52 protein-coding genes and 1 pseudogene (2 of these 53 cut by a window edge) are annotated in these 56,879 nt (G+C 69.9%); 33 read left to right on the top strand and 20 right to left on the bottom strand.

The genetic code is table 11. The features are described 5' to 3' along the window. Window positions 1–737: the 3' portion of a DUF1707 domain-containing protein gene (locus K377_RS20365; protein ID WP_111664844.1), read on the top strand. Its footprint begins 115 nt before the window's first position; 737 of the gene's 852 nt are visible here — the last part of the coding sequence; its start codon lies beyond the left edge, outside the window; its stop codon occupies window positions 735–737. Window positions 738–755: 18 nt separating this feature from the next. Here the strand turns inward: K377_RS20365 and K377_RS20360 are convergent, their stop codons facing one another. Both K377_RS20360 and K377_RS20355 read right to left on the bottom strand, forming a co-directional pair. Next, complete coding sequence (locus K377_RS20360; protein ID WP_111664843.1) at window positions 756–1,601, bottom strand: trans-aconitate 2-methyltransferase; 846 nt, start codon at window positions 1,599–1,601, stop codon at window positions 756–758. 90 nt (window positions 1,602–1,691) lie between these two features. Then, window positions 1,692–2,294 (bottom strand): XRE family transcriptional regulator, encoded by a 603-nt coding sequence (locus tag K377_RS20355; protein WP_181512607.1) that lies wholly within the window; start codon window positions 2,292–2,294, stop codon window positions 1,692–1,694. A 129-nt stretch (window positions 2,295–2,423) separates the two neighbouring features. Here K377_RS20355 and K377_RS20350 point away from each other — a divergent pair, with 129 nt between their 5' ends. Then, window positions 2,424–4,037 (top strand): DHA2 family efflux MFS transporter permease subunit, encoded by a 1,614-nt coding sequence (locus K377_RS20350; protein WP_111664841.1) that lies wholly within the window; start codon window positions 2,424–2,426, stop codon window positions 4,035–4,037. A 49-nt stretch (window positions 4,038–4,086) separates the two neighbouring features. Here the strand turns inward: K377_RS20350 and K377_RS20345 are convergent, their stop codons facing one another. Beyond that, window positions 4,087–5,409 carry an SGNH/GDSL hydrolase family protein gene (locus tag K377_RS20345; protein WP_111664840.1) on the bottom strand — a complete coding sequence of 441 codons (1,323 nt, stop codon included), beginning with the start codon at window positions 5,407–5,409 and terminating at the stop codon, window positions 4,087–4,089. A gap of 381 nt (window positions 5,410–5,790) precedes the next feature. Here K377_RS20345 and K377_RS20340 point away from each other — a divergent pair, with 381 nt between their 5' ends. The 4 genes from K377_RS20340 (at window position 5,791) to K377_RS20325 (ending at window position 10,151) form a co-directional block, all read left to right on the top strand. Beyond that, the gene (locus K377_RS20340; RefSeq protein ID WP_111664839.1) at window positions 5,791–7,149 is read left to right on the top strand and encodes a DUF445 domain-containing protein; all 1,359 of its coding nucleotides are present in this window, start codon (window positions 5,791–5,793) and stop codon (window positions 7,147–7,149) included. A gap of 152 nt (window positions 7,150–7,301) precedes the next feature. After that, window positions 7,302–8,783, top strand: a complete 1,482-nt coding sequence (locus K377_RS20335) for an MFS transporter (RefSeq protein ID WP_111664838.1) — start codon at window positions 7,302–7,304, stop codon at window positions 8,781–8,783. A gap of 13 nt (window positions 8,784–8,796) precedes the next feature. Continuing rightward, the gene (locus tag K377_RS20330) at window positions 8,797–9,771 is read left to right on the top strand and encodes a GlxA family transcriptional regulator (RefSeq protein ID WP_111664837.1); all 975 of its coding nucleotides are present in this window, start codon (window positions 8,797–8,799) and stop codon (window positions 9,769–9,771) included. Window positions 9,772–9,776: 5 nt separating this feature from the next. Further along, entirely contained in the window at window positions 9,777–10,151 is a 375-nt protein-coding gene (locus tag K377_RS20325; protein ID WP_111664836.1) for a VOC family protein, read from the top strand. Between the two features lie 235 nt (window positions 10,152–10,386). Here K377_RS20325 and K377_RS20320 read toward each other — a convergent pair whose 3' ends face one another. After that, window positions 10,387–10,692 carry a hypothetical protein gene (locus K377_RS20320; RefSeq protein ID WP_111664835.1) on the bottom strand — a complete coding sequence of 102 codons (306 nt, stop codon included), beginning with the start codon at window positions 10,690–10,692 and terminating at the stop codon, window positions 10,387–10,389. A 255-nt stretch (window positions 10,693–10,947) separates the two neighbouring features. On the opposite strand from K377_RS20320, the gene K377_RS20315 reads away from it, so the two are divergent. Then, window positions 10,948–12,267: an MFS transporter gene (locus K377_RS20315; RefSeq protein ID WP_111664834.1), complete on the top strand. Its 1,320-nt coding sequence runs from the start codon at window positions 10,948–10,950 to the stop codon at window positions 12,265–12,267. 75 nt (window positions 12,268–12,342) lie between these two features. Here the strand turns inward: K377_RS20315 and K377_RS20310 are convergent, their stop codons facing one another. The 3 genes from K377_RS20310 to K377_RS20300 form a co-directional block, all read right to left on the bottom strand. Beyond that, the gene (locus K377_RS20310) at window positions 12,343–13,191 is read right to left on the bottom strand and encodes a maleylpyruvate isomerase family mycothiol-dependent enzyme (protein WP_111664833.1); all 849 of its coding nucleotides are present in this window, start codon (window positions 13,189–13,191) and stop codon (window positions 12,343–12,345) included. Window positions 13,192–14,197: 1,006 nt separating this feature from the next. Next, window positions 14,198–14,773 carry a GNAT family N-acetyltransferase gene (locus tag K377_RS20305; RefSeq protein ID WP_111664832.1) on the bottom strand — a complete coding sequence of 192 codons (576 nt, stop codon included), beginning with the start codon at window positions 14,771–14,773 and terminating at the stop codon, window positions 14,198–14,200. Further along, entirely contained in the window at window positions 14,770–16,032 is a 1,263-nt protein-coding gene (locus K377_RS20300; RefSeq protein WP_146614746.1) for a Tat pathway signal protein, read from the bottom strand. The genes K377_RS20305 and K377_RS20300 overlap by 4 nt, the downstream gene beginning before the upstream one ends. A 188-nt stretch (window positions 16,033–16,220) precedes the next feature. Between K377_RS20300 and K377_RS20295 the strand changes: the two genes are divergently transcribed. From K377_RS20295 to fxlM, 5 genes are all read left to right on the top strand, one after another. Further along, window positions 16,221–16,754 (top strand): ATP-binding protein, encoded by a 534-nt coding sequence (locus tag K377_RS20295; protein ID WP_146614745.1) that lies wholly within the window; start codon window positions 16,221–16,223, stop codon window positions 16,752–16,754. 229 nt (window positions 16,755–16,983) lie between these two features. Beyond that, a complete protein-coding gene (locus tag K377_RS20290) occupies window positions 16,984–17,163 on the top strand; it encodes an FxLD family lanthipeptide (protein WP_220093178.1) in 180 nt (59 codons plus the stop codon). A gap of 75 nt (window positions 17,164–17,238) precedes the next feature. Further along, window positions 17,239–20,226 (top strand): lantibiotic dehydratase, encoded by a 2,988-nt coding sequence (locus K377_RS20285; protein ID WP_161195068.1) that lies wholly within the window; start codon window positions 17,239–17,241, stop codon window positions 20,224–20,226. Then, window positions 20,223–21,359 carry a lanthionine synthetase C family protein gene (locus K377_RS20280; RefSeq protein WP_161195067.1) on the top strand — a complete coding sequence of 379 codons (1,137 nt, stop codon included), beginning with the start codon at window positions 20,223–20,225 and terminating at the stop codon, window positions 21,357–21,359. The genes K377_RS20285 and K377_RS20280 overlap by 4 nt, the downstream gene beginning before the upstream one ends. A 14-nt stretch (window positions 21,360–21,373) precedes the next feature. Further along, on the top strand, window positions 21,374–22,585 hold the full coding sequence (fxlM, locus tag K377_RS20275; RefSeq protein ID WP_111664827.1) for a methyltransferase, FxLD system: 1,212 nt from the start codon (window positions 21,374–21,376) through the stop codon (window positions 22,583–22,585). Window positions 22,586–22,721: 136 nt separating this feature from the next. Here fxlM and K377_RS20270 read toward each other — a convergent pair whose 3' ends face one another. From K377_RS20270 to K377_RS20260, 3 genes and pseudogenes are all read right to left on the bottom strand, one after another. After that, window positions 22,722–23,621 (bottom strand): hypothetical protein, encoded by a 900-nt coding sequence (locus tag K377_RS20270; protein ID WP_111664826.1) that lies wholly within the window; start codon window positions 23,619–23,621, stop codon window positions 22,722–22,724. Window positions 23,622–24,056: 435 nt separating this feature from the next. Continuing rightward, window positions 24,057–24,275 (bottom strand): DUF397 domain-containing protein, encoded by a 219-nt coding sequence (locus tag K377_RS20265; protein WP_111664890.1) that lies wholly within the window; start codon window positions 24,273–24,275, stop codon window positions 24,057–24,059. 2 nt (window positions 24,276–24,277) lie between these two features. Next, window positions 24,278–24,787 (bottom strand): annotated as a pseudogene (locus K377_RS20260) (DUF5753 domain-containing protein); the annotation flags it as partial. Between K377_RS20260 and K377_RS20255 the strand changes: the two are divergent. Next, window positions 24,728–25,399 carry an ATP-binding protein gene (locus K377_RS20255; protein ID WP_375605938.1) on the top strand — a complete coding sequence of 224 codons (672 nt, stop codon included), beginning with the start codon at window positions 24,728–24,730 and terminating at the stop codon, window positions 25,397–25,399. The pseudogene K377_RS20260 and the gene K377_RS20255 sit on opposite strands and share 60 nt — an antisense overlap. A gap of 18 nt (window positions 25,400–25,417) precedes the next feature. On the opposite strand, the gene K377_RS41365 is transcribed toward K377_RS20255, so the two are convergent. Next, complete coding sequence (locus K377_RS41365) at window positions 25,418–26,290, bottom strand: helix-turn-helix transcriptional regulator (RefSeq protein ID WP_146614744.1); 873 nt, start codon at window positions 26,288–26,290, stop codon at window positions 25,418–25,420. A 217-nt stretch (window positions 26,291–26,507) separates the two neighbouring features. On the opposite strand from K377_RS41365, the gene K377_RS20245 reads away from it, so the two are divergent. From K377_RS20245 to K377_RS20225, 5 genes are all read left to right on the top strand, one after another. After that, window positions 26,508–27,188 (top strand): hypothetical protein, encoded by a 681-nt coding sequence (locus K377_RS20245; protein ID WP_309252239.1) that lies wholly within the window; start codon window positions 26,508–26,510, stop codon window positions 27,186–27,188. A 78-nt stretch (window positions 27,189–27,266) separates the two neighbouring features. After that, entirely contained in the window at window positions 27,267–28,685 is a 1,419-nt protein-coding gene (locus K377_RS20240; protein ID WP_111664824.1) for a transcriptional regulator, read from the top strand. Further along, complete coding sequence (locus tag K377_RS20235) at window positions 28,682–30,505, top strand: DEAD/DEAH box helicase (RefSeq protein ID WP_111664823.1); 1,824 nt, start codon at window positions 28,682–28,684, stop codon at window positions 30,503–30,505. The genes K377_RS20240 and K377_RS20235 overlap by 4 nt, the downstream gene beginning before the upstream one ends. 64 nt (window positions 30,506–30,569) lie before the next feature. After that, a complete protein-coding gene (locus K377_RS20230; protein WP_161195066.1) occupies window positions 30,570–31,352 on the top strand; it encodes a DUF3883 domain-containing protein in 783 nt (260 codons plus the stop codon). Window positions 31,353–31,414: 62 nt separating this feature from the next. Next, window positions 31,415–32,614 carry a DNA cytosine methyltransferase gene (locus tag K377_RS20225; RefSeq protein WP_111664821.1) on the top strand — a complete coding sequence of 400 codons (1,200 nt, stop codon included), beginning with the start codon at window positions 31,415–31,417 and terminating at the stop codon, window positions 32,612–32,614. Here K377_RS20225 and K377_RS20220 read toward each other — a convergent pair. The 6 genes from K377_RS20220 to K377_RS20195 form a co-directional block, all read right to left on the bottom strand. Continuing rightward, the gene (locus K377_RS20220; protein WP_111664820.1) at window positions 32,579–33,070 is read right to left on the bottom strand and encodes a very short patch repair endonuclease; all 492 of its coding nucleotides are present in this window, start codon (window positions 33,068–33,070) and stop codon (window positions 32,579–32,581) included. The genes K377_RS20225 and K377_RS20220 overlap by 36 nt on opposite strands. A 27-nt stretch (window positions 33,071–33,097) precedes the next feature. Next, window positions 33,098–35,965 (bottom strand): Z1 domain-containing protein, encoded by a 2,868-nt coding sequence (locus K377_RS20215; protein WP_111664887.1) that lies wholly within the window; start codon window positions 35,963–35,965, stop codon window positions 33,098–33,100. A gap of 71 nt (window positions 35,966–36,036) precedes the next feature. Continuing rightward, window positions 36,037–37,008: a PD-(D/E)XK motif protein gene (locus K377_RS20210; RefSeq protein WP_111664819.1), complete on the bottom strand. Its 972-nt coding sequence runs from the start codon at window positions 37,006–37,008 to the stop codon at window positions 36,037–36,039. Further along, the gene (locus K377_RS20205; RefSeq protein ID WP_111664818.1) at window positions 37,001–38,542 is read right to left on the bottom strand and encodes an ATP-binding protein; all 1,542 of its coding nucleotides are present in this window, start codon (window positions 38,540–38,542) and stop codon (window positions 37,001–37,003) included. Before K377_RS20205 ends, K377_RS20210 begins: the two co-directional genes overlap by 8 nt. 79 nt (window positions 38,543–38,621) lie before the next feature. Beyond that, window positions 38,622–39,056, bottom strand: a complete 435-nt coding sequence (locus tag K377_RS20200) for a very short patch repair endonuclease (protein ID WP_111664817.1) — start codon at window positions 39,054–39,056, stop codon at window positions 38,622–38,624. 91 nt (window positions 39,057–39,147) lie between these two features. After that, on the bottom strand, window positions 39,148–40,182 hold the full coding sequence (locus K377_RS20195; RefSeq protein WP_111664816.1) for a hypothetical protein: 1,035 nt from the start codon (window positions 40,180–40,182) through the stop codon (window positions 39,148–39,150). Between the two features lie 184 nt (window positions 40,183–40,366). Between K377_RS20195 and K377_RS20190 the strand changes: the two genes are divergently transcribed. The 3 genes from K377_RS20190 to K377_RS20180 are packed head-to-tail and all read left to right on the top strand — an operon-like array spanning window position 40,367 to window position 42,913. Beyond that, window positions 40,367–41,215, top strand: a complete 849-nt coding sequence (locus K377_RS20190; protein WP_375605937.1) for a class E sortase — start codon at window positions 40,367–40,369, stop codon at window positions 41,213–41,215. Between the two features lie 11 nt (window positions 41,216–41,226). Further along, a complete protein-coding gene (locus K377_RS20185) occupies window positions 41,227–41,433 on the top strand; it encodes a DUF3311 domain-containing protein (protein WP_258395087.1) in 207 nt (68 codons plus the stop codon). Continuing rightward, a complete protein-coding gene (locus K377_RS20180) occupies window positions 41,426–42,913 on the top strand; it encodes a sodium:solute symporter (protein WP_111664814.1) in 1,488 nt (495 codons plus the stop codon). The genes K377_RS20185 and K377_RS20180 overlap by 8 nt, the downstream gene beginning before the upstream one ends. A gap of 264 nt (window positions 42,914–43,177) precedes the next feature. Here K377_RS20180 and K377_RS20175 read toward each other — a convergent pair whose 3' ends face one another. Next, window positions 43,178–44,596: an MFS transporter gene (locus K377_RS20175; protein WP_111664813.1), complete on the bottom strand. Its 1,419-nt coding sequence runs from the start codon at window positions 44,594–44,596 to the stop codon at window positions 43,178–43,180. A gap of 112 nt (window positions 44,597–44,708) precedes the next feature. Between K377_RS20175 and K377_RS20170 the strand changes: the two genes are divergently transcribed. The 5 genes from K377_RS20170 to K377_RS20150 all read left to right on the top strand — a co-directional run bounded on the left by K377_RS20170 (window position 44,709) and on the right by K377_RS20150 (window position 49,165). Continuing rightward, on the top strand, window positions 44,709–45,236 hold the full coding sequence (locus K377_RS20170; RefSeq protein ID WP_111664812.1) for a helix-turn-helix domain-containing protein: 528 nt from the start codon (window positions 44,709–44,711) through the stop codon (window positions 45,234–45,236). Between the two features lie 56 nt (window positions 45,237–45,292). Further along, entirely contained in the window at window positions 45,293–45,610 is a 318-nt protein-coding gene (locus K377_RS20165; RefSeq protein WP_111664811.1) for a DUF6412 domain-containing protein, read from the top strand. A gap of 88 nt (window positions 45,611–45,698) precedes the next feature. Next, window positions 45,699–46,463 (top strand): YidC/Oxa1 family membrane protein insertase, encoded by a 765-nt coding sequence (locus tag K377_RS20160; RefSeq protein WP_111664810.1) that lies wholly within the window; start codon window positions 45,699–45,701, stop codon window positions 46,461–46,463. Between the two features lie 156 nt (window positions 46,464–46,619). Further along, a complete protein-coding gene (locus K377_RS20155) occupies window positions 46,620–47,477 on the top strand; it encodes a fumarylacetoacetate hydrolase family protein (RefSeq protein WP_111664809.1) in 858 nt (285 codons plus the stop codon). Between the two features lie 293 nt (window positions 47,478–47,770). Next, window positions 47,771–49,165 carry a choice-of-anchor A family protein gene (locus K377_RS20150; protein WP_202455187.1) on the top strand — a complete coding sequence of 465 codons (1,395 nt, stop codon included), beginning with the start codon at window positions 47,771–47,773 and terminating at the stop codon, window positions 49,163–49,165. Between the two features lie 15 nt (window positions 49,166–49,180). Here K377_RS20150 and K377_RS20145 read toward each other — a convergent pair whose 3' ends face one another. Next, complete coding sequence (locus tag K377_RS20145) at window positions 49,181–49,657, bottom strand: heme-degrading domain-containing protein (RefSeq protein ID WP_111664807.1); 477 nt, start codon at window positions 49,655–49,657, stop codon at window positions 49,181–49,183. After that, entirely contained in the window at window positions 49,654–50,736 is a 1,083-nt protein-coding gene (locus tag K377_RS20140) for a Gfo/Idh/MocA family oxidoreductase (RefSeq protein ID WP_111664806.1), read from the bottom strand. Before K377_RS20140 ends, K377_RS20145 begins: the two co-directional genes overlap by 4 nt. Before the next feature lie 56 nt (window positions 50,737–50,792). On the opposite strand from K377_RS20140, the gene K377_RS20135 reads away from it, so the two are divergent. From K377_RS20135 to K377_RS20105, 7 genes are all read left to right on the top strand, one after another. Beyond that, window positions 50,793–51,950, top strand: coding sequence for an ROK family transcriptional regulator (locus tag K377_RS20135; RefSeq protein ID WP_111664805.1), 1,158 nt, complete (start codon window positions 50,793–50,795; stop codon window positions 51,948–51,950). A 160-nt stretch (window positions 51,951–52,110) separates the two neighbouring features. Beyond that, entirely contained in the window at window positions 52,111–52,899 is a 789-nt protein-coding gene (locus K377_RS20130; RefSeq protein WP_111664804.1) for a hypothetical protein, read from the top strand. A gap of 37 nt (window positions 52,900–52,936) precedes the next feature. Continuing rightward, entirely contained in the window at window positions 52,937–53,713 is a 777-nt protein-coding gene (locus K377_RS20125) for a GntR family transcriptional regulator (protein ID WP_111664803.1), read from the top strand. A 192-nt stretch (window positions 53,714–53,905) separates the two neighbouring features. Continuing rightward, entirely contained in the window at window positions 53,906–54,970 is a 1,065-nt protein-coding gene (locus K377_RS20120) for an ABC transporter ATP-binding protein (RefSeq protein ID WP_111664802.1), read from the top strand. Beyond that, a complete protein-coding gene (locus tag K377_RS20115; RefSeq protein WP_111664801.1) occupies window positions 54,963–55,835 on the top strand; it encodes a 2-aminoethylphosphonate ABC transporter permease subunit in 873 nt (290 codons plus the stop codon). The genes K377_RS20120 and K377_RS20115 overlap by 8 nt, the downstream gene beginning before the upstream one ends. Next, entirely contained in the window at window positions 55,822–56,619 is a 798-nt protein-coding gene (locus K377_RS20110; protein WP_111664800.1) for an ABC transporter permease, read from the top strand. Before K377_RS20115 ends, K377_RS20110 begins: the two co-directional genes overlap by 14 nt. Before the next feature lie 49 nt (window positions 56,620–56,668). Continuing rightward, window positions 56,669–56,879, top strand: the 5' end (the start) of a protein-coding gene (locus tag K377_RS20105; protein ID WP_111664799.1) for a 2-aminoethylphosphonate ABC transporter substrate-binding protein. The gene runs 851 nt beyond the window's last position; the window shows 211 of its 1,062 coding nt (coding positions 1–211); its start codon is at window positions 56,669–56,671; its stop codon lies off the right edge, out of view.

Below are 56,879 nucleotides of genomic sequence, written 5' to 3'. Positions count from 1 at the left end.
CGCTGGCCGAGGGGCGTCTCGACATGGAGGAGTTCGGGGAGCGTCTGGAGGAGACGTACAAGGCGCGTACGTACCGTGAGCTGCTGCCCGTCACCCGTGATCTGCCCGGCGCGGCGACGCCCGCGCCGGTGAACCTCACGAAGGAGCCGCTGCCCGAGGGCGCCGTCGACTGGGCGGCGCGGATTGGGGGCGCCGCGGGCGGGTCCGCGTGGGGCGTCGGCGTCCTCTCCGGGTTCGAGCGCAAGGGGCGGTGGACGGTGCCGGCCCGGATGGACTGCGTGGCCGTCATGGGCGGCGGTGAACTCGACCTGCGCGAGGCCAACTTCGAGTCCCGCGAGACCGTCCTCAACTGCGTCGCGATCATGGGCGGCGTCAATGTGATCGTGCCGCCCGGCGTCGAGGTCGTCGTGCGCGGCATCGGCATCATGGGCGGCTTCGACCACAGCGAGTCCGGGGTGCCGGGGGATCCCGGGGCGCCGCGCGTGGTGATCACCGGGTTCGCCTTCTGGGGCGGCGTCGGGGTCGAGCGCAAGCTCCCCAAGGCCGAGCGGCAGCGCCTGAAGGAGGAGCGGCGCCGGGAGCGCCTGGACCGCAGGGAGGACCGCCGTGCCCTTCTCGACGGGCACCACGGCCTCCATGGCGACCGTATCGAGCGGCACCGCGAGCGCATGGAGGAGCACCTCGACCGCCTGGAGGAGCGTCAGGAGCGCCGCAACCGCCGCCGCCACGGGGACTGAACCGGGCTGTGCGGCGGGTCAGGCGCGGCGTGCGGCCCAGACGACGCGCTCGGTGCGTACGGCGAGGTCCGCGCGGTGCAGCAGGCCGTTCGGGCTGTCGGGGTCGAGGAGTTCGTCGAGCGCGGTGAGGTCTTCGGGGCTCAGGGCGGGGGCGGCGACGTCGCGGACGCGCCGCAGGCCGGCCATGGCGTAGCGCCCGATGGTGTCGCTGCGCCCGCCCTCGATGTCGACGGCGACGGTGCGCTTGTCCTCCACGGCGAACCCGGCGGCGGTCAGCATCGGGCCCCAGTCGGCGCCGCGGTGCGGGACGTGCTCGGCGTGGTGGCTGTCGGTCGCGGCGTGCACGCGGTCTTCGAGGCCGGGCCGGCCCTCGGGGGCGTCGGCGGGCAGGAAGCGCGGGAAGCCGGCGAGCTCGACGACGGCGAACAGGCCCTCGGGGGCGAGCAGTTCGCGGACGGCCGCCAGGGCTCGGGCGGGGTCGGCCAGATGGTGCATCGAGGCCGAGGCCCACACCAGATCCGGCGTGCCGAGGTCCGGCCAGCGGTCGCCGTCGAGGTCGGCCTGCACGGTCCGCACGCGCCCTTCGACGCCGCGGGCGCACGCCTTCTCGCGGAGGAGCTGAAGGTGCCCGGCGGAGGTGTCGACGGCGGTGACGTGCGCGTCGGGGAAACGCTCCAGGAGCGCGAAGGTGCCCGCGCCGGTGCCGCAGCCCAGGTCCACGATCTGGTGCGGCGCGCCCTTCAGCGGCAGCCAGGCGGTGAGGGACGCGATGTGCTCGGACAGCACCTCGGCGTCCAGGTCGAGGATCTCAGCCTGGCCGGCGTCGTCGTGCTGGTGGGGGGTGTGCTCATGCGCTCGGTTCATGGTGACACCGTAGACGCGGCATGCGCGTGATGCATGGCCTCTTGCTCGAAAGGCAAGAAGGTGACGTACTGAGCTGCCCGGCGCGCAAGATTACGACCCGGTGTCCGTGCAGTCGGCCTCGGTGCCGTCGCCGGGGTCCTTCTGGTGGCCGCGCCGGGCGTCGCGGTCGAAGATGCCCAGGATCTCGCACGGTCCGCCTTCGGCGCCGATGGCGTGCGGCATCATCGTGGGGAATTCCGCGGCCTGGTTGGTCTCGATGCGAAAGCGCCGGTGGCCGAGCATGAGGACGGCCGTCCCGGACAGGACGACGAGCCACTCGCGCCCGGGATGGGCGCGCATGCGGGCGGGATTGTCGGGCGGCGGGTTCGTCATCCGCTGCCGCATCACGCTCATCCCGGGGTCGCCCTTGACCGGCCAGCGCATCAGCCCGTGGGCGCCGTCGATCATCGGGCTGATGACGACGTCGTCGGCGGCGTTCTCCACGAGCTGGTCCAGCGTGGTGTCGAGGGCGCGGGCGAGGGTGACCAGTTGGTCCAGGGCGAGGCGTCGCTGACCGTTCTCGATCCGGCTCAGTGAGGACTGGCTGAGGTTGGCCCGGGTGGCCAGTTCCTCCAGGGACCAGCCCTGTGCGACGCGCAGGGCGCGGATCCGTTTGCGTACGAGGCTGTCCAGCTGCCCATCTTCTTGCGTCATGGGCAACATCGTATGCCCTGGATGCAAAACGGGCTTACGGTCGCTGACACACCCACCCGGCGAGCCGGCCCTGTCCCGGCGCCGGTCAGGCATGCCCCTCGTCCGGCATGCCCTCCTGGAAGGAAGATCATGAGCACCAGTCAGCCTCCCCGGGCGCCGCATGCGGCGGCGGACGCCGGGGGCACGCCGGACGCGCGTCAGCTGCGCGCGATCCTGATCGCCGTCTCGCTCGCGCTGATGGCCGTCATCGCCTCGGTGTCCGGGCTGAACGTCGCCCAGACCCACCTGGCCGTCGAATGGGGCGCCTCGCAGAGCACCGTCCTGTGGATCATCAACATCTACACCCTGGCCCTGGCCGCGCTGCTGCTGCCGCTCGGCGCGATCGGGGACCGTCTGGGCCGCAAGCCCATGCTGATCACCGGCCTCGTCGTCTTCGGCGCCGCCGCCGTCGTGGCCGGACTCGCCCCGTCGCCCGCCGTGATGCTCGGCGCCCGCGCGGTCGCCGGGGTAGGCGCCGCGATGATCATGCCGATCACGCTGGCCGTCATCACCTCGACCTTTCCCGAGGAGAAGCGGGGCAGGGCCATCGGCGTGTGGACCGGTGTCGCCGGAGGCGGCGGCATCCTGGGCATGTTCCTCTCCGCCCTGCTGGTCGACGTCGCCGACTGGCGGTGGCTGTTCGTCCTGCCCGTGGCCCTGGTCGCCGCCGCGCTGGCGATGACGCTGAGGTCGGTGCCCAACTCGCGCGAGCACGCCACCCGTTCGTTCGACACCGTCGGCGCGCTGTTCTCCGCCGTCGCCGTGGTCGGTCTCATCTTCGTCCTCCAGGAAGGCCCCGAGCGGGGCTGGACCGATCCCGTCAGCCTGACCGGCCTGGCCGTCGGCGTCGGCGCCGCCGTCGCCTTCGTCGCCTGGGAGCTGCGCCGCCGCGACGCCGCACTGCTGGACGTGCGCCTGTTCCGCGAGCGCGGCCTGACCGGCGGCTCCGTCACGCTGCTCGTCGTCTTCGGTGTCCAGGCCGGGATCGCCGTCGTCCTGTTCCCGTTCTTCCAGGCGGTACTGGGCTGGTCCGGGCTGCTGTCCACCGCGGCGATGATGCCCATGGCCGTCATGATGATGGTGGCCTCCGGCCTGGCCCCCAAGCTGGCCGTGACGATCGGCGCCCGCGCCACCATGGCCGTCGGCGTCGCCCTGGCCGCCCTCGGCCTGGCCCTGATGGCCCTGTTCGTGTCCGTCGACGGCGGCTACCTGTCCGTCCTGGCCGGCATGCTCGCCATGGGGGTCGGCATGGGTCTGTCGATGACGCCCTCCACCGAGGCCATCACCGGCTCCCTTCCCCGCGCCAAGCAGGGCGTGGCCTCCGCGCTCAACGACGTCACCCGCGAGCTCGGCACCGCCCTCGGCGTCGCTCTGCTCGGCGCTCTGCTGGCCAGCGGCTACCGCGGCGCCATCGACGACCGGCTCGACGGCATCCCCGCGAGCGCCGCGGACACCGCCCGCGAAGGCATCGCCAACGCCGTCGAGGTGGCCCCCGAGACCGGCGGCCACGCCCACGCCCTCATCCGCGCCGCACAGCAGTCGTTCGTCGACGGCTGGCAACAGGCCCTGTGGATCGGCGCCGCCGTGCTCGCCGCGCTGCTCGTCCACGTCGTCCTGCGCGGCCCGGCGGACCGCACCCCCGCCGAGGCCGACGAAGGGGCGACCGCGCGGGCCGGAACCGCGCCGAGCGCCGCCGCCCGCTGACCACAGCCGAGAACCCCGCGCGGGCGCCGCCCGCGCGGGGTTCCTCCGGTCAGAGCTGGGCGCCGGTGGTGCCCTTCAGCGAGGTCAGGTCGAAGGTGTCGGCCATCTTCCGGTACCCGGCGTCGCTGGGGTGCAGATGGTCACCCGAGTCGAACTGCGGCAGCAGCTTGCGCGGGTTGTACGGATCGCGCAGCGCCCGGTCGAAGTCGACGTAACTGTCGTAGACCTTGCCCGCGCGGATCTGCTCGTTCACACCCTGCCGAACGACCTCGAGCCGGGGCTCGTACCCGCGGTGCCCCTGGAACGGCATGAGGGTCGCACCGACGACGCGCAGCCCGCGCGCGTGCGCCTGCCGCACCAGCTCCCGCAGCCCCTCCACGATCTTGGCGGGGTCGGTCTGCTGCGGGTTGCGCAGGATGTCGTTGATCCCGAGGTCGATGACGACGGCCCGCACCCCGGGCCGGTCGAGCGCGTCGCGCCCGAAGCGGGACAGCCCGCTCGGATTGTTGGCGGGGCGCCCGAGCCCGTCGGACAGCACGCGGTTGCCGCTGATGCCCTGGTTCGAGACGCCGTAGCGCGGGGCACCCGACTCGGTGCGCAGCCGGTCGGCGAGCACGTCCGTCCAGCGCCGGTTGGCACCCATGGTGGAGGTGATGCCGTCGGTGAGCGAGTCACCGATGACGACGACGGTGCCCGCGGCCTCGTTGCTGAGCACGTCGAGGGCGGTCAGGTAGCGCCAGTACGGGCTCTGTTCGGTGAACCGGGTGCCGGTCGGGTCCTCCACGACGTCGCCGCTCGCGACGTACGACATCTGCCGGGCCTGCGGGTGATAGGTGACCGGTCCCGACGGGGTGGGGGAGTAGGTGGTGACGAGCATGTCCGAGGCGCTCGGCACCCGCAGCCGCACCGCGTCGCTGACGACCTGCGAACCGGCGGCGATGACCACCGAGGTGTTCCCGGAGAAGGTCAGGCGGCGCAGCGTGCCGGCCAGCGCGGTGGGGTTGTTCGGCGCGGAGGCCACGGCGATCGACGCGTGCGTGATGCTGAGCGGCTGCTGCCCGTACAGATTGGAGAGCGTGACACGGGCACCGGTGCCGCCGATGCTCGTATGCACGACATTGCGGATGGAGCGGCCGGAGAAACCATTCCTCTCCGTGCCGGGCTCGGCGCCCGCCGGGGCGGCCGACCAGCTGCCGGCCCAGGTGCCGGTGGAGGCGGGCGCGGCGGAGCTGCGCGGGTGGGCGCCGCTCGCCTGGATGTTGTCGTCGCCGCTCCTGAGGACGCCGGAGAAACCGACGTAGATAGCGGCAGAGATCACTACGGCGACCGCGACGAGCGCGGCCAGCAGCACATAACCGTGACGCCTGGTCATGCGGTGTGTGTCTCCTCGGGCAGGGGGAGCGTACGGCTCCGGTGTGATGATCCCATGATGCGTCATGGGGCGAGACGAGGCCGACACTGCCCCCCTCCGCCCATTGAGACGCCGGGAACTTGTGGTTCGTTCCGTTAGTAGGGCAGGAAGGGACAATGTGTGAGGGGGATGACATCGGAGCGACGGATGCCGGAGCCGGAAGCGGCGATGAGCGGGACGATCGGGATGGCTGGGACGGCGATCGGGGCGACCCGGGCGACCGGGGCGGCCGCGCCACGGGCGCGCACCGGCCCGGAGGCGGGCGCGAGGCGACGGGCGTGAGGCGAACGAGGCGTGAGGCGAACGATGGGTGAGGCGAGCGATGAGTGAGGCGGACGTGCGATGAGCGATCTGGACAAAAGGGGTGAACCGGGCGGGGGTGGCTCTGGGCAGTATGCCCATGGGCCCGCCGCGCCACCCCGCACCGCCCGCCGCTCCGTCACCGAGTTCACCGCCGCGGACGAGGAGAAGCGTCGCGGGGTGCGCCGGATGAAGGCGACGGCGACCGGCCTGCTGGTCCTCGTCGCGATCGTCTACGCCCTGGCCACCTGGGCGGAGCACTCCGGCGCGGGCGCCTGGACGGGCTATGTCGCGGCGGCCGCCGAGGCCGGCATGGTCGGCGCGCTCGCCGACTGGTTCGCGGTCACGGCCCTCTTCCGCCACCCCCTCGGCATCCCCATCCCGCACACCGCGATCATTCCCCGCAAGAAGGACCAACTGGGCGTATCGCTCGGCGAGTTCGTCGGGGAGAACTTCCTCTCCGGCGACGTGGTCCGCGACCGCCTGCGCTCGGTCGGCATCGGCTCCCGGCTCGGCGCCTGGCTCGCCGAGCCCAAGAACGCGGACCGGGTGACGGCCGAGCTGGCCACCGCGCTGCGCGGCGCCCTCACCGTGCTCCGCGACTCCGACGTCCAGGCCGTCGTCGGCGAGGCCATCACGCGCCGCGCCGACAACGCCGAGATCGCGCCCGGCATCGGCAAGATGCTGGAGAAGGTCGTCGCGGACGGCGGCCACAAGCGCGTCGTCGACCTGGTGTGCACGCGGGCACACGACTGGCTCGTCCTGCACTCCGACTCGGTGATGGACGCCGTGCAGGGCGGGGCGCCCGGCTGGACCCCGCGGTTCGTGGACAAGCGGGTCGGCGAGCGGGTCTACAAGGAGCTGCTGCGCTTCGTCACCGAGATGCGCGACATGCCCGAGCACCCGGCGCGCGGCGCCGTCGACCGTTTCCTGCGGGACTTCGCGGGCGACCTCCAGTCCGACTCCGACACCCGGGCCCGCGTCGAGCGCCTGAAGTCCGAGGTGCTGGGCCGCTCCGAGGTGCAGGACCTGATCGCCTCCACCTGGTCGGCGGTCCGCTCGATGATCGTGGCGGCGGCCGAGGACGAGCGCAGCGAGCTGCGGCTGCGGGTGCGGGCGTCGCTGCTCTCGCTCGGGCAGCGGATGGCGTCCGACCCGAAGGTGCAGGGCAAGGTCGACGGCTGGGTGGAGGGCGCGGCGGTGTACGTCGTGACCACGTACCGGGCGGAGATCACCTCCCTCATTACGGACACGGTGGCCGGCTGGGACGCCGAGCACACCTCCCGCAAGATCGAGGCCCACATCGGCCGCGACCTTCAGTTCATCCGGATCAACGGCACGGTGGTCGGTTCGCTGGCGGGGTTGTTGATCTACACGGTGTCGAAGGCGCTGGGGGCGTAGCCGAGACAAGCCCCTCCGGCGGATGTCACAACAAGCCCCTCCGGCGATTGAGGAGCGGGGTCCGGGGCGGAGCCCCGTGGCGGTGAGTCTGGTGCGGAGGCGCCTTTTCGGGGCACCCGGGAGAGGCCATTTCCCTCGACGAGGAGGGCCCCATGTCCCTGGGCCAGCAGCACCCCGGTACCGGCGGAGCCCCCGGCACCGTCACCACAGCCGTACCGGCCCGCCTGGACCGCCTGCCGTGGTCCCGCTGGCACTGGATGGTCGTCATCGGCCTCGGCACGGTCTGGATCCTCGACGGCCTGGAGGTCACGGTCGTCGGCAACATCGCGGGCCGCCTGTCCGAGTCCGGCAGCGGCCTGCCCATCTCCTCCGCGCAGGTCACCGGCATCGCGGCCGCCCTGTACGTGGCGGGTGCCTGCGCCGGAGCCCTGTTCTTCGGCTGGCTGACCGACCGGTTCGGCCGCAAGAAGCTCTTCCTGGTGACCCTGGCGGTCTACCTGGCGGCGACGGCCCTGACCGCCGTCTCCTTCTCCACCTGGTGGTTCTTCGTCTTCCGCTTCTTCACGGGCTTCGGCATCGGCGGCGAGTACGCGGCCATCAACTCGGCGATCGACGAGCTGATCCCGTCGAAGTTCCGCGGCCGCGTCGACCTCATCATCAACGGCAGCTTCTGGCTCGGCGCGATCGGCGGCTCGCTGCTCTCGATCGTCGCCCTCGACACGGACCTGTTCGCGAAGAACGTCGGCTGGCGCCTCACCTTCGCCCTCGGCGTGGTCCTCGGCCTGGTCATCCTCCTCGTCCGCCGCAACGTCCCCGAGAGCCCCCGCTGGCTGTTCATCCACGGCAGGGGAGAGGAGGCGGAAGCCCTGGTGACGGAGGTCGAGGACAAGGTCCGCGCGGAACACGGCGACGAATCCCTGCCCCCACCCGCCGGCGAGATCACCATCCACCAGCGCAAGAGCATCGGCTTCGGCGAGATCGCCCGTACCGTCTTCCGCTCCTACCCGCGCCGCACCACCCTCGGCCTCGCGCTCTTCATCGGCCAGGCGTTCCTCTACAACGCGATCACCTTCGGTTTCGGCGCCATCCTGACCACCTTCTACGACGTGCCGACCGGCTCCACCGGCTACTACTTCGCGATCATCGCGGCCGGGAACTTCATCGGCCCGCTGCTGCTCGGCAAGCTCTTCGACACCGTCGGCCGCCGCATCATGATCTCCTCCACATACCTGCTCTCCGGGGTGCTGCTCTTCGCCACGGCCTGGCTCTTCGACCGCGGCTCGCTCACCGCGACCACCTTGACGGCCTGCTGGTCGGTGGTCCTGTTCTTCGCGTCGGCGGGCGCCTCCAGCGCGTACCTCACCGTCTCGGAGATCTTCCCGATGGAGACGCGCGCGATGGCGATCGCCTTCTTCTACGCGGTCGGCACGGCGGCCGGCGGCATCAGCGGCCCGCTGCTCTTCGCCGACCTCACCAAGAGCGGCAAGGTCGCCGACACGGTCCTCGCCTTCCAGATCGGCGCCGGGCTGATGTGCCTGGCGGGCCTGGTGGCGGTGGCGTTCGCGGTCCGGGCGGAGGGCAAGTCGCTGGAGGACGTGGCCCGCCCGCTGTCGGCGGTGTCGCCGCCGGGGTGACAGCATCGGCGCCATGGGAACGCGGCGCGCGCGGCAGACGGTGGCCGTCCTGGTCAGGGACGGTGTGCTGCCCATGGAACTGGGCCTGGTCCACCAGCTCTTCGGCTCGGCCCGCGACCCGTCGACGGGCGACCGCCTCTACGACGTCCGTACGTGCGCGCCCCGGCCGGGGAAGATCCGTACGGACGCCGATTTCCCCATCTACGCGGAACACGGCCCGGAGACGGTCAAGGCGGCCGGCACCGTCCTGGTCCCGGCCTCGCACGAGTCGGACGAGACGCTGCGCCCGGGCGGCCTGGACGACGAGCTGGCATCGCTGATCGATTCCGTACGCGGGCGCGTGGCCTCCATCTGCACGGGCGCGTTCGTCCTGGCGGCGGCGGGCCTGCTGGACGGGCGCCGGGCGACGACGCACTGGATGTCGTCGGCGCACTTCGCCCGTACGTTCCCGGCCGTCACGGTCGACGCCGACGTCCTGTACGTGGACGAGGGCCCGGTCCTCACCTCCGCCGGTGAGGCGGCCGGCATCGACCTGTGCCTGCACATGATCCGCGCGGACCACGGCGCGGCGGTGGCGGCCGAGGTCGCCCGCCGCACCGTCGTACCCCCGTACCGGGAGGGCGGCCAGGCCCAGTACATCCGCCGCCCGGTCGAGGAGGAGGGCCTGACCTCGACGTCACCGTCACGGGCGTGGGCCCTGGAACACCTCGCCGAACCCCTGTCCCTGGCCGATCTGGCGGCGCGCGACGGCCTGTCGGTCCGCACCTACAACCGCCGCTTCCGCGAGGAGACGGGCGTCACGCCGATGACCTGGCTCGCCACTCAACGCGTGGACCGGGCACGGGAGTTGCTGGAGCAGACCGACCACACGGTGGACCGCATCGCGGCGGAGACGGGCTTCGGCACGGACGTCTCGCTGCGCCAGCACTTCCAGCGCCGCCTCGGGGTGTCGCCGGGGGCGTACCGGGCCACGTTCCGGGGACGATGACGGGCATGACACAGATCCGCAGAGCGGTCCCGAACCTCCAGGTGGCCCCCGGCGAACAGGCGGTAGCCGCGAACCGCGACTTCTACGGCACCCTCGGCTTCGAGGAGGTCATGAACCTCGGCTGGGTCACGACCCTGGCCTCCCCGAGCCACCCGGAGGCCCAACTCACCTTCCTGACCCACGACGCGACGGCCCCGGTGGTGCCGGACGTGAGCGTGGAGCTGGGCAGGGTGGAGGACGTCGACACGGCCTACGAGGCCCTCCGGGCAGCGGGCGCCGAGATCGTCCACCCCCTCCAGGACGAGGACTGGGGCGTCCGCCGCTTCTTCGTCCGGGATCCGCAGGGGCGGGTGGTGAACGTACTGGCCCACCTGAAGTAGGCCGCCCCTGTAAGGGGCGCGGGGAACTGCGCGAGCAACCACGAAGAGAGCCGCACCCGAAAAACCACCCATGGGCGAGCGAAGCTCGCTTCAGGGGCGCGGGGAACTGCGCGAGAAGCGGCCACCGGCGGCCGGCCGACCAACGACCCATCAGGGGCGCGGGGAACTGCGCGACCAGCCCCCACCGGCCCGCGGACAAACGACAACCGATGGCCGCGGCCGGGCCCGCAAGGGCTCAGGCCCGACGGTCCACGACCACATAAGACGCGGCGGCGACGGCACCCGCGACCCCGAACACAGCAGGCCAGGCCCCCACCTTCTTGGCCAGCGGATGCGACCCGGCGAACGCGACAACGTAGGCCCCGGTCAGCACCCCGGCCACCTTCCCACCCCGCACCTTGGTCCACTGCGTGGCGGCGGCGGCCCCGGCGACGGCGAGCACGGCACCGCCCAGCTGGCGCTTCTTGGTGAAGCGCGCGGTGGCGTACCCCCCGACAAGTCCGGCGGCGGCGATGGGAGCGGTGGGCAGGGTGCGGGCCATGGAATCTCCTGGTGGACGGAGCGCCGGACCGGATGCCCGGCAATGCACTGAGTGGCACCGGTTGGGCGCCGTTTGCGAGGTTACGCCGCGCGTACCGGGCCGGTACCGACGGGCCGGAGACTGTGCTCCGGGTCACTGGCTGACCCTGTTCGCGCTGGGCGTGACGTTTATGCCCAACGGTGAAGCGCACCTCGTACGCCGTCGTCCGGGGCAGGGTCGTGGTGATCCGTTCCGTCGACGTGTGGAGGTCGCCCCATGGGCCTGGACCCGAGGCGCCTGCTGCGCTCTTCGCCGTACCGGCCGGTGGTCGGTCATCCGACGCTGCGTCGGCTCCTCCCGGGTTTCGCCGTCTCGGCACTGGGCGACGGCATGGCCGTGGTGGCGGTCAGCTGGCTGGCGATCGAGCTGGCGCCGGCCGCGGACCGCGGGATCTGGGTGGCGTCGGCGGCGGCCTCCTACACCTTGTCGGGAGCGGCGGGAGCGTTGCTGCTCGGCCGCTTCCTCCGCCACCGGCCTGCCGCGGGACTGGTCGGCTGGGACGCGGCACTGCGTGCGGCGGCGCTGGGCGCCATCCCGGTGCTGCACGCCTTCGGCGTGCTCGGTATCGAGGGGTACGTCGCCTTGCTGGCGATCTCTTCCGTGCTGCACTCATGGGGGCAGGCAGGTGTCTACACGCTGATCGCGAGGGTGCTGCCGGAGCGCGACCACTTGGCGGGCAACGCCGTTCTGTCGGGCGTGGGGTCGATCGCCACGGTGGTGGGGCCGCCGCTGGCGACGCTGCTGATCGTGTTCGGGGGCCCGGCGACCGTGCTGGCCGTGGACGCGGCGACGTTCCTCGTCCTCGCGGTGACCTTCCTGGTAGCCGTCCCGAAGGACGCTGTTCCGGAGCCCGAGGACGACACCGCCTCGCGGACGGCCGGTTTCGCGGTGATCCGGCGCGTGCCGGGACTGTCCGGCCTCCTCGCCCTGAGCTTCGCGTTCTTCCTCCTGTTCGGCCCGGTGTACGTGGCGCTCCCGCTGTATGTGTCGGACGACCTGGGCGCCTCGGCCGGTGTCCTGGCGGGGTTCTACACCGCCTTCGGTATCGGCGCGGTGGCGGGCTCGGTGCTCACGCCCTTTCTCCGCCGGTGGCGCATGTGGCCCACGACGGTCGGCATCGTCATCGGCTTCGGCGTACTGGTGCTCCCGCTGGGTGTGGGCGCCCCGACAGCCGTTTCGGTCGTCTGTTTCGGAGCGGCCGGGCTGCTCTGGCCGCCGTACTCGACGCTGTCGACCACCCTCTTCCAGCGCGCGGCGCCCAGCACGCTGCTGCCCCAGACTCTCGCGGCGAGCTCTGCCGTCCGCGTCCTGTCGGTGCCCCTGGGCACGGCCCTCGGCGGACCGCTGGTCGCCGCCCTCGGCGCGGTCGGCGCGCTGCGGCTGTCCGGAGCGGGCATCGGGGCGGTGGGCCTGATCGCCGCCTTGGTGCTGGCCGTGCGGGCCGCGCGGCCGCACCGCGCGTCGGAGGCGGACGCCGCGCGGTCCGACGCGGAGGCGGGGACGGCGCGCGGGATGGGGCGAGAGGTGCGGCAGTAGCGGGCGGGCGGGGGCGGTGCGGCTGCCGCATCGAGCCTGATCGGCCAAGACCCGCACGGGCGGGCCTGCCGCAGCTCATCCGCGTCCGAAATCAGCCACCCCACCCGGATCCGGACAACACCCGGCGGCGCCGCCGACTGCCCAGGGCGCGGGAGAGGGAAGGTACCGATCGAGAAGCTCCGCATCCCCCCGCACCCCCATCTCCTCCCGCGGAATGCGCTGCCACAGATGCAGCATCAGATCGGAAACGGACCCGGCCAGCTCGACAAGACAGCACCCACTGCCCTGATTCAGCAGTACGTCATCGGCGTCGACCTGCACGATCCAGCTGCGGAACCCGTCGGTCTGCGTGATCCGCAACCGCTCGCCTCGCCCCGGCGGCGTCTGCCCCCAGGCCTGCCGCGCAGGAGCCAGCACCTCGAAGACATGACTGACGGCGTCGGCGGCGAGCCAGGTCTCCACGGGCGCGGGCGTCCCGGCGGCGCACTCGGCGTCCCACCGGTGCACGGCGGCCTCGATGGCCTGCAACCGCATCCAGAACCCGACGTTCCGCCCACCGAGGTCCCCCGCAGCCCAGGACCACACCGGCTCCCCGGGATCCCGGGCGGCGAACACCTTCTCTAACTGATCGGCCCCATCCCGGAACCAGTCGAGCAGCCCCCGGGCCATCCACCCCCGCCCGACCGACTCGGGCAACCGCAGCACACCCGCATCCCCGAGCCCCACGGGCGGCTCCAACGACCGGGCCCCGACGATATGAGCGACCTGCCGATGAACGGTCCCGAGATGCACCACAAGCTCAACGACGGACCACCCGGAGCCCCCGGGCACGAGCGGCACATCCCGCCCCACCCACACCTCCACGGCCCGCTCGAACCCCGCCACTTCCCGCCGAAAACTCCCGACATGGTCGACGCCCCACATGACGGCCCTCCTTCCGCCGCGCCTCCCCGTCCCTTGAAGAAGCTACGACTCCGGACCCGCCCAGAGAACCGATTCGACGAGTCTTCAGCCGACCGGGATCCGGGTCACCGCCCTCGGCTCACTGCCAGCTGCACTGGTCAAGGAGAACCGTCGATCACCGGCCGGGCTCGGCATCCGCCGCTTCACGGCGCAGCTGTCCCGCCTCTTCGATCGGCATCGGCGATGTCCCGACGCCAATGCCGATCGAAGTCGACGAGGAGCTGTGGGGCGTACTGAGCGATGGCGGCGCGCTGTGCCTTCGGCGTTCTGTCCGGCATCGGGAGCACGGCCTCCGGCCCGGTGGAAGCGGTGGTCACGGGTAGTGGTCCTCCGGCGGTCGCGGGCGGGTGACGGGAACAGCGGCGAACGCTGTGTCCGGGACTTTGCGGACGCGTTCGTTCTGTTTGCCGCAACGGTATTGCGGAAGGCGCCGAGGCAGGAGCAATCCGCCGACTGTTCGCATCGGTGACCTTGCGAGGCGGGACGCGCCCGCTCGTGGGCCTTTCCCCGGTCGGGTGGACCAGCTGGTGAACGCCGACGAACGGCTCGGCTCGGCCGCAATCATCAGAGACGTGAACCTGCGCCTCCCTCCCAGGGCCTCCGCCACCCTCGTAGCGGCCTCTCCGGGCACCACGAAACTGACGGCGGGCGGAACGCAGGCATGTGGCGCGTAGTTCTGCACGTGACCCCGCTGACGGCGGCCCTGTTCGTCGTAGCGGCGGCGGCCCTGGCCCTCGTACTGTCCCTGTGGCGGTCCCGCGCCCCGGAGCCCGCCCGCCGAACGGCCCGCGTGCTGGGCGCGGCCTGGCTGCTCCTGGTCCTGGCGGCGCCCCTCGTACCGACGCAGCCGCTGGGCACCGGCGGCATGTCGGTGTTCCTGACTCCGGGGGAGCCGTGCTCGGCGCAGCCCTCGCCACACCGTTACACGCGGGCGGAGGGCGCCCGTTCCGGGCATGAGGAGCCCTGCTTACCGCCACTCCGCCGGGGGCTGCTCGGGGTTCGTCGGACGCAGCATCACAGAGAAGACCGGGGAGTCGGAGAAGGGCTGCTGATCACCGATCTTGCGGTAGCCCCACGCCTCGTAGACGGCTTCGACCGCACCGCTCCCGGACTTCGGGTTGACCAGGAGCGTCACTCGCTTCTCCGGCCGATGGCGCAGCCAAGCCTCATGAAGCTGCCAGGCCACGCTCCTGCCGCGCCATGGCTTGCGGACCACGATCTCGTTCAGGGAGACGGTGCGGGTGCCGTCCTCCCTGGACGTGTGGGCGGAGAGCGGCGTCAGCATGTTGTTCCACCACTTCGTATCGGCCGCGAGGGTGGTTCCGAAGCAGAAGCCGACAGGCTGTCCATCCTCGTATCCCAGGACAGCAGTCCAACCCGGCCGAGACGAGTACGCGGACAGCCGCTCGTCGAACCTGTCGAGGTCGTAGAACGGGCCGGTGAGCCCGAAGTCGCGGTGACGCACTTCGACATGGATATCGAGTATGTGCTGACGGATCCCGGGAAGGTCCGCGGCAACGTAGTGCTTGACGTCAACCGTCACAGTTTCTGCTCTCCTTCGGCATAGCGGTGAGCCCACTCGACCGCCACCTTGCTACCGCGAGCTGTCTTACCGATTCCTTGATCGAATTTACTCAGCAATGTGCGAGCACGGCCTGACAGGGGTGCTTCCAGGAGAGGTGAGGCCGTTGCGACAGCCTGCTCGGCCTCACCCTGGGCAAGTTGAGCCAACGCCAAATGGGCGCCGTAGTAGGTGCGATTGCGCTGGAACTCGGGTCGCAGCAGCGTCAGGGTCTGATGAAGGTAGGCCTCGGACTCGTCGTACCTGCCCAGTCGGCTCATGACGAGAGCCGACAGGCCGTTGAGCTCGGCCTGGTCGAAGAACGACATCCACGTGGGACGAACCGCGGCACGGTCGGCACGCCCATACGCCTTCTCTGCGTTGTCCAGCGCCCGACGTGCCGCTGCCTCCTGCCCGCGGACGGAGGACAGGATCCCTGCGAGACGCGCGCTGGCCAGCGAGCGGAACAGGGCGTCGTGGCGGCAGATGTAGGTGCGTCGGCCGGCTTCCGCGGCTGCTTGAGCCGTGTGGAGATGCTTTCGTTGGAGGGAGAGAAGGGCCGCGTGCCCCCACAGTCGCATCTGCATCTCGCTGCTCCCGGCCATGCCCGCGAGGGTCATCGCCCGGTCCAGATGCCCCTGCGCACGGTCGAATTCCTGGGCTTCCAGAGCCGCCCAGAGCGCCGTACCGGTGAAGGCCGCCGCCAGGTAGTACAGGCGCGCCCGAACGCGTTGGCTGGCTTGGCCGACAGCCTGGAGCTCCATGGCGTGCTGAGCGTGAGCCAGCGCGCGCGTCTCCAGCCTGATCCCGGCTCCGGCCGTGTTGTCCTCCGCGACGAGCTGGGAGAAGTTGCGCTCCAGCCGGTCCGCGTCCGTCATACCGACGCGATGCGACCCGGTGGATGGAGCCGCGGGAAGCAGGGCGGCCGCCGACAGCGAGGCGGTCGCCGATGTGAAAGTGCGTCGCCGCACTGGGTCCTCCGATGGTGCTCGTGCGGGTGCAGCGGGCGGAGAGAAGCCCAACTCCGCTGCGGATTCCCCGAATTCTGCTTCCAGAACGACGCGTTGTCTCTCCTGCGGCCAGCGAGTTCTTCCGCTGAGCCAATTGCGGACGTGTCGATCCGTGATCTTGCCCAGCTGCCCGGTCAGGTCGTAGATCCGCTGGTTCAGCCGCTCCGCGAGGCCTGTCTGAGTCAGTCCGGCGCGTTCCATCTGGGCCGCCAGGATCGGGTTTCCCGTCATGCGTCCACGATATTTTCGGTGCTCATCGAGCTCACCCTGGGAAGTAAAAACTTCCGGTTGAACGACGAGCGCTTGCGCTCTCAATTTCCTTTTCGTGAGGTGTGGTTGGGCGGTTGTCTGAGCGGTGCACGTCCCCGGTGGTGACGACAGGCGCACGACATCGGGGCGATGACGAGCAGGAGAGCCTCATGACCACCAACCCCTCAGAGGTCGAACAGCGCGCCGGGCGGCGGCAAGCCCCCGTCGCACCTCCGCCTGCCCACTCGCCTCCCGCGTCGCGTACCGGCCCGTGCCGGTCTCAGGACGTGATGAATGAGCGGATCGACGTGCCGCCTTCGCCCGTGGGCGACATCGCCCCCGAGGCTGCCGAGTGCGTCGGCATCCTGCGCCGGACCGCCGCCGACCGACTGGAGAACCTCGGGCTGGACAGTCTGCTCGACACCGCTGCGATCATCGTCTCCGAGCTGGTCACCAACGCGCTGTTACACACGAGCACCTCACAGATCCTGTTTCGGATCCGGCTCGTTGACGACTTCCTTGGGATCAGCGTCGACGACAGCATGACAGTTCATGCCGAGAAGACGGCTGCCGGTCCGACCGCCGAGTCGGGGCGGGGCCTCGAACTGGTCGCGGGCCTCCTCGCCGAGTACGGCGGACAGTGGGGAACGAGTGACGCAGGAAGCGTGACCTGGTGCGTCATACGCATTCCCGAGGCGGAGTAGGGATGGGTCATCCGCAGGGCAGACGCCTTCGCGCTCGTTCGACCCGCACCGTCGGGCACCGCCACGTGCCAGGGCCACCCTCCACCTGAGAGGTCGAGATGCGGTCTGTCGCAGCGACCGATGGCGGTACCCGCGGTAGGTGCTGCGCCAAGCGCCGTCGCAGCACCTACCGGGGGTCCTGCGGACTCTCCCGCCCATACCCGGGCGGAACGACTAGCGAGGAGTACGAGTGCTGATCGCTGCGGAGAAGAAGCCCAGCAAGCCGACCGCCGCCGTTGCGGAGCCGGTACCGGCCGACGAGTGGGAGCTGAAGACCACCATCACCCGGGCGCCGACGCCGATCGTTGCGGCCTGCGGCACCAGCGACGGATGCGGCAGCACCTGTGCGTCGGCCTGCGCGTCCAGCTGACCGATCCGCGCCGGTGCGGACGGAGCCTGAGCCGCCGCACCGGCGCACCGGCGCACCACTCACCGAGGAATGCTGATGACGACTCGTCCCATCTACCGCAGGCATGGTGACGCCCTGGTCCTGCGGGCCGCGGCGCTGCCCGTGCGTCGTCCGGTCGACTGGCCCGATGTCTCCTCGCAGGAGGAGTGCCGCCGATGGCTCGCCCACGTGTGGGCCGATGATGCCCTCGTTGCCGCGTTGCGTGCCGCGTCTCCGCGCCTGTCCGTCTTTGTGGAGCGGATCGTCGGTCGTGAGGGGAGCCCTGGGCCGAAGCGAGTGACCGCCGCGACCCTGTCCGTGGCCAGTTACCTCCTGCGCGCGGCTTCCCGGCCGACGCCCTTCGGTCTCTTTGCCGGTGTCGCCCTGGCGGAGTGCGGGCCGATCGCGGCAGAGTTCGGCACGGACCATCAGCCCGTCGCACGTCCCGACACCCTGTGGGTGGACCATGTGCGAAGGGACCTCCAGGCACGGCCGGATGTCCTGCCGGTCCTGTCCCTTCAGGTCAACACCCTTGCCTTCCGGCGCGGGGACAGCATCGGGTCGCCTCGCGCGGGCGGACGCCTGGCGGCCGCGCCGATCAATCGCCCGCTCGCCCGCCTCCTGGACGCCGCGGCCGAACCGATCGCGGGCCATGATCTCCTGCACGTACTCGAGGAGGCGGGAGGGACGCCGGAGCAGGCTCGGCGCCTGGTCGTGCAGGCACTTGAGGAGGAGTACCTGACCAGCAGCCTCGAAGCACCGATGACCGTGCCGTATCCCGTCGGTCACATTCTGCGCACCCTGCTGCCCCATGAGGACGTGCTCAAGCCGGAGACCGTGGAGATCCTCGACCAGTTGGGAATGATCGCGCTGCACCTGGCTCTGCACAACGAGGCTGCCGGCTGCACGGAGTTGCACCGGCACCGAGAGACGACCGATGCTCGGATGCGTGCCCTCCAGCCTGCGGACTGCCGGAGCAGGATCAGCCTCGACCTGCGTCTCGACGCCCGGGTCAGCGTTCCTCGGGAGGTCCTCGCCGAGGTGGAGCGTGCCGCTGACGCTCTCGTACGCCTCACCCGGACCCGCGGGGACTCGCCTGCCTGGGCCGCCTACCAGACCCACTTCTGGGAGCGGTACGGCGCTGGAGTTCTGGTCCCGGTTCGCGATGCCGTCGATCTGGCTACGGGCGTCGGGCTTCCCGCCGACTACCCGATGTCCGTGTGGACCGAGGTGCCGCTCAAGGTGCTGCCGCGCGATGAGCAACTCGCCGCGCGCGCCCAGCAGGCTGTCATGAAAGGTGAGCGCGAACTCGTCCTCACCGACTCGGATATCGACGAACTCGCCGGTGACGACGGCCAGGGGCCGACGGCGCCGCACGTGGAGATCGGGTTCAGGATTCGGGCTGTCAGCCAGAGAGCTGTGAGCAGGGGTGATTTCACGCTCGATGTGCGGCCGGCGTGGACGACCGGTGCCCTGTCCGGCCGCTTCGCGGCCGTCCTCGGGAGCCGACTGTCAGACCCGTACAGGACACTGCCCACCATGACCGAGGGAGCGCTGTCCGCACAGCTGTCCTTCATGCCCTGTTTCCCGCACTCCCAGAACGTCGGCCGTATCCCGGCCCTGCTGCCGTACGTCATCGCCGTGGGCGAGACCCGCGACGGAGGCGAGGAACTGATCGGGATCGATGACCTTGCAGTGTTCTCCACGGGTAAGGCGTTGCACCTGGTCAGCATGGAACGGCGACGTGTTGTGGAGCCCCACGTCTTCCACCCTCTGGCACTGGAGAAGCAGGCCCCACCACTGGCTCGCTTCCTGGCCATGCTGGGCCGCGGATTCGCCACGGCCTGGACCGCGTTCGACTGGGGCCCGGCTGCGGCCGGGCTGCCCTACCTGCCGCGCGTGCGATATCGCCGCAGCATCCTGGCCCCGGCCCGATGGAAGCTGCCCGCCGCCACGCTGCCGTCCGGCGCGTTCGGGCCCGGCTGGCACAAAGCGCTGAACGACTGGGCGACCGAGTGGCGTTGCCCGCCCCGACTGGACCTTGTCGACGACGATCGCACCGTGACCGTGGACCTGGCCGAGCCCCTCCATGCGCGCCTCGTCCACCACCACCTGCGGCGCCACAAGAGCGCCCTGTTCCAGGAGACGGCGAGCGATGAGGACCTCGGCTGGATCGGGCGCGCCCACGAGATCACCGTCCCGCTCGCCTCGACCCGCCCACAGGCGCCGCACCCGGACCTGTCCCACGCCCCCGTGGTGACGAACGAGACCCTGGCGCACCCCGGCGACGGCGAACAACCATGGGTGCAGGCCAAGGTCTTCACGCACCCCACCGCCATGGACGAGATCATCACCCGCCGCATGCCCCACCTGCTCGAACAACTCGGCACCACCCGGGTGTGGTTCGTGCGGTACCGATCGCTTCAGGAGACGGACCACCTTCGGCTCCGGGTGCCCACCGGCGGCCCGGAAGGGTATGCGGACACCTTACGAACGCTCTCGCACTGGACGCGGCAGCTCACCGCCGACCGGCTCGCCTCCCAGCTCGTCCTCGACGGCTACCGGCCCGAAACGGGCCGTTACAGCTCGATGGAAGCGGCCGAGGACGTGTTCGTCGCTGACAGTCTCGTCTCTTCCCGCATCCTCACCGACGTGCACGGCCTCGAACGAGAAACAGCATGCGCGTTCGGCATGATCGATCTGGCGCAGGGTTTCCTGGGCAACCGCGAGGGACTGACCTGGATGGCAGAAGTCCGAGCCGGCGGCAAGGGGCACCACGCCATCACGAGGCAGGCACTCGAACAGGCTGAAGCCGACCTTCTGTACAACGCCTCGCCGCACATGGCCCAGGCACTCCTGCGAAGGCGGGCCGCGCTGGGGACGTACCGGGCCCTGGTCGAAGACAGCCGCCTGGACCAGGTCCTCGAATCGCTGCTGCACATGCACCACAACCGGCTGATGGGCCCCGACCGGATCAGCGAAGCCGCGTCCCGTCACGCCGCACGCCAGACCTGCCGGTCCCTCGTCATGAGGAGGCCCGCGTGAGCCTCGACGACCTGGGCGCGGGTCTCGCCGGGACCGCTCTGTACGAGGTGGTGGCCGCCCGAGGCCGAGGAGACTGGACGGCCGCCCACGCCGCGACGAGGGCCGTCAACGCCCGGCCGGTCACCGCGCATCCGGAGCACGCGAGCCTCTACCGCGGTGCGCCCGCCGTCGCCTACGTGCTGCACACCGCGGGCCACCAGGCCTACGCGCGGGCACTGGCCGAACTCGACGCCGAAGTCGTCGCGATCGTCGCCGACCGCCTCCAGGTGGCACGGCGGCGCATGGACAGCGGGACCCCGCCGCCCCTATGCGAGTACGACCTGATCAGCGGCCTCACCGGGCTCAGCGCCTACCTCCTGCACCGCGGCCGCGACAACGCCCTGGAACAGATCTTGCGCTACCTGGTTCGGCTGCTCACCGAACCGCTCACCATCGATGGGCACCAGGTTCCCGGATGGTGGGCGGCCACCGACCCGCGCGGCGCGCCCGGCACCGGGCGGTTCCTGCACGGTCACGCCAACTTCGGTATCGCGCACGGCTTCACCGGCCCACTCGCTCTGCTCGCCCTCGCCCACCGCGCCGGACACACCGTCGCCGGGCAGGACCAGGCCCTCGCAGAAGGCATCGCCCACCTCACGCAGTGGACGCAGCCCCTCCAGGGCGGAGGCATCGGCTGGCCCGAATTCCTGTCCTTGGACGCCTACTTGAGAGGACCCGTGCCGGACGCGGAACCGGGCCGCCCGTCATGGTGCTATGGGACGCCGGGCATCGGCCGCGCCCTGCAACTCGCCGCCCTGGCCATCCATGACGACCAGGCACAGCAGCTCGCCGAGGACGCCGTGTTCCGCGCCATCACGGACGCGCGCCAACTGAGGCTCGTCAAAGACATGTCGGTCTGCCACGGATGGGCGGGAGTTCTCCTGGCCGTCGATCGGATCGGATCCGGCGCTGCCGCTCCTGAGATCACCCGGTGTCTGCCGACGCTCCGTGCGCACCTCAGCACATTCCCGGTGCGCCACGAGATACCCGAGAGCGCCGGTCTGCTCTCCGGCGACGCCGGCGTACTCCTCACGCTGCACACCATCAATGGCGCTCGTCCCATCAAGTGGGAGACGTGCCTCCTCCTCGACTGAAAGCGAACACGACTGTGAGCCACACCCCTACGGCCGACGAACTGCGGAACGGACTCGTCGACGAGATCCTCGGCGGGCGGAGTCTGCCCGCCGAAGTGGAGCGGGTGATGCGGCGCGTGCCCCGTGACACGTTCCTCCCGGGCCTTGAGCTCGACAAGGCGTACACGGACCAGGCCGTGACCATCAAGGACAACCCGGACGGCCCGCTCGCCCTGTCCTGCGCCTCCGTGCCCTCCATCGTGGCGATGATGCTCGCCCAGCTCGACGCCCAGCCCGGCGACAACGTCCTTGAGGTCGGAGCCGGCACCGGCTACAACGCCGCACTGCTCGCCGAGCTCGTCGGCGCAGGACGGGTCACCACCGTCGACATCGACTCGGACGTGGCCCTGCACGCCAGGACCGCGCTCAACAACGCGGGATACACGCGCGTCAAAGTCATCGAGCGTGACGGCCTGCTCAGCGCGGGGGAGCACGCCCCGTACGAACGGATCATCGCGACCGTCGGCGTCTGGGACATCCCGGCCACCTGGTGGAACCACTTGGTCGACGGCGGCCGCCTCGTGCTTCCGCTGCGGTGGCGCGGCCAGACCCGCTCCGTCGCCCTGACCCGCCGTGGCAACTCGCTCGTCTCGGACGGAATGGAGCTGTGCGGCTTCGTCCCGATCATCGGGCAGAACGGCGAGAAGACGCATCCGCTCAACACCGACAACACGATCCGCGTCCACTACGACGAGGACCAGGCCGTCGACGTCGACGCGCTAACCAACACACTGACCGGCACACTGGCCGACGCCTCGCTTCACGAGGCCCTGTCCGACTGCCGGGTCGGCGGTGAGGAGCCTTTCGACGGGGTGTGGCTGCGTGCCACGGCGAGCGACGATCGCGTATGCCGCCTGGAAGTCACCTCCGAGGCGCTGGAGAAGGACCTGGTGCGCAGGCCCGCGATCCCCGTCCGTAGCCCCGTCCTGGTCGAGGGAGACTCCCTGGCCTACATGATCGTGCACCGCGAAGGCACCGATCCCGAGCGCCCGTTCCAGCTCGGTGCGGCCGGATACGGGCCGCGGGGGAAGGTCCTCGCGCATGATCTGATCGCGCACATCGAGGCCTGGGGCACCGACCGCACGGCGGTTCCCCGACTGACCGTCACGCCAACCGGCGACGAGGCCGGGGGCCTGTCGGGCCACACGATCAGCAAGCCGGAGAGCGCGCTCACACTCACCTACTGATCTCCGAGGCGCGCCTTCCTGATCGTTCTTGCCCAATGCGGCAAGAACGATCAGGAGCCCGCATCCTTGGCGTGCTGCGCCTGGGACACGTGAGCCTCCTTGCCCTGTACAGGCGCCGACTTCGCGATCCGTCCGATCACGCGCACCGCACCCTCACGCGCTCCCGCAGCACCCGCCGCACTTCTCCGTACCCATCACCGTCGCCCACGCCGACTGTGTGCTCCGGCCGGTCGGCACACGACCGGCACGCGGTCCCCGCCTCCTGCCCCCACGGCAACGGATCACGGCACTCAGGACACTCGAAGACCTCCCGCCAGGCCCGCTTCCGTGCAGGGCGTTTCCGCGTGAGCCGATCGGCGACGAGGCGGGCGGCCGAGTACACCTTGGCGGGCAGCCCGGCGGTGACGGCATCGATGACCTGAGCGCCGGTGGCCCCTCGATCGAGCCAGTCACAGACCTCGGGCACGAGATCCCGCACACTCCGCTCGGACAACCGCAGCCGCGCGTCCACGGTGCCGAGCCGCCGAAGGATGCCGGCGCTTTCGGCGGCGCGGGGATCACGGCTGATCGCAGGCTCGGCAGATTCGCTGGGCGCCGCGGGCTCGGCGGGAGGGAGGGGAGGGGGCTTCTCCCCGTCCTTGTCGTAGTAATAGGCTTCCCCGCCAGGGGATTTCGCTCCCGAGTCCCCGGTTCCCACCCGCCCGGGAACCGGCTCGACGGCAGCCGGAGAAGCGCCGAGCGCGGGCAGCTCGTAGACGTCGACGCTGGAGACGATCCGCTTGCTACGGGGGTCCCGCTCGGTCCGGGTGACCCAATACCCCAACTCCCGCAGCTCCTTGACAGCCTTGGACACGGCGAGCCGCCCCTGAGGGAAGCCGTCACTGAGGGTCCGGACGTTGACCTGAGCGCCGCTGGGCAGCGAAAGAACGTAAACGAGGATGCCGCGCGCAGTATGCGACAGCCGGGGGTCACGAATGGCCTTGTTGGCGATGACGGTGAAGTCCCGCTCATGCCGACGGATACGATGAACCTGCATGGGAGTTTGCTCTCCTGTGCCAGACCCCCGGAGGTTGCCGCCTCGCGGGGGTCGCCTGTGTCGAATTGTGAAGCTGTGCAGACGGAGAGTGACACAGCACGACCGAAACAGGCAATCTCTCCCCAGGGCCCGCAACTCTCGGTGATCACAGCCAAGTTGAGAACACCAGCGCATTCCCAACGCGCACCCGCCCCACCACCGGCTGCGGCGCTCAGCCCCCGAAGGCGCACCTCGACCGTCTGACAGGAACCCCTTCCCCAACGAACCCCAAGCCGGCGAAAGCCAGCCCCAACCGGCGGTCAGCCAGGCGCGACAGGGAGGGAGGCATCAGCAACCCCCACCGGCACCAGCCAAGCAATCCAAGAAAAACCCACCGACCCGCACCCGACTTCACCCCACGCCCACCACCCCACCGGTGCAAGGCGCCGGACCTGGCTACCCAGCGCGGCTGAGGCGTATGTGAGGTGGTGCAACGACGAAGCCTGCCCAGGCTGGGCCGGAAACCCGGAGGCGTGGGCCGTCGGGTCGTGTCGAGTCGCGTATGAGTACGCCGTCGTGGGTGAAGGCGGTTTCCACGCATTCGGTGGTGTTACCGCCACTGTAGGAGGACTTGAACCAGCCAGAGGTTCTGGCATACGACCGGTGTGCTTGCACCACTACAGCTCCTTGCGAATGCGGTGGATCATGGAGGAAGAGGCTTCCATGTCCAACGCTTGTGCGCGGAGATAATCGAACGCAAGCCGGTAGCGGTTCAGGTGCTCGTCTTCCTCCATGAAGAGGGAGCCGGTGTGCAGGTCGACGTAGACAACGTCCAGGGACGGCTCGGTGCCGCCGAGGATGACGAAGCTCCCGAGCGCGGCGGAGTGGGCACCCTTGGCGAACGGAAGCACCTGCAAGGTGATGTCCGGGGACTCGTTGGCTTCGAGGAGCCGGTCGAGCTGAGCCTTCATGATGGCTGGTGAGCCGACGATGCGCCGGATGACGGACTCGTCGAGGATGGCCCACAACCGGGGCGGCTTCGGGCGGTCGAGGATCTCCTGCCGCTTCATGCGGATGTCGACGAGTCGCTCGATCTCGGCTGGGGCGAGCTGCACTTCGTTGGCCTTTTGCAGGGCGGTGCTGTACTCGCGTGTCTGGAGCAGGCCCGGCACGTACACGCAGCAGAATATCAACTCCGTTCAGTCCTCCCCTTCGAGGCTGTCCCGGCCGGGTTGTTACCCCTGCGCAAGGCGGTGAGAGCACAGCTCATGCGCTGGGGCATGCCGGCCGTGAGCCATGAGGCCGAGTTGGCCACGACCGAGTTGGCCACGAACGTCATCCAGCACGTGGGCGAGGGAGCCCCGGCCATCATCGTCATGGAGGTCAGCGGCCATAGGGCTCTGCGCATCGAAGCTCACGACAAGAGCCGCGAGTCGCCTCGGGTGAGTGGGGCGGAGTGCTGGGCCGAACATGGCAGAGGCTTGCAGCTATTGGCTGGCGTGGCCCTGGACTGGGGAGTCCTCCTCACTGCCACAGGCAAGGCGGTTTGGTGCGAAATCTCGCTGGATCACGTCCAGCACTGCACGCGCGTGCGACGGGCCGCCGCCGTAGCGGAGGAATACCGCCGCGCCGCAGCCGGCGATCAGGTCCTGGTGGAGCACAGTGCTGCCGCTCGGGAAGCCGTGACGCACGTCATCTGTGACCTGCTGCACTGGATCTCGGCACAGGGAGAGGATTCCGACTCTGTGCTCGACCAGGCCTTGATGCTCTACGAGGCGGAAGCCGGCCTGGCCGCGTAGCCTCACGCATCCCGTACCTCAGCTCACGGGGTGTTGTGTGGCCGCCACGTTGATGAGAAGCCCCGCATCTGAAGATCGCCCGGCATGGTGAAGGGCGTCCGCAAGCGCGAAGATCTCGGCAACGGATCGATAGTGTCCGGCATTTCGCAGCACCACATCCGCGGCCGGTGACAGCGTGTTCCTCTCCCTGCAGATCCTGACCACTCGCACGATGTCGTCGACGGGATACCTCGCCGCGATGTGGTTCAGCACGGGGAGTGAGTCGGGACCGGGCTTGCTGCCGAGAAGCATCACTAGCTGCTCCTCAAGCCTCGTGTTGGTGTCGGGTTGTTGTGCGAAGCGTTGCCGGTCCCCCGGTGGAGGGGGGACCGGCAACATCTTTTCCTCAGAGGGGGAAGCCTCAGTTCCTGAGGCCTCGTCCCCGTGTCCGTCCCCCACACCGGGGTCGGCCGGCTTCGGGTCGTCGTAGAAGGCAAGCCTGGCGGTGAAGGCGGTACCGGTTCCCGAATCCCACGACTTCGATCCCGCGTCGGTGCGTAAGAGCTTCTCTGCCTCTCCCGCTGCGTGACGGTACGCGCGGGCTGCCTTCGCTCGTACCCAGAGCCGAGACAGGGCCACCAACTCCTTGTCGTCCGGGGCAGGGCCCTTGCCGTCGATGGGCGCGGCCAATCCCAGCAGTGCATGGGCGGCGTTGAGGTGCGGGATCTTTCGTCCCCTTATCCATGAAGACAAGGTCGACTCGGCACAACTGATCCGTTTGGCGAGTTCCCTCTGGCTGCCCAGGTCGTGCCGAGCCCGGCGGCACGCTTCCTGCAGCGCTCGGGCCAGCGCGGTCTCCTCCGCGCTACATCCCGGAAGCGACTCGTCTTTCGTTTCCCCCCTGGGCGGCATGCCCTTCCCTTCTCCTGGCGTGAGCTGAAGTGCTCCCTATCGTCCGCTGGCGCGGCTGTGGTGCAAGCGGCTTCGTGTATCCCCTTTGGGGAAAGATCCGTTCGCCCTGGCTTTGTGGCGGGGGGACCGGCAGCCTTGATGACGTCCGGTGGAAGCGACTGCTGCACAGCGGTGGCTTCGCCGTTCCCTCAACTGCCGAGCGGAAGGCGCTGGTCGCGTGGAAGAGCTGCCGTCCTACAAGGACGTCAAGGGGTCGATGAGCAAGGCCGCGCTGTGGCTGATCGAAGTGATCGGTGAGGGAAACACCTTCACTAAGGCGGAGCTTGCGGACGCAATCCCTAACGTCTCCCAGATCGATCGGCGTGTCCGCGAACTTCGCAAGTACGGCTGGCTCATCGAAACCAACCGTGAGGACCCCAGCCTCGGCTCGAATCAGCAGAGGTTCGTGAGCCGTGGTGACGCCGTTTGGGATCTGGAAAAGCGCCGTCGGCCCAGCGACAGCATCAACGCCGCCCAGCGCCGGGACACCCTTGTCCGTGACGGGAACCGGTGTCGCTCGTGCGGTGCGACCCCTGGTCAGACTTACGAAGGCGTCTACGAAACCGCTCAGTTGGACATGGCGCGGCGGGTGGTACGTCTCGGGGACGGCAGTGAAGAGGTACAGCTGGTCACCGAGTGCAACCGTTGCCGGATCGGAGGGCGCGATCTGGTGACCGATCTTCCGCAGCTGCGCGACCAGATCGAGCGCCTCAGCCCCATCGAGAGGGACGTGTTGCGTAAGTGGATCGAGGCCGGTGAGCGTGACTTCGGTCTCCTGGAGAAGGTCTGGGCCGAGTACCAGACGCTGACCTCTGACTCTCGCGATGCGATTCGTGACGGCCTCGCTGAGGGCGACTAGCCGACGCCCTCGGGGGTGGCCGGCCCCGGCCACCCCCCGTCCTGGCACTATCGATCACCACTTAACTGAGAGGCACACGTGAGCCCGGACTACAGTCGGCCGCCCTTGGCTGAGAAGAACCGTGCCGAGGTCGAGACCCGGCTGCGCGAGGTTGAGCAGGAGGGGGGCGTCAAGGAGACCTTGATGGTCGAGTGGCGTGGAACTCCGATGCCGTTCCCGGTCATTGTGATGCCCGTCGCTTCGCTGTACTACAACCCCGGAACGCACCGGATCCGCGCCCAGCGAGCTCACGATGCGGCTCGGGACAAGATTCTCGACGAGGCTCCGTTCAGCCCGGATGGTCAGGCCTACCTGCATCACCTGCTGATGGCCCTGCCGGCTGATCCCACCAAGACGGACCCCGAATTCGCGGCGCTCATGGAGAGCCTGAAGGAATACGGCCAGAACGACGCGGGCCTGATCACCAGGGACGGCATCCTCGTCAACGCGAACACGCGGCGGGCGGCGCTCACGGAGCTCAGCATGAGCGACATGCGAGTCGCAGTGCTCCCAGAGTCCTGCAATCTGGAGGACATCAGCCGTGTCGAGCTGTCCCTGCAGCTCCGCAAGGACCACCGGCGTGAGTACTCCTACGTCAACCGACTGCTGACGATCGAGGAGCAGATCGAGTTCGGCAGGCCGCTGTCTTCGCTCGCGCGCGAGTTCCGTACGACGGTAAAGGCGTGCGAGCAGGATCTCTGGGTGCTGCAGACCTTGAAGGACCTTGTGGCACGAAGCGAGGAAGGCGGGGCACGTCTGCAGTTGCTCGATTTCGAGGAGCACCAGGAGAAGCTCAAGGAGCTGCACCGCGCCTACGTGAAGGCGGCGGCCGTCAGTAAACCTCGGGCGGACCTGCTCAAGGAGAACCGGCTTGCCGCGATCGTGCTCGGCTTTTCCAAGACGGATGTCCGCCTCATTGAGCCGGAATTCCGGGACCGTTATCTGGAGAAGCGGCTTCCGCCCTCGGTCCGTGGGAAGGAGGCGTCGGCTCCAGCAGGAGTCGCTATTCCGGGCCTCAACCGAACGGTGAGGGGTAACGACCCCAAGGTGGAGGAGGCCCGGAAACTCACGGATGCTGTCCTCCAGACCAAGGCTGTCAGGGAGACGAAGGCAGGAGCCACACCGGAGCAGAAGGCGGCAGCCGCTGACCGCTTCGAGGCCGTCAAGAGCGCCATGGAAGAGGCGTTGGAGCCGGCCGGCAAGGACGCCCGTGTCCGCAAGCGCAAGCAGGCTGCGCCGGACCGCTTGTCCGACGCCTGCAAGGACATTGACCAGTGCGTCACCGATCTGGTGCTGGCTCGTGGTTCTGGAGGGCTTGATGAAGAGGCCTTCGACGAGGCGGTTCTGAAGCTGAGGGACATGCTCGGCAAACTCGCTCTCGAAGCCGACCGCAGTATCAAGATGCCCGGCGACGGGCTGTCCTGGCTGCTTGGCGCGACCGGGAAGGAGGATGCGTGAGTTTCACAGGGGAACCGTCACTGCGCATTGGGTTCGATGTCACGCGTACACGCGCCGAACTCCGTGCCAGCGAAGAGTTCACCGGTGAACTGGCCGCCCTGGCCGCCCGTTTCCCTGCGGGCGGCCTCCGCAGCCGGAACCTCGCCGAGATCGAACTTGACGAGTTCCTGGGCGGCATCGGTGAGCTGGGCTCCTGGCCATCCGGCGATGTTGTCTGGGACGAGGAGTTCGGGGAGCTGGTCGGCAGTGTCCTTGACGATGCCGAGGCCGCGGAGGCACAGCTCAGTGGGGTCGCTACGGACGCGACAGCCGTGGAGCCGGACGACCTGCCCCGGCTTCTCGGTGAGGACTGGATCGCTGATCTGACCAGCTTCCAGAAGCGGGACATCTCGCGGTTGCTGTCCCTGCGGCACGGGGCAAATTTCAGTGTCCCCGGAGCGGGCAAGACCCGCGCCGGACTCGGTGTGTTCGCGGCCCTGCGTGCACGCGGTGAAGCCCAGCGTCTTCTCGTCGTGTGCCCCAAATCGGCATACGAGTCCTGGGATTTCGAAAATGGTGCGTGCTTCAAGGAGCCACTTCGATTCTCTGTGATGGGCCGGAACCCTGATCACTCGGCCGAGATCATGCTGGTGAACTACGAGCGGCTCGATCGCTCCCTCGCGGCTCTGGCATCGTGGCTGAGAGCCGTCCCCTCCATGGTCATTCTCGACGAGGCCCACCGCATGAAGCTGGGTACCCGGGGTGTCTACGGCGCCTCCTGCATGGCGCTCGGCCCACTGAGCCGTCGCCGCCTGATTCTCACTGGAACACCGGCACCGAATGGGGCGAGAGACCTCGAAAACCTTCTGTCCTTCGTCTGGCCCGGACACGGCAGGACCGTTGTTACCAACGCGGTGGCAGGCGGCGATCTCTCCTATGCGAGCCAGGTGCTCCGCCCCTTGTTCACCCGTACGACTAAGGCAGAACTCGGGCTTCCACCTTTCGAGCCCAGGATCCGCTATGTCGAGCTGACGGGGCTGCACCGGGAGATCTACGACGCACTGGTAGGGAATTACTCGGCACGGGCCGAGGTCTCCCGCGACGACTTCGATGCCCTCGGCAAGGCCATGCTCAGGCTGCTCATGGCGGCCACGAGCCCCGCCTTGCTCCGAGAGGGAAGCACTCGCTACGAGCCCTTGTCGTACCAAGTGCCGCCCTTAGAGATTCCGGAGGGCGACACGCTCTACAACCTGATGCGAGACCTCCCGAACTATGAACTTTCACCCAAGCTGAAAGAGGCACTGAGTATCGTTTCCGCCAACGCGGAACAGGGCCGGAAGACGCTGGTCTGGTCAACGTTCGTGCGCGGCATCACGACGATGGAGAAGCTGTTCGCGGCCTACAACCCCGCTGTCGTCTATGGAGGAACCCAGGACAGGGAGGGTGAGATCAGGCGCTTCCGGGAAGATCCGGACTGTGCGGTCCTGATCTCCAATCCCGCAACTCTCGGTGAAGGCATCAGCCTGCATCAGGTCTGCCACGACGCGGTCTATGTCGACCGTGACTTCATGGCAGGGCGGTTCCTCCAGAGCCTTGACCGGATCCATCGACTCGGTCTCGCACCAGGCACTGAGACCAACGTGACCGTCCTCGCTTCGCTGGGCACCATCGACGAGATCGTGGCACTCCGTCTCGAGGAGAAGCTGGAATTCATGGGGAAGATCCTCGACGACCCGTCCGTGAGGCAACTCGCGGATCTCCAGGAGGAAGCGCCGGTGGCCGGCGGGATGGACATGGCCGATGTCGCGGCCCTCATGAAGCACATCCACGATGGCCGGTAGCCCTGTCCTGCGTGCGGCGCTCAGATGGCTGACCTACCTGAGTGCGTCGGACGTGCCTCGCGTCATGACGTTGTTCACCCATCACTCCGATTACGCGGACCTGACAGCCGCGCAGTACTTGGCCTCACTGAACTGGCTCAGAAGCACGGGGTTGGTTGACGTGCGCGACCGTCCTGCCTGGCTCAACGCGGAGGCAGGCTTGCGCACGTTCCTGATGGCAGCGGAGTCGGCATCGCCAGGGTGCTCTTCGCAACCCGACATGATCCGGGAGGCCGGAGACGCATTCGGGGCGCCGGCGTCGGTGTTGCAGGCGGTGACCGGTGAGGTCCGCGGCAAGGCCGATCTTGAAGAACGGGCCCGCATAGGCGCGGCGGGTGAGCGTGCTCTCGTCCAGGCCTTGCGGCAAGCGGGCTGGGGAGTCCGGCATGTCTCTGAGGAGAGCGACGCCTTCGGGTACGACATCGCGGTCACCGGCGCGTTCGGTCGGCAGCTTCATCTGGAGGTCAAGAGCACTCTCCTCAGCGGTGCCCGCACCGCGTACCTCACCCGGCATGAGTACCGCACGATGCTGGGCGACGACGCGTGGCAGATGATCGCTGTTCGGCTGGGAAAGCGGGACCAGCTGCTCAGCATCGTCACCGTGGACCGTGGCTGGATCGAGAGCGTTGTGCCATCGGATCGCTCACGGGACGCAGCGTGGCACTCGACTCGACTGGACATCCCAGACGGGCAGACGACGGCAGGTATCCAGGGCCTTGAGGAGCTCGGACGATCGCAGCACAGGAGCGTCGACCAGGGTGTGATCCCGTCCAGTCGGGATGCGACAGGGGAACCTGCGCGAGCTTGAGGACCCTGGTGCCGAAGGATGCGACACTTGCGTGTCTGCATGCCCCGCACCAGGAGGAACCGATGGATTCCGGCAAGTCCCCATTGACCTCAATCGAGATCTGCGCGGGAGCCGGGGGCCAGGCCCTTGGGCTCCATGCGGCGGGCTTTCGGCACCTCGCGCTCGTGGAGATCGACAAGCATGCGGCAGCCACCTTGCGTGAGAACATCGGTAGGCACCCGGACTGGTCCTGGGAAAAAGAGCACTGCTTGATTCACGAAGGTGACGTCAAGGAATTCAAGCCGGCTCAGCAAGTGTACGCGGCGGAAGCTCCTGGGCTGTCTTTGCGAGTTCCCGAGGCGAAATATCCGATGCTCAAGCGGAAAGAGCTCGACCTTCTTGCCGGTGGTGTTCCTTGTCCCCCTTTCTCTGCTGCTGGGCATCAGTTGGGGCGTGATGACGAACGTGATCTGTTCCCCAAAATGCTCGACCTCGTCGCGGAACTCAAGCCGCGCGCAGTGATGATCGAGAATGTGCGTGGTCTTGTTGAGCCTGAGGACAAGTTTCGCTATTACCGGAACCACATCAAGAACAGGCTCCGCAAAGAAGAGTATGTAATCTGTGGCTGGAACCTTCTCCATGCCGAAGACTTCGGAGTTCCGCAGCTGCGTCCGCGTGCCATTCTTGTGGCGATTCGGAAAGACGAATACCGAGGGTTCGACTGGCCGGCCAAGGGTGAGCAACTTCGGACGGTCCAGGCCGAACTCAAGGATTCGATGGAGGATCGGTTCGGCGCTGACACGAAGCGTTTCGAAGCCTGGTATGAGCAGGCTGGCATGGGTACCGTCGCTCCCACTCTGGTCGGAGGGTCGAAGAAGCACGGAGGTGCCGACCTGGGTCCGACGCGGGCGAAGCGTGCTTGGGAGAGGCTCGGTGTGAACGCCATGGGCGTGGCCAACGACCCCGACAAAATGGTCGACCCCAAGCGAGACCTGGGGGATCCCGGGAAGTCCGACGGCGCGCGGTGGCCGATGTTGACCGTGGAGCAAGCCGCGCTCATCCAGGGGTTCCCGGACCGGGCCAACTGGGATTTCACCGGCGGGAAAACTGCCAGGTACCGGCAGGTTGGTAACGCATTTCCGCCGCGCGTTGCTGAAGCGGTCGGCCGGAGTATTCGAGAGGCCCTTGAGCGTACGGGCCCTCTGCACAAGGACCCGAGCCCGGACTATGAGCCGGAGGCCGACCCGTCAGCGGTCGCTCCGCAGCTTCCTCTCGGCGAGTAGTCGTCGCTGGGCGGATACGGCGTCTGATACTGACTTCGCGCATTCCTCCGCCGGGTCGTGCTCCCAGTACCGGAGAACGACCCATCCGGCATCCCGGAGGCGTTGATCGGTATCACGGTCGCGCGCCATGTTCCGGGAAACCTTCTCGGACCAGTAGCCGGAGTTCTTCCGTGGCGCCTGGTAATGCTCCGGGCAACCATGCCAGTAACAGCCGTCGATGAAGACCGCGACCTTTGTGGGCCGGAACACCAGGTCTGCGGTCCGGCGCAGATCGGGGAGCGGTCGTGCGGCCACCCTGTAGCGGAGTCCTCTCGCGTGGAGAAGTCTCCGGATCGTCAGCTCGGGCTTCGTGTCCCGGCTTCGGATCGCCTGCATGTTCCGTCGTCGGCCCGCCGACGAGGCCCATGAGCCCTCGGGCGGCGTCCAGTTATCGTCCGGCGACTGGCTCATGGGCATCTTCTTGTCCGAGGTTGCGAGTACAGGTCAGAGGGCGTTATCCACAATTGCGGAACCGGCGCGCGTCGTGTCCTTGGTGCGGAAGCGGACCAGCCTTCGGGACGAGTCGATCGCGGACTTGGGAGGGATGAGCGTGAACGCTGTGATCACCGTCGCGGGGTCCACGACTCCGTCCCGCACGACAGCGTAGAGCGCCTCGTCTGTCGTTGCCTCCACCACGGGGTAGAGCAGCATGATCCCTGTGTTCGCGCCCACTCCGAGGTGAGACGGCTGCGTCTCCAGCAGGCTGCGTGCGCTGTCGAGGTGAGTTTCGGTGGAGATACCGCCGAATGACGTCTTCGTACCTTGCCGTGTACGTCGGATGAGCGTGAGCGGGGGCGAGCTGAGAACTGTCGCGGTTGTGCGGCTCGACCGGGTGATCTGAGGTGCCAGGACCACCCAGTCGTTCACCTTGGCGAGCTTCCCGTCCAGTTGGCTCAGGTAAGTGAGATGCGGGGCGAAGTGGCCATCGCCCTCCCACTCAAGCCCACCGAGGATGCTGATGAGTTCCGTGTGCTGGATCTTCGTGGTGAGAGCCTTGATGGTGGAACCAGGCAGCGTGACAGTTTCCGAGCTGAGCGAACCGAAGACAGGTGCCCAACGCTCCGTGTTCTTGCGGATCGTGCTGGCACGCTTCGGGTGAGCGGCTGGCTCGATCGGCTTTCCGGGGCTTCGGATCTCGACCAGTTCCGCGTTGAACATCTTGTTCGACGCCGCTGGCGGCAGCCAGCTCAAGTGCTGCGAAACCAACGGCGGCACCTGAGCCGGCGTGACCTGCGGCCGGCCGTCGATCGGCTCCGCCGCCGCGTACTGCTTGAGTTCGTCGCGGAACGTTTCCTCGTCGCGGCAGATCGCCTCGAAGGCCTCGTACAGGTCGACTTCCTTCTTGCCCAGCGTCTCCTCGCGGCCCAGGTACAGCCGCACCAGGTCGCGGTAGCCGCCCCGGAAGCCGAACCAGCGGCCCATCTGCATCAGCGTGGAGGCGTTGTTGGTGCGGCGGCGGTAGTACGTGACCGTCAGGCCCTCCACCGTGAAGCCGCGGGCCAGTTTCTGGCCGCCTATGAGGATCTTCCAGATGGAACGCTTGTCGAAGTCGGCCTCGCCGGTCTCGATGTCCTTGTCGCCGTTCACGACGATGATCGGCTGGTCGTCTCCGCCGATACGGATCGCTGCCGCGCCGATGTAGGTGGACAGTTCCTCGTACGTCTGCGGGACGGCGTGACCGTCCGCGCGCACGCGGGAGACGGGAAGCAGGTCCGACTCGAAGAGCTCGCGCAGCCGCTCGTGCCCGCTGGCTCCTGTGTAGCCGGAGTTCCACCACAACTTGGTTACCCGGCCGAGGAGTTCGCGGTGGTCCTTCGTCCGTACGGATTCGTGGATCAGCATCGTGTGGTGCGAGAAGTAGCGGTCGCCGAGCCCGCCCTTGTCCTCGCGGTACATCTTCATGGCCGCTGTGAGGACGAACATGTCCATGGCCTTCTGGAGGGCCGTCTCGTCTTCGTCAGAGGACAGGACGATGTCGCGTACGTGGGCCTTCTCGTTGGAGTTGGCGTACGTGCGCTCCTCCGGAGGGACCGTCGAGTCCAGGTCGTGGAAGTCCTGTACGCCCATGTATCCGTCGGGGCGCGGCAGGGAGACGATGAAGTCCTTGGGGAAGATGTCCTCGGTGTCGCTCGGGTCCACGAAGACGTTCGCGAACGGGGTAGCCGTGTAGCCGACGTACTGGGCCCTCGGCAGGATGCTCAGGAGGTCGGAGATCTTCTTGTTGATGGCCGAGCGGTCGGCGTCCGGCTTCCCGGTGTTGACCGAGGCCTCGTCGGACTCGTCGTCGATGATCAGGACCGGTATCTCGGACAGCGGGGTTTTGATCTTGCCCAGGTCCTTGACCAGATTGCCGAGGACGGTCTTGTTCTTCTTGACGACCATCAGACGTGCCGAGGACCGGTGCAGATTGCGCGGGTCGTACAGCGGCAGCGCGGGTTCCTGCTTCTCGAATTCGAGCGCCACGATGCCCTGGAGAAGGGACTTGTAGTCGTTGTCGCGCGTCGTCATGCGGACGATGTCGAAGCCGCCGAGGGCCGACGGCAGGCCGCCGTGGGAGAGGAACTTACCCTTGGCCCAGGCCGGGTCGTCCGCGTAGTCCGACTCGTGTTCGGCGGCGCCGCGCAGGATGTTCTCGCGGCCCACGAGCTCCATGTCCAGACGGCGCTGCGTCTGCGCGCGCAGTAGGTTCAGGGTGCCGCCGAGGACGATGACCAGGCGGTAGCCCGCGTCGACGGCCTTGGCGATGACGCCGGTGAAGTTGGCGGTCTTGCCCGACTGCACGTAGCCGACGACCAGGCCCTTGGACTGGTAGACGGTCTCCTGGGTGGGGTCGGCGAGGCGTTCCACGACACGGTCCGAGGCGGCGTCGAGGCCGGCGACGGCATGGTCGGGCCAGTTCTTCTCCGACAGCAGTCTGCGGTACGCGGGCCAGTACCAGGCCTGACCGGCCTGCGAATGCGGGGAGTACCAGGGGATGAACCTGTCGCTGATGACGACGGGGGCCTCGGCCTTCGCCACCGGGACGAGGGCGGACAGTAGCTTGGCGGTGTCAGCGGTGAGGGCGAGCTGCCGGTAGGTGTCCGCGCGGCGCTCGTCGCTGCGGGAGGGGGACCCGGACCAGGCCGGATTCTCGGCGTAGTCCCAGATGGTGAGGTGTCTGCGCCAGAGGGCCACCAGGGGGTCCGAGGAGTGGGCCGCCGAAAGGGCGGCGCGGAAGTCGTCCTCGGTGGTGTGGGCTTCGGCCTCGGGCCCCTCGTCCTCCGCGTGATAACTCAGCGCGCGCTCCAGACCCTTGGGACGGCTGTCGCGCATGCCGGCGAGAGCGGCGGTGTGCAGGGCCAGGCGTATGTCGTCGTGCACGGCGGTGCCTCTTCCGAGGAGAGTCAGGACGGGAGCTGGAGGTCGGTGAGCGGGGCGGGCGGCTCGGTCGCGGGGCTCAGCCCGCCCACGTCGATGACGTACTGAACCGCGCTGACGCGGTCCGGGGCGGAGCTGGCCAGGGGGAGGCGCGGAAGGGCGGGGGAGTCCAGAATCAGAGGGGACGAGCGGGCGACCCAGCGTTCGCTGTCCTCGTGCGTACGGGACCAGCCGACCGCGGCGAGTCCGCGTTCGAGGCGGTCCACGGAGCCCGGGGCGTGCTCGGTGACCTCTGCGTGCACGGTGGCGACGGTGCCGGCGAGGGTGCGGCCCTGTGTGCCGCCGCGGGTGAGTTGCAGCGAGACGAACCACAGCGGGCGGCCGGGCGAGGGATCGAGTTGACCCAGGCCGTGCACGGCATGCCGACGCTGCTCACTGGCGGTGGTCTTCACCTCGACGTCGTAGTCGGGCAGGCCGAAGTCGTGCTCCTCGCCCTCGGGCCCCGTCCAGGCGGTGACTGCTTTCTCCCAGCCGTACGAGGAGGCGAGCGCGCTCATCACCGTCAGCTCGCCGAGCAGGCCGATCCGCTTCTCGGTGGTCAGCTCGCGGGGGCGGCCGAGGAGCGCGGTCCAGGCCCGGACGGTCTCCGCGAAGGCCTGATCGAGCGTGCGCCCATGGGTGACGATACGGTCCGCGATCGCGGTGATCAGGTCGTGGAAGTCACGCAGTAGCGCGGGGTCCGTGGTGCGGATACGTGCCTTGCGTGCGCCGTTCTCGAGGATCTGGTCGATGCGGATCATCGGGAGGGTGGTGCGCGGTGGACGCTGGCGCGGGCCGAGCCCGACGTGCAGGGCGATGGGTTCGCCGCCGTGGCCCACGGCGTACTCCACGGATGGATCGGTGCCCAGCGGGTACGTGGTTGCCTCGCCCCGCTCCAGGTAGTAGGCCACTTGCGACCAGGGAATCCAGAAACGTGTGGCGCCGGACGGCTCAGTCATCGTCGTCTCCCACCCGCTCGAGCTCGGCGCGGGCCGCCGAGACCAGTACGGACTGCCAGAGCTGCAGGTTGTCCTTCTCGCGGCTGCCGCTGTACTCCTTCTCGAAGACCTGGTGGAGCAGCAGGTACATCAGCGACTTCAGGACGGGGGCGTCGTTGAGTCCGCCGCGGCGGCCGCCGAGGATGGCGGCGCGGTAGTGCTGGTTGAGGACGATCGTGCGGTTCTCGCGGTCGATCTCGAAGAAGGTGCCGTTGTCGGCGAGCTTCTGCCAGCGCAGCTCCACCGGATCCTCGTAGGGGATCGCCGGTATTTCCTCGGTGATGGTCTCGCGGACGGCGGGATCGAGGCCCTTGCCCGGTGGGATGGCCGCCTTGCGGGTGGTGCCGGACCGCTTGCGGGCCTCGCGGTAGGCGGCGTCCGCGTCGGTGAGGTACTGCAGGAAGGTGTGACCGGTGGCGTCGGCCGCCTTCTCCAGCGTGGTCGCGAATTCCGGTGAGGCTTCCACCCCGGACTTCTTCACGGTGAGCCGGAAGATCTCGCCGGGGTCCTCATCGGGCAGGTCCACGGCGACCCTGGCCAGCGAGAGGTGCTGCTCGGGCTGGCGGAAGCCGTTCCATCCGCCCGCTTGGACGAGGCGGTCGTGCCGGTAGAAGTAGAAGCCCTGCCGGTCGAGGACGGTGCCGACGGCCTTGTACTCGTCGAGGTTCGACTTGGGGGTCCATATGTGAGCTTCGAGCCCGAGGTCACCGGCTGAGGGGAGCGTGGCGGTGAAGCGGCGCGGGTAGTCGGGGTGACCGCTCACCGGGTAGCCGAAGGGGTCGAGCGGCTCGACACCGAAGTCCAGGTAGACGGTTCCAGTGCGGACGTCCTCCACGGCGATGGTGATGTTGAAGTCGTCGCGGGCCAGGAATCGGTGCAGGTAGAGCCCCAGGTGAAGGCCCAGCTTGTTGATCGTGCGGTGGAGGTAGCGGTCGGTCTGGCCGCCTCCGCCGTGCTTGGGGAAGTCCTTGACCCCGTCCCAGCGGACAACCGTGCCCTGCCAGACGATGGGGCGGTCCGCGTACCGGTCGATCAGGCTCTGCGCGTAGTTCGGGTCGACGATGTCGCACTGGAAGCCGGAGACCGCCCGCCGCATCAGCCAGCGGCGCCCCGCGGTGCGGGTGCGCTTGGTGGTGCTGACGACCGTCACGGCGGAGGCGTGGCTGAGGGAGGCGGACTTCAGGCCGGTGCCGAACATGCCCAGGGCCCTGGAGTCGTAGTTACGACGCCCGCCCACGGTCATGGCGACGTCCAAGTCCTCGTCGCTCATGCCCGTGCCGTCGTCCACGACGAGCAGGTTGACCAACTCGTCGCCGTCCCGCAGGAAGTGGATCACCACGTCCTTCGCGCCGGCGTCGATGGAGTTGTCGACGAGGTCGGCGATGGCGACCTCGAATCCGTATCCCTGGCTGCTGAGTGCCTCCATGTAGCGCGCGTCGGGTGGGAGGTGCTTGCTCCCCGCGATGGGCACATCGAACTGCCAGTCCGTGGTCATTGCCTCGCCTCGTGTAACTACAAACTTGTACGATCAATGGTGACGGTAGAGCACGGAGCGGACAAGCGGGCGTAAGTCCTCATTGCGGCTCTGGCGCACCGTTACCGGGCTGCGACCCGGAGACGCCGCTGTCAGGCGATCGTCCTGCTGATTTCCGTACGTCGGCGATGACCTGTGCCACGTCGGTCGGATCCTCGTGCTCCCAGAACCGGAGCACGGTCCAGCCCGACTCCTCCAGGTGGCGTGTGGTCTCGTGGTCGCGGGTCATGTTCTTGTCGAGCTTGGTCCGCCACCAGTCGGCGTTGGACTTCGGCTGTGTGGCGTGCTGCGGGCAGCCGTGCCAGAAGCAGCCGTCCATGAAGACCGCGATTCGGTCCTTGCCGAAGGTGATGTCGATGGTGCGGCGCCGTATGCCTGGGACCGGGACGTTCAGGCGGTAGCGCAGGCCCGCCGCGTGGAGGAGGCGGCGGACCGCAAGCTCGGGCGCGGTGTCGCGGGAGACCTGGCGGCTCATCCGGGCCGAGACGGAGGCGGAGGAAGGAACGGGGCGGGACACATCGGCATTGTGCCGAAGGAGCCCCGCCGGATGTCGGACGGACCGGCTTTCAGGCGCCGCCGTGGCACCCCGAATAAGCCGCCCCCGACCCGCACCAGCACGCCCCATCCGCAGCCGGAGGCCAAGCCACCGCCCGCCCCCGCGCCGCCAGCGTCGTCGCGTACTGCGGGAGGAGCGACGCGTCCGTCGGGGACGACGCCTCCGACGCCGCGAAGGCCTCGTAGGACGGGACCGTGCCCGTGACGATGCCCAGGTTGGCCGTGCCGGAGGCTGACAGTTCGCGGAGGGAATCCTCTATCGACGCCAAGTGGGCCTCGTAGGAGGGGTATTCCGAGGTCAGGCTCGGGTACGCCGCGATCAGTTCCGCGTATTCCGTCGACGGCCAGTGCAGGACCGCCACCGGGAACGGGCGGGACAGGGCCTCGCGGTAGGTGCCCAGTTCGGCGCGGAGGCGGGAGATCTCGGCCTGGAGTTCTGCCGGGTTTTCCGAGCCGAGGGCCCACAGGCGCTTGGGGTCGTGGAGTTCGTCGAGGGAGACCGGGGTGCGGTTGGCCTGGTCGGCGAGGGCGTCCCACTCGTCGTGCGGGGTGCCGAGGAGGCGGCGGACCCGGTGCCGGCCCAGGAGGAGGGGGTGCTTGGCGAGGGGGACGCCCGACTCGCGCTCCGACGCCGGGACGAGGAGTTCGAGGGCCTCGGTGAAGGTCTCGTGGGCCTGTTCCAGCTCGTCGTGCTGCTCCAGGGACTCCGCGACGATCACCCACGGCGCCGGGGAGCGCGGAGCGGTGGTGCGCAGGCCCGTGATGATGGCGTTGGCCTCCGCCTCGTGGCCGTACTCCCACAGGTTCGCGGCCTTGAGGGCGCGGATCAGGGACGGGTCGTGGACGTCCGGCGCGGCGAGCAGGCCGTCGTAGAGGGTCGTGGCGCGCTCGCGGTCGTCGGCGAGTTCGTAGTGGGCCGCGGCCTGGAGGAGCAGCGGCTCCGCGTCCTCGGGGTACATGTCCGCCGTGCGTTCCAGACGCTCGGCTTCCGCTACGTGGTCGGCACGGTCGTTCTCGGCGGGCGTGGCAGGCGTGTCGGGGCGCATGAGGGACACCGTACTGCCGGAATCCGCAAGGCGGACCGTCCGGATCGGGCGCGAGGCGTTGTGCACGGCTGTTCGCGGTGTGCGCTCCGCGCCGGGGCACCGAGGCCGCGCCACGGTCCCGGCCGGGCGAAGCTGTTCGGGCTTGGCTCTGGCTAGTTGGAGCGCCGCGATCTATCTTGCGCGCGTGCCGCAACGTACGCGTACGGACAGCAGAGCGGACAGAGGACCGGGCAGCAGGCCGCAGGTCGTGGCGCAGGGGCGCCCTGCCCGGCCGCTGGGCGTCCGCGTGCTGTGGGGCGGCGCCGAGGTCGCCGTCACCTTCGGGCTGATCCTGCTGCTGCTCGTCGTGCATCAGCTGTGGTGGACCAACCGGCAGGCCAGGGCCGGGGCCGAGCGCCAGGTGCAGTCCCTCGAACATCAATGGCAGCAGGGGCGGGAACCCTCCGGCGGAGGCGGTGCCGGGACCGAGGCCGAGCCATCCGCTCCGGGCGCCGAGGACGGCGACGACCCCGACGTGAGCGGCGGCTCCGGGCAGCGGCGGTCCGGGCGGGGCACGGTGGCCGCCGCGCCCCGCCCCTCCTACGACCAGGCGTACGCGATCATCTCCATCCCGCGCCTCGGGCTGCGGGCGCCCGTTGCGCAGGGGATCAGCAAGCCGAACGTCCTCAACCACGGTTACGTCGGCCACTACCCGGGCACCGCCCAGCCCGGCGGCGCCGGGAACTTCGCGTTGGCCGGGCATCGGAACACGCACGGGGAACCGTTCCGCTACATCAACCGGCTGCGCCGCGGCGACACGGTCTCCGTGCAGACCAAGAGCGCCACGTACACGTACGTCGTCGACAAGATGCTCGCGCAGACCTCGGCGTCCGACGGCGGCGTGATCAATCCGGTGCCGCGCAGCCGGGTCGTGCCGTCGGCCGGGTACAAGGAGCCCGGGTACTACATCACGCTCACCACCTGCACCCCCGAGTTCACCTCCCGGTACCGGCTCGTGGTGTGGGGGAAGCTGAGCCGGATGACGCCCCGATAGGCTCCGTCCCCGTGATCAAACGGCCTCATCTGCTCTGGCTCCTCGTGCCCTTCGTGCTGTACATCGGAGCGCTCCCGTTCGTGAACCGGGTCGAGCCCGTGCTGCTCGGGCTGCCGTTCCTGTTCGTGTGGCTGCTCGCGGCGACGCTGCTCACGCCGGTCGCGGTGTGGCTGACGTGGCGCGGTGACCGGAGGCACAAGGGGGCCGGGCATGAGTGACGGAGCCGTCGCCACGACGCTCTTCGGCGTCTTCATGGTCGCCACCGTCGCCCTCGGGCTGCTCGCCGTGCGCGGCAGGGGCGGCGGCGGTGGGCTCGCCGAGTGGTCGGTGGGCGGGCGGTCGCTCGGGGCCGTGTTCATCTGGGTGCTGATGGCGGGCGAGGGGTATACGAGCTTCAGCTATCTCGGGGCCGCCGGGTGGGGCTACAACTTCGGCGCCCCGGTGCTCTACGTCGTCGCGTACATGTCCTGCGGGTACGCCGTCGGGTATGTGGTCGGGCCGATGCTGTGGTCCTACGCGCGGCAGCACGGGCTCGTGTCCATCACCGACATGGTGGCCCACCGGTACGGGCGGCCGTGGGTCGGCGCCGCGGTGGCGGTGCTCGTCACCGTCTTCCTGCTGCCGTACATCCAGTTGCAGATCACGGGGATGGGCGTGGTCGTGTCGACGATCTCGTACGGTGCCATCAGCCTCAACTGGGCCTATTTCATCGGGTTCGCCGTCACCACGGTGTTCGTGGTCGTGAGCGGGCTGCGCGGCAGTGCGTGGGTGTCCGTGCTCAAGGACCTGCTCGTCATCGTCACGCTGGCGTTCCTCGCGCTGTATGTGCCCGTGCACTACTTCGACGGGTACGGGGACTTCCTCGGGCGGCTCGTCGACGAGAAGAGCGCGTGGCTGACGCTGCCGGGGAGCGGGGGGTCGCCTTACGGGGAGGGCTGGTTCGCCACGACGACGTTTCTGAACGCCCTTACCGTCGTCATCTTCCCGACCACCGTCGCCGGGTATCTGGGGGCGCGCAGCGCCGACGGGCTGCGGCGCAACGCCATCTGGCTGCCCGCGTACAACGTCCTGCTGTTCGTGCCGATGCTGCTCGGGATGGCCGCGCTGTTCGTCGTGCCCGGGCTGACCGGGGCCGACTCCAATCTGGCGCTGTTCAAGCTCGTCGTCGATTCGCTGCCGGCCTGGGCCGTCGGGATCATCGGGGTCGCGGCCGCGCTCTCGTCCATCGTGCCCATGGCGGTGTTCATGCTGGTCATCGGCACGATGTGGGGGAGCAGCGTGTTCTCGCTCGTTCCGCGGTGGCGGGAGTCCTCCTCGGCGCAGAAGACGTGGTCGCAGGTGGTCGTGGTGGTCGCCGGGGCGCTTGCGCTGGTGCTGACCTACTCGGCGCCGAACACCTTGGTGCGGCTGTCTCTCATTTCCTATGAGGGGATGGCGCAGTTGGTGCCGATGTTGTTGGTGGGGTTGATGTGGCGGCGGTTGAGTCTGGTGGGGGCGTTGAGTGGGGTTGTGGTGGGGGTGGGGGTTGTGTGCGGGCTGGTGTTCAGTGGACGGGATCCGGTGTGGGGGGTGAACGCGGGGATTGTGGCTCTGGCGTTGAATCTTGGGGTGACTTTGGTGGTGACGTACGTGCGTCCGGCTGATCGGGATGCACGACTGGACCGCGATGTGCTCGCCCGGGATCCGGTGGGCGGGTGACACGTCCGGTGGGGGCTGGTCGCGCAGTTCCCCGCGCCCCTGGAAGATCGGCGTCTGCCCCACGGGGGGTTCGTTGCTACGTGCGGCCCGGTGGCCGCTTCTCGCGCAGTTCCCCGCGCCCCTGAAGCGAGCTTCGCTCGCTCAGGGGAAGGCGCGCGAAGCGCGGCCTTCAGGGGCGCGGGGAACTGCGCGACCAGCCACGACGAGAGCCGCGCGTGACGAACTGGTTTTCAGGGGCGCGGGGAACTGCGCGACCAGCCGCACTCAAGGCGTGCTGGAACGGCGCTCCCGCAAGGTCAGCAGCAGCGCACCCGCCGCCACCGCCAGCGTCGCCGAGACGATCAGGGACGTGTTCATGCCCTTCGACAGGGCGTGGGCGGAGGTTCCTCCGGAGGTGGCCAGGGCGATTGTCAGGGAGACGCCTGCCGCTGAGCCTATGTAGCGGGCCGTGTTGCTGGCGCCCGAGCCCATGGCGGCGCGGCCCTGCGGGACCGACTCCACGGCGAGGAGTGGCAGCGCCGCGTTGAGGAGGCCGCTGCCGATGCCGGAGAGGAGCAGGCCGGGGAGGAGGCGGGGCCAGTGGGCCGAGCCCGCCGCGCCCAGGAGGGTCAGCGCGGCCGCCGCGTGCAGGGCGAAACCTACGGCCAGTTGATGGCGCGGGGAGACCCGGCCGGACAGGCGGCGCGCCTGGAGGGCCACCGTGAAGCCGGCGCCGGACCAGAGCACCAGCAGGATCGCCGTGTCCATGGGCGTCAGCCCCATCGTGCGCTGGACCAGCGTCGGGACGTAGCTGAAGAGCGCGATGACCGAGAGGCCCGTGAAGAAGGCGCCGGTCGTCGAGGCCAGGAAGAGCGGGCGGCGCAGGAGGCTCAGGTCCAGCATGGGGGTGGAGCCCTTGTGCTCCACGGCGACGAACACCGCGAGGAGCACCACCGTCGCCGCCAGCAGAGCGCCGACCGGCACCCGCAGCCACCCGTCGCGGCCCAGCGTCAGCGCGGCGAGCAGTGCGGTCAGGGCGAGGCCGAGCGTGAGGGCGCCGGGCAGGTCGGGGCGGCCGGCCCGGGGCGAGCGGGACTCGGTGAGCGAGCGCGGGGCCAGACCGGCGACGAGCAGCGCGGCCGCCGCGAGCGTGCCGTACGCCCAGCGCCAGTCGGCGACCTGGGACACGTAACCCGTGACGACCGGACCGAGCGCGATGCCGCCGCTGACGAACGCGCCCCAGACTCCCGTCGCCCGGATCCGCCCGGAAAGCGTCGGGAAGGCGTGCACGAGCAGGCCCAGGCTCGCGGCCAGGATCGCCGCCGACGCCGCGCCCTGCGCGATCCGGGCGAGCGTGAACAGCAGGGTGTTCGGGGCCAGCGCGCCCAGCGCCGTCGTCAGCCCGAGCGCGAAGGTGCCGAGCAGGAACGCGCGGCGGCGCCCGTAGTCGTCGGCCAGGCTGCCCGCGACCAGGAGCAGCGCGGCGAGGCCGAGCGGGGTGCCGTTCAGGAGCCAGGCCTGCGCGGACAGGCCGGTGTGCAGGGACGCGGCCGTGTCGCCGAGCGTGACCATCGGCGCGGTGTACGTCATCAGGGCCACCGCGGTCGCCGCGCTCGTCACGGCGAGAGTGGCGGCCGGGCGGGGCTCGCGCGCCGCGGGGCGGGCGAGGACCGGTGCGGGTTCCGTACGGACGGGCTGGGACATGGGTCGGCCATCCAGAAGTGGGTTCAGTGAATGAACTTGGCGTGCCCGATGAACGTAGCACGGTTGGTTCGGTCATTGAACCTACGGTCGGGAAATGGCTAGAGTGGGAGGCATGGCTCTCGGCAAGGACTACGTGACCCAGGAGTGCTCCATCGCCCGCGCGCTGGAGATCGTCGGCGAGCGCTGGACCCTGCTCGTCGTGCGCGACGCCCTCTACGGCGTCCGGCGCTACAACGACTTCCTCGTGCACCTGGGCATCCCGCGCGCCGTCCTCGCCGCCCGCCTCCAGACCCTCACCGCCGCCGGGATCCTGGAGAAGCGCCGCTACCAGGAGTCGCCGCCGCGCGACGAGTACGTCGTCACCGAGCGCGGGCGCGAACTGTGGCCGGTGCTGCGCTCGCTCGGCGCCTGGGGACGGGGCATCCCCGGCGCCCTGCCGATGCGTGAGTTCCGGCACGTCGTGTGCGGGACGGCGCTCGGCGTCCTCGGGGACTGCCCGGCCTGCGGGGGCCTTGTGCCGCTTGAGGAGGTCGAGATGCTGCCGGGCGCGGGGCTCGACCCCGACCCCGCCGATCCGGTCAGCCGCGCCCTGCTCGCGCCCCGGCGCCTCCTCCAGCCCGTCGTGACCGAGGCCGGATAGCTGTATAACTGGCAGGACGCCGACCGGTAGGCCGAGGAGCGAGAGGAGGGCGGCGCATGTTCCGTACGAGTACGTGGTCCACGACCCTGCGCCCGGCAGCCCTGCTGCTCTTCCTCCTCGTCGAGTCCGTGCTCGTCGACACCGGCAGCCTCGCCGGGGCCGTCGCGCTCGCCGCGACCGCCGCCGCGGGCTCCGCGCTCGCCGTCTGCTCCGTGCTCACCGCGCGCTCCGCGCCCGCCGTGCCGCCCACCCGGGTACGCACGGCCATGCGGGACCGCGAGCACCGCACCGCCTTCCTGCCGCAGCGCGATCCCGACGCACGGGGGCGCACCCGGCCCCGAGCGCCCGGACGTCTCGTCCCGACGGGCCGCTGACCTCGCAGTTCCTCCTGCCGGGCCTGTGGTCCGTCACGCCGAAACCTCTTCCGTTTCCGGCACGACGAGACCCCCGGAGGGCTCATCCATGTCGTCGTTCATGTCCGTTTTCGCCAGCCTCGTCGAGCACTTGGCGACCCTGCTCCAGCCGCTGTTCCACGCGTCGGCGACCGCCGCCGCGATCGTCCTGTTCACCGCGCTCGTACGACTCCTCGTCCATCCCCTGTCGCGGGCCGGTGCCCGGGGCCAGCGCGAGCGGCTGAAGCTTCAGCCGCGCATCGCCGAGCTGCGCAAGAAGCACAAGAAGAACCCTGAGGCGCTCCAGAAGGCGATCATGGAACTGCACCGCGAGGAGAAGGTGTCCCCGCTCTCCGGGTGCCTGCCGATGCTGTGCCAGATGCCGGCGTTCTTCCTGCTCTACCACCTGTTCTCCAACGGCAGCATCGGCGGCGAGCCCAACGGCCTGCTCGGGCACACCCTCGGGGCCGCGCCGCTCGGCGGGCGGTTCAAGGACGCGCTCGCGCACGGCGGGCTGTTCGGGGCGCAGGGGCTCGTGTATGTGGCGCTGTTCGTGCTCGTCGCGGCCGTGGCGACCTTCAACTACCGGCGCACCAAGCGGCAGATGGCACTGTCCGCGGCCGCCACGCCCGCCTCGGACCAGCCGCAGGTGCCGGGCATGGGCGCGATGACGAAGTTCATGCCGCTGATGTCCTTCATGACCCTCTTCTCGGTGGCCTACGTGCCGCTCGCCGCCGCGCTCTACATCGTCACCTCGACGACCTGGAGCGCCATCGAACGCGCCGCCCTCTACCGCGACATGCCGTACGCGGGCGCGGCGGCGCTTCCCGTCTGATCCTTCTGACCCGTGTGAGGCGGGGTGCGGGTCCGGTCCAGTCCGTGAACGGGGTATTGCGGACTGGACGCCGAACTTGGAGGATCGACCAGACCTCCGATGGCTGAGGCCGCACCTTGCCATGGAGGCTCCTCCTAGATCAGAGGGAGTTACACCATGAAGCTGCTGCGAGTCGGACCCGCCGGAGCCGAGCGCCCCGCGCTGCTCGACGCCGAGGGAACCCTCCGCGCCCTGTCGGGACTCGTCCCGGACGTCGACGGAGCACTGCTCGCGGACGACGCCGCGCTGGACCGGGTACGGGCCGCTGCCGCCTCCGGGGAGCTGCCCGTCCTTGATCCCGCGGGCCTGCGCATCGGTCCGCCGGTGGGCCGGATCGGCAAGGTCGTGTGCATCGGCCTCAACTACCACGACCACGCCGCCGAGACCGGCGCCGAGCCGCCCGCCGAGCCCGTCGTCTTCTTCAAGGCGGCGGACACCGTGGTCGGCCCGCACGACAACGTGCTCGTTCCGCGCCGCTCCACCAAGACCGACTGGGAGGTGGAGCTGGCCGTGGTCATCGGACGTACGGCCCGCTACGTCGAGTCCCACGAGGCCGCGCTCGCCTGCGTCGGCGGGTACGCGGTCGCGCACGACGTGTCCGAGCGCGAGTTCCAGATCGAGCGCGGCGGCACCTGGGACAAGGGCAAGAACTGCGAGACGTTCAACCCGCTCGGGCCGTGGCTGGTGACGCCCGACGAGGTGGCCGACCCGCAGGCGCTCGGGCTGAAGCTGTGGGTCAACGGCGAGCTGAAGCAGGACGGCAGCACCGCCGACCAGATCTTCTCCGTGGCGGAAGTCGTGCGCTACGTATCGCAGTTCATGACCCTGTATCCCGGGGATGTCATCAACACCGGGACGCCGGCGGGGGTTGCCATGGGGCAGCCGGAGCCGAAGCCGTATCTGCGGGCCGGGGATGTGGTGGAGCTGGAGATCGAGGGGCTGGGGCGGCAGCGGCAGGAACTCAAGCCGGCCTAGTCGCTGTCCGCTCGGGGGGCCGGTGCGCCTCTTCGCCGGGTTCGTGTGGGGGCGTTGGCGGGTGCGGGCCGGTGGGCGCTTCTCGCGCAGTTCCCCGCGCCCCTTCAGGGCTCGCTTCGCTCGCTCCCCGGGTTGTCGGTCGGGTGCTGCGCCGTCGTGGCTGGTCGCGCAGTTCCCCGCGCCCCTGAGGGCGCACTTCGTGCGGCCCCAGGGGCCCCTTCAGGGCCCCCGTTCGGGGGCCCCTCGGGGCGTGGCTGCTTTCTGGGGGCGGGGGGTGTTCACATAGTGCGCCTATGGGAAAAATCAGCGCGCGTATGTCCGTCGCCGCCATGGCGGCCCTGCTGGTCGGGGGCGCGGCCGGGGTCGCTGTCGCCGAGCCGCTGCCGGGTGGGCTCGGGCCCTGTCTGGGAAGTCTGTGCCCCGACGCGTACCCGGACCCGAACAACGGGGCCCCGGCCGGGCGGGACAGCAACATCAACGTCTTCGTCGGCGGGGACATGCTCGTCCGGCGCTCCGCCGCCGAGGCCGAGGGCAAGGTCGTCGTGCTCGGTGACTTCGACCAGGACAAGGACCCCGGGGTCTCGCAGATCTACAACGTGGGCGTCGCGGGCGTCGGCTCGCGCGTCCCGCCCCCGGACGGCACCGACTTCCTCACCGTCGGCGGGAACGTCACCGTCGGCTCCGGCGAGCGCCTCGCCGTGGAGGACGCCAGCGCCCACGGCGACGTACGGCACGCGGGCACGCTCACCGGCACCGTCGAGACCGACCACATCCGCGACGCCGACGCCACGGCTCCCTACACGGCGCTGCGCAAGCAGTTGCAGGACGCCAGCCACTGCTACGCGTACGACGGCGCCGCCCGCCGCACCGCGACCGGCACGGCCGTGAACGACGGCAGCACCACCGTCTTCACCGGCGACGGCAGCTCCGCGATCCAGATCTTCGACGTCGACTTCGACCTGGTCAGCCGGAGCGGCGGCCAGCAGGGCTTCTCGTTCGCCGGGATCCCGTCCGGCGCCACCGTCCTGGTCAACGTCTACGGGGACGCACGGGAGATCAACACGTACGAGTCGATGCTCCCGGCCGCACTCCGCGACCGGCTGCTGTGGAACTTCCCCGACGCCACGGACGTGACCCTCGCCGGCACCACCCAGTTCTCCGGCAGCACCCTCGTGGGCAACCCGGCGAGCACGACCACGGTGACCATGTCCGGGTTCAACGGGCGCTTCTACACCGCCGGTTCGCTCACCCACGCGTCGTCGGCCGGGGGCGGCGGTGGCCAGGAGTTCCACGCGTATCCGTTCGTGGGCGACCTGCCGTCCTGCGAGGAGCCCGTCACGCCGACTCCCACGCCGACACCCACACCTACTCCCACGCCTACGCCGACCCCCACCCCGACACCTACTCCCACCCCGACGCCTACTCCTACGCCGACCCCCACACCGACTCCGACGCCCACACCGACTCCGACCCCGACCCCGACTCCCACGCCCAGCCCCTCCGACAGCACGCCCGGAACGGCGACGACCGGCGGCGGAACGGGCGGGGGCGGGGGCGGGGAACTCGCCGAGACCGGGTCGCCCGCGGGTGTCGTGGTGCTCGGCGGGATCGCCGCGGCCGCCCTGACGGCGGGCGCGGCGATCGCGGGAGCGGCACGCAGGCAGCGCGGGGCCGGCTCGCGCCGATGAGGACCGGGCCGGTGATCAGCCCGCGTCGATGAAGCGGCTCAGGGCCTCCACCACGAGGGCGTGGTCCTCGACCTGGGGGAGGCCCGAGACGACGACGGTGCCGACGACGCCCGCGCCGCGCACGGTCAGCGGGAAGGCCCCGCCGTGCGCCGCGTACGTGTCCAGGTCGAGGCGGGACGAGTCCTCGAACGTCGTGCCCTTGGCCCGGAAACGGGTGCCGACCAGCAGCGACGAGACCTGGTAGCGCTCCACGACCCGGCGCTTGCGGGCGATCCACGCGTCGTTGTCCGGCGTCGAGCCGGGCAGCGCCGCGTGGAAGAGCTGCTGGCCGGAGCGCGTGATGTCGATCGCGACCGGCGCCTGCCGCTCGCGGGCCAGCTCCACCAGGAGGTTCCCGAGCCGCCAGGCGTCGTCGTGGCCGAAGGAGTCGAGGACCAGGCGGCTCTCCTGCTCCTCCAGGGCGGCGATGTCGGGGGCGGTAGGGGTGCTCACAGGGCCACCGTCACCTTCTCGTCGGCGGAGCGGCGGGCCGCTTCGAGGACGTCGAGGGCGTCCGCCGCCTGGGTGGCGGGCACCGGGTTCGGGGCGCCGTCGCGCAGGGCCGCGGCGACGGCGGCGTAGTACGCGGGGTAGTCGCCGTCGGCCGTGGGACGCGGGCGGCCGCCGCCGGTCAGCGGGGACTCGCCGGAACCGACCCGGCCCCACATCGACTCGCACTCCACACCCCACGGCTCACCGGCCACCGGGCGCTTGCCGTCGCGCAGGGCCGCCTCCTGGGGGTCGAGGCCGTACTTCACGTAACCGGCCTGCGAGCCGAGCACGCGGAAGCGCGGGCCGAGCTGGGCCGTGGTCGCCGAGACGTAGAGGTGCGAGCGGACGCCGTTCGCGTGCGTGATCGCGATGAACGTGTCGTCGTCCGCCTCGGCGCCCGCGCGCCGGACGTCGGACTCGGCGTAGACGGAGACGGCCGGGCCGAAGAGGACCAGCGCCTGGTCGACGACGTGGCTGCCGAGGTCGTAGAGCAGACCGCCGATCTCCTCCGGGTTCCCCGACTCGCGCCAGCCGCCCTTGGGCTGCGGGCGCCAGCGCTCGAAGCGCGACTCGAAGCGCCACACGTCACCCAGCTCGCCGTCCTTCAGGAGGTCCTGAAGGGTCAGGAAGTCGTTGTCCCAGCGGCGGTTCTGGAAGACCGAGAGCAGCAGCCCGCGCTCCTCGGCGAGCGCCGCCAGCTCGCGGGCCTCGGCGGCCGTGCCCGCCACCGGTTTGTCGACGACGACCGGGAGACCGGCCTCCAGCGCGGCCTTCGCGAGCGGTACGTGCGTCTTGTTCGGGGACGCGATCACGATCAGGTCCAGCTCGCCGGCCCGCTCCCACAGCTCGTCCGGGGAGGCCGCGAAGCGCAGCCCGTCGCCGTGCTCGGCGCGGGCCTGGGCCTGCCGCTCCGGGTTCGAGGTGACGACCGTGTCGAGGGTCAGGCCCTCGGTCGCGGCGATCAGCGGGGCGTGGAAGACGGAGCCCGCGAGGCCGTAGCCGATCAGGCCCACACGGAGAGAAGCACTCGTACCAGTCATGCCGTCCACTTAAACAACGCTGTTGCCAAAGTGCAAGCGGGAGGGACAATGGCGGGGTGAACACGCATGTCACGCATGCCCAGCATGTGCAGCCCACCGCCGGTGTGAACCTGACCGCCCTGCGCGGGCACAACGCCGCGCTCGTGCTCGACCTGCTGCGCGGCGCGGGGGAGCACGGCATCAGCCGGCTCTCGCTCGCCGAGCGCACCGGCCTGACCCCGCAGGCCGTCAGCAAGATCACCGCCCGGCTGAGAGGTGAGGGGCTTGTCGTCGAGGCGGGGCGCCGGGCCTCCACCGGCGGCAAGCCGCGCACGGTGCTGCGGCTCGTCGCGGACGCCGGACACGCGGTGGGCCTGCACCTGGACCGCGACGAACTGCACACCGTCCTGACCGATCTGTCCGGGGCGGTCGTCGCGACCCGGCGGGCCCCGCTCGACCTGGGCGCGGGCGCCGAGGCCGTCCTCGCCGCCGCGGCCTGCGAGGTGGACCAGCTGCTCGGCGGGGTCGCCCAGGGGCAGGCGCTCGGCGTCGGCGTCGCCGTTCCCGGCCCGCTCGACCACGCCGACGGTGTGCTGCACCGGGTCACCGGGTTTCCGCAGTGGGACGGGTTCCCGCTGCGCGACGCGCTCACCGAGCGGCTCGGGCTCCCGGTCGTCGTCGACAAGGACACCAACGCCGCCGCGCTCGGCCTCGCCCTCGGCGCGGCCGGGGACGGCGCCCGCTCCTTCGTCTACCTGCACCTCGGGACCGGACTCGGCGCCGGGCTCGTCCTCGGCGGCACGCTCTATCGCGGCGCGCGGACCGGGGCCGGGGAATTCGGCCACCAGGTCATCCAGCTCGACGGACCGCTGTGCGACTGCGGCAACCGCGGCTGCATCGAGGCGCTGTGCCTGGCCGCCGTCGCACTCGGCACCGGGGGCGGTCTGGACGAGGCCGCGCGGGTGCTCGGCGAAGGCGCCGGGAATCTGGTGAGCCTGCTCGACATCGACGCCGTGCTGCTCGGCGGGCGGACCGTGTTCGGCGCCGAGGAGCGGTTCGTGCGCGGGGTCGGCGCGGTGCTTCAGGCGCGGGCGGCGCGCGGCGGGTGCGGGCCGATACCGGTGCGCGGGGCGCCCGGCGGCGCCGGACTCGTCGTCGAGGGCGCCGCCCAGCTGATCCTCGCGCCGCTCTTCGGCCGGGGCGACGGGGCGTTCCCGGCCGCCCGCCAGGGCTGACCCGCTGGTCCGATAGGGGGCCGTTCCCCGGCTATTTGATGCTGATCGGGTCATCGGCCGTCGTGGCGCGCCCGTCGCGCCGGGCGGGCGTGGCAGCGTGCGGGGCCACGGCGGAGGCCGTGCCCGCGACCGCTCGACCCCGGACCAGCAAAGGCCCCGCATGCGACTGCGCCGTCCGATCGCCCTCGGCATCACCGCGACCGCCGCCGCCCTCGCCCTCACCGGACCGCCCCCGGCGACGGCGCACAGCGGGGGCCCGGCCGCCCACCTGGTCTCCCGTGACCTCTCCCGGGATCTGTCCTGCGACGCGGCGGCCGACGGGAGCCGCTTCCCGGTCGACGCCCGGATCCACCCGGGTCCCGACACCTACCACCCCGGCGACGAGCGCAGCCGCTGGTCGATCGAGCTCACCAACACCACCCGCACGAGCTGTTCGGCCATCCACCCCGTCCTCGTCCTCGTCGACCGGGACCGGAGACTGAAGGCCCGCCAGATCCGGATGGAGTTCCACGACGGCACCCGCTGGCGGCCCGTGACCTTCGAACACACCGACCAGGACGAGAACATCGGCGTCCTCGACGACGGCTTCCCCGGCTTCCCGGTCGGCGCGGGCAAGACCGTGACCGTCGAGGTCCGGCTCGCCTTCACCGCGGGCACCCGGCCCGGACGGGTCGTCGCCGACGCCGCCGTCGTGCAGCGCCGGGGCGACGACGGCGACTGGGTGGGGGAGTCCGGCAGCTACCCGTTCACGATCGCCGACACCGGTTCCGCCGGCGATTCCGACAGCCCGTCCCCGGTGGACGGGACGGACCCGTCGCTGCCCGACCAGCTCGCCGAGACGGGCCGCAACGCCTCCCTCGCCGGTCTCGGGGCCACCGCCTGCGCCCTCCTCGTCGTCGGCGGCGCCCTCGTGCTCGGCTCCCGCCGGCTGCGCGCCCCGAGGCACTGAACGTCCTGCGTTCACCCGCGTCTGGGACCATCCCCGCGTGGACCACCCGAACTACCCGCACGCCCAGGCCCCCGGCGCCCCTGTGCGCGACGGCATACCCGAGCACGGCCGGATCCCCAAGTACTACGCCGTCAAGGCCCAGCTCGACGCGCTGATCGCCGAGATGGCCGAAGGCGAGACGCTGCCCACCGAGCGCGATCTCGCCGTCCGGCACGGCGTCTCGCGCGAGACCGTCCGGCAGGCGCTGCGCGAGCTGCTGCTCGAAGGACGGCTGCGCCGCCGCGGCCGGGGCACCGTCGTCGCCGGACCCAAGCTGGCGCAGCCGCTCTCCCTCGCCTCGTACACCGAGGGCGTGCGCCGCCAGGGCCGACGGCCCGGCCGTACGCTCATCGGGCTCGACCGCTTCCCCTGCCCGCCCGCGCTCGCGACCGAGATCGGCCTGGAGCGCGGTGAGCCCGTCTGGCACATGGAGCGCGTGCTGCTCGCCGACGACGAGCGGGTCGGCCTGGAGTCCACCTACGTCCCCGTGGCCCGGATGCCGCGCCTCGACCAGGACTTCGACCCCGACTCGTCCTTCTACTCGTACGTCCACGAACGCCTCGGCATCGACTTCGGCTCCGCCGACGAACGCATCGAGACGGTGCTCGCCACCCCGCGCGAGGCGCTGCTCATCGGCACGCCGCCCGCACTGCCGATGCTGCTGATCCACCGCGTCTCGTACGACCCGGGGGGCGCTCCCACCGAGCGGGTGCGGACGCTGTACCGGGGCGACCGGTTCTCCTTCACCACCCGGCTGGGCGGAAACGAGCGGTAGCTGGCGACAACTTCCCTTTGTCCGCTGCCGGTTGAGGCGATTCGACGCGCGATGATAACGGGAACGTAACGGGTCTAGGCCAACCTTGGGTGCTCGTTCACCGTCCCGTTGCCGGGTGGACCGGCTCGGGACACCCGGCTTGAGGAGCGTGGGCGCCGTGAGAGCACTGGAAGACAGAGGAGTTGAGGCCGGATGACGCAGGGCCGCAGCGGCATCCGGTTCGACCGGGTCTGTGTCGCGTACGGCGGGAACACCGTGCTCGACTCCCTGGAGCTGACCGTCGAGCCCGGTGAGGTGCTGGCCCTGCTCGGGCCCTCCGGATCCGGCAAGACCACCGCCCTGCGCGCCGTCGCCGGGTTCGTCAGACCGGCGTCGGGGCGGGTGTTCATCGGCGACCGCGACGTCACCGACCTCCCGCCGCACCGTCGCGGGATCGGCATGGTCGTGCAGAGCTACGCGCTCTTCCCGCACCTGCGCGTCGCCGACAACGTCGCCTTCGGGATGCGCGCGCAGAAGGTGCCGAAGGCCGAGATACCCGGCCGGGTCGCCGAGGCCCTGGAGCTCACCGGCATGGCGGCCTACGCGCGCCGCTACCCGCGCGAGCTCTCCGGCGGCCAGCAGCAGCGCGTCGCCATCGCGCGGGCCCTCGCCATCCGGCCCGGGGTGCTGCTCCTCGACGAACCGCTGTCCGCGCTCGACGCCCAGCTCCGCTCCGGCATGCTCGGCGAACTGGCGCGGCTGCACCGCGAGCTGCCGGACGTGTCGATCCTCTACGTCACCCACGACCAGGTCGAGGCGCTGACCCTGGCCGACCGGATCGCCGTCATGGACAAGGCGCGGCTCCAGGACGTCGGCACCCCGCAGGAGCTGTACCGCACCCCGCGCACCGAGTTCACCGCCTCCTTCGTCGGCGGCGCCAACCTCCTTCCCGTACGCGTCGGTTCGGGCTCGGCGGCCTTCGGGCAGGCCGAGCTGAAGGTGTCCACGGACGGGATCGCGGCCGGTGCCACCGCCACCCTCTGCGTCCGCCCGCACCTCGTCGGACTCGGCGACGGGCCCAACGCGCTGACCGGCATCGTCGCCGAGGTCCAGTGGCGGGGCTCCACCCACCGGCTGTACGTCGACGTGGACGGGCGCCAGGTGAAGGCCGACGTAAGGGAGTTGCGGCAGCCGCCCGCGCTCGGCGAAGAGGTCACCGTGCACTTCGCGCCGGAGGACGCGGTGCTGCTCCGCGCGGGGGTGGCCGACGATGACTAGCGCCACGCTCGACGTACCCGTGCAGGCCGCGCCCAAGTCGCCCAGGAAGGCGCCCGCCTGGGTGTGGGCGCTGCCGCCGGTCGTCGCCCTCGCCGTCGTCTTCCTCTACCCGCTCTTCCTCGTCGTCCAGCAGTCCCTCCAGCCGGACACCGGCGGCACCTCCCTCAAGCCGTACAGCGACGTCTTCGCCTCGACGGCCTTCCGCGAGGCGCTCGGTACGACGGTGTGGCTGGCCGTCGGCTCGACGATCGGCTGCCTGGTCCTCGGGTTCGCGCTCGCGCTGATCATCGCGTTCGTGCCGTTCCCGGGCGGGAAGGCCGTCGCCAAGTTCATCGACGTCTTCCTCTCCTTTCCGTCCTTCCTGATCACGCTCGCGCTGCTGTTCGTGTACGGGCAGGTGGGCATGGCCAACGGCCTGTGGCGGGACGTCACGGGCGCCGCCACCGGGCCGTTCCAGTTCCTCACCACGCCGTGGGGCGTGCTGCTCGCCGAGATCACGTACTTCACGCCGTTCGTGATGCGGCCGCTGCTCGCCGCGTTCTCGCAGGTGGAGACGGCTCAGCTGGAGGTCGCCTCGTCGCTCGGGGCGCGACCGGCGCGGATCGTGCGGCAGGTGATCCTGCCCGAGGCACTGCCCGCGCTGGCCGCCGGCGGCTCGCTGGTCCTCGTGATGTGCCTCAACGAGTTCGGGATCGTGCTGTTCACCGGGGCCAAGGGGGTCACCACGTTGCCGATGCTCGTGTACAGCAAGGCCATCCTGGAGTCGGACTATCCGGGGGCCTGCGTCGTGGCGGTCGTCAACGTGGCCATCTCCGTCGGCCTGTACGGGATCTACCGGGTGGTGAGCCGTCGTGTTGGTGCATAGCAAGCCGGGCAAGTGGGCCACCTGGGCCGTCTTCTTCGTGCTCTTCCTGCCCCTCTTCGCCCTGCCCCTCCTCGTCATCGTCGCCGCGTCCTTCGCCGGCAACTGGTCCGGGGCCCTGCCCTCCGGGTTCACCGGGGAGCACTACTCAGCCGCCACCAGCGGGGACTCGCTCACCGCGCTCACCACCAGCCTGGTCACCGCCGTCACGGCGAGTGTGCTCGCGCTGCTGGTCGGCGGGTGGGCCGCGCTGGCCGCCGCGTCGCTGAGGAAGCGCGGACGGCGCGCCATGGACGCGCTGTTCGTGCTGCCCGTCGCCGTGCCGTCCGTCGTGGTCGGGCTCGCCGTGCTCGTCGCGTTCAGCAAGCCGCCGATGCTGCTCAACGGCACCCGCTGGATCGTCATCATCGCGCACACGATTCTTGTCACGGCGTTCGCCTACCAGTCGGTCTCGGCCGCCATCGTGCGTCTCGACCCGGTCTACGAACAGGCCGCGGCGTCGCTCGGCGCCCGGCCTTCGTACGTCCTGTGGAAGGTGAAGCTGCCCCTGCTGCTGCCGTCCCTGAACGCGGCGGCCGGGCTCTGCTTCGCCCTGTCCATGGGCGAGTTGAGCGCCACCATGATGCTCTACCCGCCGGACTGGATGCCGCTGCCGGTGCAGATCTACGCGACCACCGACCGCGGCTCGCTGTTCACCGGCTCCGCGATCGCGGTGGTCCTGATGGCCGCGACGCTGCTCGTCCTGCTCGCCGTCTCGCGGATCCGCACCAAAGCCTCATACCGCTAGAAGCCTCGTCCCGACAACGCCCCTGCTCTTCTACGGAGTTCACCTCGCCATGCGCAGAAACACGCTCACCACCGTAGGCGCCGTCACCGGCAGCCTCGCCCTCGCCGCCTCCCTCACCGCGTGCGGCGGCAGCTCCGCCGCCTCCGACGAGAAGGTCGTCACCGTCTACAGCGCCGACGGCCTCAAGGGCGAGAACGGCGACGGCTGGTACGACAAGGTCTTCAAGGACTTCACCGCCAAGACCGGCATCAAGGTCAAGT

Source organism: Streptomyces sp. PsTaAH-137 (assembly GCF_003259365.1).
GTDB lineage: Bacteria > Actinomycetota > Actinomycetes > Streptomycetales > Streptomycetaceae > Streptomyces.
The sequence above is the reverse complement of the archived record's forward strand: the minus strand, read 5'-3'. Positions and strand labels throughout refer to the sequence as shown.

Excerpts from the sequence above, each read along its gene's own strand:
- K377_RS20310 (WP_111664833.1), bottom strand. The coding sequence starts at position 13,191 with ATGTGGGGCGTCGACCATGTCGGGAGTTTTCGGCGGGAAGTGGCGGGG.
- K377_RS20130 (WP_111664804.1), top strand. The coding sequence starts at position 52,111 with ATGCGACTGCGCCGTCCGATCGCCCTCGGCATCACCGCGACCGCCGCC.
- K377_RS20225 (WP_111664821.1), top strand. The coding sequence starts at position 31,415 with ATGGATTCCGGCAAGTCCCCATTGACCTCAATCGAGATCTGCGCGGGA.
- K377_RS20200 (WP_111664817.1), bottom strand. The coding sequence starts at position 39,056 with ATGAGCCGCCAGGTCTCCCGCGACACCGCGCCCGAGCTTGCGGTCCGC.
- K377_RS20195 (WP_111664816.1), bottom strand. The coding sequence starts at position 40,182 with ATGCGCCCCGACACGCCTGCCACGCCCGCCGAGAACGACCGTGCCGAC.
- K377_RS20180 (WP_111664814.1), top strand. The coding sequence starts at position 41,426 with ATGAGTGACGGAGCCGTCGCCACGACGCTCTTCGGCGTCTTCATGGTC.
- K377_RS20120 (WP_111664802.1), top strand. The coding sequence starts at position 53,906 with ATGACGCAGGGCCGCAGCGGCATCCGGTTCGACCGGGTCTGTGTCGCG.
- K377_RS20360 (WP_111664843.1), bottom strand. The coding sequence starts at position 1,601 with ATGAACCGAGCGCATGAGCACACCCCCCACCAGCACGACGACGCCGGC.
- K377_RS20285 (WP_161195068.1), top strand. The coding sequence starts at position 17,239 with ATGACGACTCGTCCCATCTACCGCAGGCATGGTGACGCCCTGGTCCTG.
- K377_RS20355 (WP_181512607.1), bottom strand. The coding sequence starts at position 2,294 with ATGACGCAAGAAGATGGGCAGCTGGACAGCCTCGTACGCAAACGGATC.
- K377_RS20175 (WP_111664813.1), bottom strand. The coding sequence starts at position 44,596 with ATGTCCCAGCCCGTCCGTACGGAACCCGCACCGGTCCTCGCCCGCCCC.
- K377_RS20170 (WP_111664812.1), top strand. The coding sequence starts at position 44,709 with ATGGCTCTCGGCAAGGACTACGTGACCCAGGAGTGCTCCATCGCCCGC.
- K377_RS20210 (WP_111664819.1), bottom strand. The coding sequence starts at position 37,008 with ATGACTGAGCCGTCCGGCGCCACACGTTTCTGGATTCCCTGGTCGCAA.
- K377_RS20300 (WP_146614746.1), bottom strand. The coding sequence starts at position 16,032 with ATGACGGGAAACCCGATCCTGGCGGCCCAGATGGAACGCGCCGGACTG.
- K377_RS20115 (WP_111664801.1), top strand. The coding sequence starts at position 54,963 with ATGACTAGCGCCACGCTCGACGTACCCGTGCAGGCCGCGCCCAAGTCG.
- K377_RS20270 (WP_111664826.1), bottom strand. The coding sequence starts at position 23,621 with ATGCAGGTTCATCGTATCCGTCGGCATGAGCGGGACTTCACCGTCATC.
- K377_RS20220 (WP_111664820.1), bottom strand. The coding sequence starts at position 33,070 with ATGCCCATGAGCCAGTCGCCGGACGATAACTGGACGCCGCCCGAGGGC.
- K377_RS20350 (WP_111664841.1), top strand. The coding sequence starts at position 2,424 with ATGAGCACCAGTCAGCCTCCCCGGGCGCCGCATGCGGCGGCGGACGCC.
- K377_RS20315 (WP_111664834.1), top strand. The coding sequence starts at position 10,948 with ATGGGCCTGGACCCGAGGCGCCTGCTGCGCTCTTCGCCGTACCGGCCG.
- K377_RS20160 (WP_111664810.1), top strand. The coding sequence starts at position 45,699 with ATGTCGTCGTTCATGTCCGTTTTCGCCAGCCTCGTCGAGCACTTGGCG.
- K377_RS41365 (WP_146614744.1), bottom strand. The coding sequence starts at position 26,290 with ATGCCGCCCAGGGGGGAAACGAAAGACGAGTCGCTTCCGGGATGTAGC.
- K377_RS20340 (WP_111664839.1), top strand. The coding sequence starts at position 5,791 with ATGAGCGATCTGGACAAAAGGGGTGAACCGGGCGGGGGTGGCTCTGGG.
- K377_RS20230 (WP_161195066.1), top strand. The coding sequence starts at position 30,570 with ATGACGTTGTTCACCCATCACTCCGATTACGCGGACCTGACAGCCGCG.
- K377_RS20155 (WP_111664809.1), top strand. The coding sequence starts at position 46,620 with ATGAAGCTGCTGCGAGTCGGACCCGCCGGAGCCGAGCGCCCCGCGCTG.
- K377_RS20140 (WP_111664806.1), bottom strand. The coding sequence starts at position 50,736 with ATGACTGGTACGAGTGCTTCTCTCCGTGTGGGCCTGATCGGCTACGGC.
- K377_RS20325 (WP_111664836.1), top strand. The coding sequence starts at position 9,777 with ATGACACAGATCCGCAGAGCGGTCCCGAACCTCCAGGTGGCCCCCGGC.
- K377_RS20335 (WP_111664838.1), top strand. The coding sequence starts at position 7,302 with ATGTCCCTGGGCCAGCAGCACCCCGGTACCGGCGGAGCCCCCGGCACC.
- K377_RS20165 (WP_111664811.1), top strand. The coding sequence starts at position 45,293 with ATGTTCCGTACGAGTACGTGGTCCACGACCCTGCGCCCGGCAGCCCTG.
- K377_RS20150 (WP_202455187.1), top strand. The coding sequence starts at position 47,771 with ATGGGAAAAATCAGCGCGCGTATGTCCGTCGCCGCCATGGCGGCCCTG.
- K377_RS20215 (WP_111664887.1), bottom strand. The coding sequence starts at position 35,965 with ATGCGCGACAGCCGTCCCAAGGGTCTGGAGCGCGCGCTGAGTTATCAC.
- K377_RS20205 (WP_111664818.1), bottom strand. The coding sequence starts at position 38,542 with ATGACCACGGACTGGCAGTTCGATGTGCCCATCGCGGGGAGCAAGCAC.
- K377_RS20320 (WP_111664835.1), bottom strand. The coding sequence starts at position 10,692 with ATGGCCCGCACCCTGCCCACCGCTCCCATCGCCGCCGCCGGACTTGTC.
- K377_RS20295 (WP_146614745.1), top strand. The coding sequence starts at position 16,221 with ATGACCACCAACCCCTCAGAGGTCGAACAGCGCGCCGGGCGGCGGCAA.
- K377_RS20330 (WP_111664837.1), top strand. The coding sequence starts at position 8,797 with ATGGGAACGCGGCGCGCGCGGCAGACGGTGGCCGTCCTGGTCAGGGAC.
- K377_RS20345 (WP_111664840.1), bottom strand. The coding sequence starts at position 5,409 with ATGACCAGGCGTCACGGTTATGTGCTGCTGGCCGCGCTCGTCGCGGTC.